Source organism: Streptomyces sp. NPDC020965 (assembly GCF_044333555.1).
GTDB lineage: Bacteria > Actinomycetota > Actinomycetes > Streptomycetales > Streptomycetaceae > Streptomyces.
Genome location: NZ_JBIRRE010000004.1, coordinates 252,218 through 309,888, shown reverse-complemented (window position 1 = coordinate 309,888; position 57,671 = coordinate 252,218). Strand labels below are relative to the sequence as shown.

The window sequence follows — 57,671 nt, the reverse complement described above, 5'->3', positions numbered from 1 at the left end:
GAGTCCATCACCGAGCTGAGCACCGCCCTCGGCCCCAAGGGCGCCAACGCGCAGGGCGCGCTCGCCGGACTCTTCGACACCGGCGCAGCCAACCTCAAGGGCAACGGCAAGGCCATCGGCGACTCCATCGCCCAGTTCGGCAAGGCCGCCCGCACCCTCGACAACAGCAGCGACGACCTGTTCGCGACCCTGGCCCACCTCCAGTCCTTCACCACCATGCTCAAGGACAACGACAGCACCGTCGCCCGGGCGGAGCGCCAACTCGCCACGGTCACCGGCTTCCTCGCCGACGACAAGGAGAACCTCTCCGCCGCGCTGAAGGAACTGGGCACCGCGCTGGGCACGGTGAAGACCTTCATCCAGGACAACCGCGCCGCCCTCAAACAGAACGTGGACGCCCTGGTGCCGCTGACCCGGACCCTCGTCGACCAGCGGGCCTCCCTCGCCGAGGCGATGGACACCGTCCCGCTCGCGGCCGGCAACGCGCTGGCCGCCTACGACCCGACCCACCGCACCCTGAACGGCCGCGCCAACATCAACGAACTGAGCTTCGGCGGCACGGGGGCCCTCGACGGACTCGCGCCGGTGGGCCGCGCCCGGCAGCAGGCGCTGCCCGGACTGCCGCTGCCCGCCGTCGGCACGGTCTACGGCACCCCGGAGACCGCCAAGAAGCGGAAGGGGGGCACCCGGTGAGAGGCCGTACACCCGCCCTGGTGGCGATCGTCGCCCTCGGGCTCACCGGCTGCTCGATGCCGGACCTGCCGGACCTGTCGGGCATCGAACAGCTTCCGCTCCCCGGGGGAGCCGACCTCGGCGACGATCCGTACGAGGTCACCGCCGAATTCGCCGACGTACTGAGCCTGGTGCCGCAGTCAGCGGTCAAGGTGAACGACGTCGCCGTCGGCCGGGTCACCGAGATCACCCTCAGCCCCGACGACTGGTCGGCCAAGGTCACCATGCGCGTCAACGGTGATGTGCGGCTCCCCGCCGACGCCTACGCGCACCTGGAACAGTCCAGCCTCCTCGGCGAGAAGTACGTCCAACTCTCCCCACCGCCGTCGAAGAGCCAGGGAAAGACTCCCGGGAGGACTCCGCTGAAGGCCGCGTCGACGTCCGCCGTCCCGTCGTCGGTCAGCTCACCGGAGGCGCCGCCCGCATCGACCGGGACGGCCGGCCGACTGCGGGACGGCGCCCTCATCCCGCTCGCCCGCACCAACCGCAACCCCGAGGTCGAAGAGGTCTTCGGCGCCCTCTCCCTCCTCCTCAACGGCGGCGGCGTCAACCAGATCAAGACCATCGCCACCGAACTCAACAAGGCGATCGGCGGCCGGGAACCCCAGGTCCGCTCGGTACTGCGCCGGATGAACACCCTCGTCGGCAGCCTCGACGCCAACAAGGGGGACATCACGGCGGCCCTCGACGGCGTCAACCGGCTCGCCGCCACCCTCGCCACCCGGGAACAGCAGGTCGGCCGGGTCCTCACCGGACTCAGCCCCGGACTGAAGGTCCTGGAACAGCAGCGCGGCTCCCTGCTGACGATGCTCCGCGCGCTGGACACCCTCTCCACCGTCGCCGTCGACACCATCAACCGGAGCAAGGCCGACACCATCGCCGACCTCAAGGCCCTCGGCCCCACCCTGAAGTCCCTCGCCGACTCGGGCCGGGCGCTGCCCGACTCGCTCCAGGTGCTGCTGACCTACCCCTTCACCGACGAGGTGCTCCGCGGTGTCAAGGGCGACTACCTCAACGTCTATCTGAAGGTGACGGCCGTGCCCGGAACCGGGATCATCCCCGCGCTGACACCTCCCGCCGGACAGGCCACCGTACCGACGGCCGGGAGCGGCGGTACGCCCCCGCTGCCGCTCCCGGCCGTCACCCCGGACCGGGGGAGCGACCGATGATCACCCTCGCCATCCGCCTCAAGAACATCGCGTTCCTCGTCATCGCCGTACTCGTCCTCGGCTTCGTCGGCGTCCGCTACGCCGACCTCGGCCACTGGGTCGGAATGCGTGACTACTACACCGTACGGGTCCAACTCGACCGCACGGGCGGTCTGTTCACCCACTCCAACGTCACCTACCGAGGGGTCTCGGTCGGCCGGGTCGGCCCCATCGACCTCACCGATGACGGTGTCGAGGCGGAGCTGCGGATCAAGGAATCGGCGCCCCGCATCCCCGCCGACCTCGAAGCCGTCGTCGCCAGCCTCTCCGCCGTCGGCGAGCAGTACATCGATCTGCGGCCGCGGGGCGACGACGGTCCCTACCTCGGCGACGGCACGGTCATCGCCCGGTCCGACACCCGGCTGCCGGCGCCCGTCACCGACGTTCTCACCAGCGTGGACGACCTCGCGTCCGCCATCGACCTGGAGTCACTGCGCACCGTCGTGGACGAATTCGGGGCGGCGCTGAGCGGACGCGGCGACGACCTCCAGGTGCTGCTCGACAGCGGTGACGCGTTCGTCCGCGCCGCCGACCGGGCACTGCCCGTCAATACCCGGCTGATGATCGACGGCGAGACGGTGCTGCGCACCCAGGCCGAACAGGGCCGCGCGCTCACCGCCTTCGCCTCCGGCGCGAAGGCGCTCGCCGGCGAGCTGAAGGACTCCGACGGCGATCTGCGCCGGCTCATCGCCGCGGCGCCGGGCGCCGCCGGCCAGATCAGCGGCCTGCTGCGGGATCTGGAACCCGGTTTCGGGCTGGTCGTCGCCAATCTGCTGACCACCTCGGAGGTCGCCGTCACCCGGCAGCGCGGGATCGAGGAACTTCTCGTCAAACTCCCCGCCGTGGCCGCGGCCGGGGCGACCGCCGTCACCGGGAAGGGCGCCCGCTTCGGCATGTCGGTGACCTTCTTCGAACCGCTGCCGTGCACCGCCGGCTACGGCGGCACCCGCTACCGCAACGGCCTCGACCTCTCGCCGCCGCCCGCGGTGAACACCCGGGCCCGCTGCGCCGCGCCCGCGAGCAGCGGGATCAACGTACGGGGCAGCGCCCACGCGCCCAAGGGCGGCCCGGTGCCGGACGCGCACCGGCCGGGGCCGCTCGCGCTGGAGTCGGTCGATGACCAACCACCGGGACTGCGGCGACTGCTGGGACTGGAGGGAACCGAATGATCACCCGTCGCACCGGCGTGACCTGGCTCGCGCTGCTCCTCGCTACCCTCTTCTGCGCCTACGCCGGCTGGTCCCTGTTCCGGGCCGGGAACGACGACTCCCTCGCGTACGCCGAGGCCCGCGACCGGGCGCTCGCCGACGGCACCGGCCGGCTCTCCGTGCTCACCAGCCATGACGCGGCGGACACCGACGGCGCACGGCTGCGCCGGCTCGACGCCGCCACCGGACAGCTCCACGACGAACTGCGCCGGGCGAAACCGGTGACCGGCCCGACCGCGCGCGCCACCGTCACCGAGGCCGCCCTCACCGCACTCGACACCCGCGCCGGGACCGCCCGGCTGATCGCGACCGTACGGGTCGAACTGAAGCCCGCCGGCGGCACGGCGAGCGGCGACCGCAAGCGACTGGAGGCCACCTTGGCCCGCACCGACGACGGCTGGAAGGTCCAGACCCTCACCGCGGTACCGGTCGGTGGCGCGTGAGGGCGGGCTCCCCTCGGGCGGCCGAGGACGAGATCCGCCCGGTGCTCCCGGCGCCGGGCTCCGCACCGGAGCCGCCGGACGACCCGCCGCCGGCGGCCCCGCGCGGGCGCACCGCGCTCGTCGTCGCCGTCGTGCTCGCGCTGCTGATCGGTGGGGGCGCCCTACTGATCCGCGCGGACCAGCTCCGATCAACCCCCGCCGCCCGCGATCTGACCCTCACCGACACCCGCGCCACCGCCCAGGTCACCGACGAGATCGGCGACGCGGTCGTCCGGATCTTCTCCTACACACCCACCGGCGTCGACGCCACCCGTCAGGCGGCGCGCGAACTCCTCGCCGGCAAGGCCGCCCGGCAGTACGGCGAGCTCTTCGGCCAGGTCGAGAAGCGGGCCGCCGGGCAGAAGCTCACGCTCACCACACACGTCGTACGGATCGGAGTGGTCCGGCTGACCGACCGCAGCGCCCGGCTCCTCGTCTTCCTCGACCAGGTCGCCGAACGGGCGGGCAACCCTCCCGTCACCGCCGCCGCACAGCTCACCCTGACCGCCGAACGCCGCGACGGGCGCTGGCGGATCGTCGACATCACCTCCCGATAGACCGCAACAGGTCCTGATAGACACCGATAAGTACCGACAGTTCCCGAACAGGGGAGGCACGGTTCCATGGCACGGACGGCACGGACCCATCCGCTGCTCGCCGGGGCGCTCGCGCTGAGCGTCCTCGCGGCGGGATTCGCCGGTTGGGGCGGTTGGTCCTGGTACGCGGCGGCGCACGACGACTCCGCCGGGTACGCGAAGCAACGCGACGCGGCGCTGGCGGCGGGGGAACAGGCGGTGCTGAACCTCAACACCCTCGACCACCGGGACATCGAGCGCGGACTCGACGTCTGGGAGGAGTCGGCCACCGGGGAGCTGCGGAAACAGCTCACGGACGGGCGGGGGCAGTTCGAGAAGCAGATCCGACAGGCCCGGACGGTCAGCAGCGCCACGGTGCTGTCGGGGGCGGTCACGGAGCTGGACGACCGGGCGGGGCGGGCCAGTGTGATGGTCGCCGTCCGGATCACCGTGACCGCGCCCAAGGGCGAACCGGTGCGCAAGGAGAGCCGGATGCTCGGCGAACTGACCAGGACGGGCGACGGCTGGAAACTGAGCGCGCTGGGCCAGGCACCCGTCGGCAACGCCACGGCCGAGTGACGAGCGAGAGGACTGTCGCACCATGTCGACGACGCGTCATCTGATCAACCGGCAGCGGCGCCTGGCGTCGGCGGCGAAGGCCGCGCTCACGGACCAGCCGCCGGGTGCCGCGCCCACCGACCGCCCGGCGGGCGGGGACGGCACGACGGGTGCCCCGTCCGCGCCGGAGTCCGGGTCACCCGTGGCCGCGTCCCAGCCTCGGTCGGGGTCCGCACCGGCTCGGTTCGCGGGCGCGACCGCGACCGGGTCCACGGACACCGATCCGGCCGCCGCGCCACCCCGCCGCTGGTGGCGCCGGACGGGCGCGGGGGAGGAGACCGCGCGCCCGGACCGACCCGTACCGGGAGCGGCCAACCCCGAGGCGCCCGGGACAGACGAGACAGACAGGACCCCCGAGGCGCTGGAGACCTCCGGGGCGCAGGACGCACCGCGGGCCCCGTCGCCCCGGAACCGGACCCGGCTCGTCGCCGTGCTCGGCGTGCTCACCGTCCTCCTCGGCGGCTTCGCCGCCTTCGCGGGCGGTCAGGCGGCCGGACTCCGTGACGACCCCGCCGTACGGAACTCCGCCCTCACCGACCTCGCCCGGACCAGTGAGCTGAAGGGCCAGATCACCCGGGCCGTCGAGGCGGTCTTCTCGTACGACTTCGCCCAGCCGGCCGCGCTCGACCGGGCGGTCCGGGACCATCTCACCGGCGCGGCCGTACGACAGCACGGCACCCTGCTGGCCTCCGTGCGCGCGGCGGGCCCCCGGCAGAAACTCGTGCTCACCACCACCGTGACCCGGAGCGGGGTGGAGCTGATCGAGGGCGACCGGGCCCGGGTGCTCGTCTACGCGGACCAGAGCAACACCCGTACGGCCACCAAGGGGGAGACGACCTACGCGGCGGCGATGGTGGCCGTGGACGCGGTCCGGGTGGGCGACACCTGGCGGATCGCCGCCATCGACACCTTCGGGGCCGCCTCATGAAGGCTCGTCCCGTGAGGGCTCGTCTCGCGCAGGTCCGAAGAGTGAGGGCCCAGCTCGGGCCGCGCCGCGCCGCCCGCAGGAAAGCGGCCGGTACGGCGGCGGCGGTCACCGCGCTGGCCGCGCTCACCGCCTCCGGCGCCCCCGCCGTCGTACGCGTCGAGCCGGTCAGGGCGCAGCACGTCGCCGCCGCGTACGAGACCCCGGCCGAACTGCCGAACGACGACTCGTTCCATGTGGAACTCCCGCCGCTGCGCCCCTCGCCCACCGCTCCCGCGGTCCGGGCTCCGGCGCCCTCCCCGATCCTGATCACGGGCGCGGTCCGGGCCCAGGCGGGCATTCCGGCCTCGGTGCTGGCCGCCTACCGCCGCGCCGAGACCGTCGTCCGGCGCGGTGACCCGGGCTGCCGGCTGTCGTGGCAACTGCTCGCGGCGATCGGGAAGGTCGAGTCGGGACAGGCCCGCGGCGGCCGGGTGGACAGCGCCGGCACCACGCTCGCGCCGATCCTCGGCCCGGTGCTCAACGGTGCCGGCTTCGCCCGGATCACCGACACCGACGACGGCGCCTACGACGGCGACGGCCGCTTCGACCGGGCGGTGGGGCCCATGCAGTTCATCCCCTCCACCTGGGCGAGCTGGGGCCAGGACGCCAATGGCGACGGGCGGCGGGACCCCAACAACATCCACGACGCGGCGCTCGCCGCCGGGCGCTACCTCTGTGCGGGGGACCGCGATCTGACCGTACGGGCCGACCTCGACCGGGCGATCCTCAGCTACAACCGGTCGACCGCCTATCTGCGGACCGTACTGGCCTGGCTGGAGTTCTACCGGGGTGGCGCGTACGGGGTGCCGGACGGTACGGGGGTGCTGCCCGACAGCCCCGGAGCCGGTGCGAAGGCCCCGGCGAAACGACCGGTGAGCGGGGATGGGGGCATCGTCATCGGTCCGCCGCCGAAGCCGCCGACCCCGCCCCGGCCGTCCCCGGTACCCACACCGTCCCCGTCCCCGTCGGGGGCGCCGTCCCCCGGCCCCAGCCCCACTCCCAGCGCCAGTCCGCCAGGACCGAGCCCGAGCCCCACGCCCACCCCCACTCCGACACCCACCCCCACATCGACTCCCGGCCCCAGCCCGAGCCCGACCACACCGAGCCCCGGCCCATCGGGCTCACCGGGCCCCGGGCCGAGCCCTTCGGCCACGCCGTGCCCGTCACCCGATCCGACGGCGTCGCCCCCGACCGCGCGGACGGAGGAACCCTGCACACCCTGAGCGGGATGTTTCGCTCCGGCCGAGCCCTCCGGGTGGGTGGGGGCTCGGCCGGACGCGACCGGAGTCCCCGCCCGACGGCCCCGGGTCGCGGTCAGCCGGGGATGACACGCTCCCGGCGCAGCGTGGTGAACAGGGTGGCGAACGACGACAGCGTGTCGGCGTGGCCGGTGAAGCCGGCGGTCCGGCTGCGGGTCAGGTCGGTGAAGCACTCGACCGGCCGGTTGAGGTCGCCGTCCGTGTGCCACCAGGAGGCGACGCGGGTGAGGTCGGGTTCGGCGAGGTGCTCCCGCGCCGCCAGCGCGCGCCAGTCGTCCGCCCGGCCCGCCATTTGGTCCGCGAGGGGGCGCGGTCGCTCCGCGTACCCCTCCGGCTCCACCGCCAGCAGCTCCGCTATGCGGGGCCACATCCAGCGCCAGCGGAAGACTCGAGGAGGGCGAGTGTGCGGGGATGCGGTGTCTCGGGCTCGGGCTCCCGAGGTGCGCGGCGGGACGCCGCGGCCCGGGCGAGGTCGTGGAGGTGGGTCCGCTCGGTGTCGTCCAGGCGCAGGGCGCGGGCGAGACCGTCGAGAACGGACTCCGAGGCGTTCTGACCGCGCCCCTGCTCCAGCCGGGTGTAGTACGCGACGCTCACTCCCGCGAGCCGGGCCACCTCGTCCCGTCGCAGTCCCGGCACCCGCCGGCTGGTGTTCCGGGTGACGATGCCGACGCTCTCCGGGACGATCCCGGCGCGTCGGGCGCAGAGGAAGTCCCCCAGGTCGCTCGCGTTCATACGGCGAGCCTACGTCCCGCGACACCGAGGTTCACCGGCCGTGGGTGTCCCTGTCAGGGGTGGGCTGCCGGCCCTTGACCGGGACACCCGGGGGAACCGTGCGCCGGGGGCACCCGGGCGGAGTATGGGCCCGGGGCCCGGGGCTCGTGCAACCGGATCGTCCGACCGTCAGTGGCTCCGGTCGTCGGTGGCCACGGTCGTCGGTGGCGCGGCTGTCGGCCCACCCGCCCCGACTGTCAGCAGTCCGGGGCCGGAGCGGGAACCCCTCCTCAGGGAGCCGACAGCACCTCCGCCAGGTCGTACCGCACCGGCTCCTCAAGCTGGGCGTAGACACAGTCGGCGGGCTCGCGGTCGGGGCGCCAGCGGCGGAACTGGGCCGTGTGCCGGAACCGGTCGCCCTCCATGTGGTCGTAGGCGACCTCCACCACCCGCTCGGGGCGCAGCGCCAGCCAGGACAGGTCCTTCTTACCGGTCCAGCGGCTCTGCGCCCCCGGCAGCCTCGCGGCCTCATGGGCGCTCTCCCGCGCCCACTCGGCCCAGGGGTGCCCGTCGGCGGGATCCATCCGCAGCGGTTCCAGCTCCTCGACCAGCTCCGCGCGCCGCTTCATGGAGAAGGCCGCGCAGACGCCGACGTGTTGGAGCGTGCCCGTACCGTCGTAGAGCCCGAGCAGCAGGGAGCCGACCACCGGGCCGCTCTTGTGGAGCCGGTAACCGGCCACGACGACATCCGCCGTCCGCTCGTGCTTGATCTTGAACATCAGCCGGGCGTCCGGCCGGTAAGGCAGATCCAGCGGTTTGGCGACGATGCCGTCGAGACCGGCGCCCTCGTACCGCTCGAACCACTCCTCGGCGAGCTCCCGATCGGTGGTGGCGGGTGCCAGATGGACCGGAGGCCGGACGCCGCGCAGCGCCTCGGTGAGCAGGGCCCGTCGATCGGCCAGCGGCGCATCCAGCAGGGCGCTGTCCCCCAGCGCCAGCAGATCGAAGGCGACGAAGCTGGCCGGGGTGCGTTCGGCGAGCGTCCGGACCCGGGAATCGGCCGGGTGGATGCGCTCGGTGAGCCGGTCGAAGTCGAGCCGTCCCTCGTGCGCGATGACGATCTCGCCGTCCACGACACAGCGCTCGGGCAGTCGCTCCAGGAGAGCGGCGGCCAGCTCGGGGAAGTAGCGGGTGAGCGGTTTCCCGGTACGGGAGCCGATGACGAGCTCGGTGCCGTCCCGGTGCACGATGGCCCGGAAGCCGTCCCATTTGGCCTCGTACTGCATCCCCGGCGGGATCTTCCGCACGGACTTGGCGAGCATCGGCTTCACGGGCGGCATCACCGGGAGATCCATAAGGCGAGTGTCCGGTATGCGAGGAATGTTGGCGCGGCATACGCTGACGCACATGGCCGGAGCGGTGGAACTCGACGTGGGGGACCGGACCGTACGCGTGTCCAATCCCGACAAGGTCTACTTCCCCGAGCACGGCTACACCAAGCTGGACATGGTCCAGTACTACCTGGCCGTCGGCGACGGCATCACCCGCGCGCTGCGCGACCGCCCCACCACCCTGGAGCGCTACCCCGATGGGGTGACCGGCGAGTCCTTCTTCCAGAAACGGGCCCCGAAGTATCTGCCCGACTGGATCCCCACGGCCCACATCACCTTCCCCAGCGGCCGGTCCGCCGACGAGATGTGCCCCACCGAACCCGCCGCCGTGGTGTGGGCCGCCAACCTCGGAGCCGTCACCTTCCACCCCTGGCCCGTACGGCGCGACGACACCGACCACCCCGATGAGCTGCGCATCGACCTCGACCCCCAGCCCGGCACCGACTACGCCGACGCCGTGCGCGCCGCCCATGAACTCCGCGCCGTCCTGGACGAGGCGGGATTGCGCGGCTGGCCCAAGACCTCCGGCGGACGCGGTCTCCATGTCTTCGTCCCCATCGAACCCCGCTGGACCTTCACCCAGGTCCGGCGCGCCGCCATCGCCTGCGGGCGGCTGCTGGAGAGCCGGATGCCCGACCGGGTGACCATCAAGTGGTGGAAGGAGGAGCGCGGCGAACGGATCTTCGTGGACTACAACCAGACCGCCCGGGACCGCACGATCGCCTCCGCCTACTCCGTCCGCCCCCGCCCGCACGCCCCGGTCTCCGCGCCGCTGCGCTGGGAGGAGATCGACGACGCCGTGCCGGAGGACTTCGACATCGTGACCATGCCCCGGCGCTACGCCGAGGTGGGCGATGTCCACGCGGACATGGACGAGCGGCGCTTCAGCCTGGAGAGCCTGCTGGAGGCGGCGCGCCGGGACGAGGCGGACCACGGCCTCGGCGATCTGCCGTACCCCCCGGAGTACCCGAAGATGCCGGGCGAGCCGAAGCGGGTCCAGCCCAGCCGCGCCCGTAAGCCGGAGTGACGGCACCGCGTACCCCGCCCGGCCACCCGTACCCCCGCGCATCCCGTCCCCCCGGCGGTCCGGTCCCGGCAGGCAGGGCGAAGGCCCCCTTCCGGGCCGGTGGAAGGGGGCCGGTGCGCGGATGGAGCCATGGTGGCCGGAGCGCCACGGCTCCATCCGGCTCTCCATCCGGCCCTCTGTCCGGCTCTACAACTCCTGGACGCGGATGTTCCGGTAGGAGACCACGTCCGTGGTGCCGTGGACCTGGAGGCCGATGTACCCCGAGGCGTAACGCCGGCCGTCCGTGCCGGGGTCATCGCCGCGCGGCGGGACGAAGTCCTGTCCACCGCTGTTCTCGAAGGTGTTGATCAGCACCCCGTCCCGGAGGACGGAGTACGTCTGGCCCACCACCCGGATCTCGTACTCGTTCCAGCTCCCCTTCGGCGTCACACCGGCCCCGCCGAGGCCGACCCGGTCGAATCCGTAGACCGAACCGGTCTTGTACATATCGCCGTCGGGCCGGTCCAGGATCTGCACCTCGTGCCCGTACTTGATGGCCACCCACTCGGGGCGCGACTCCTCCGGATGGTCGTGGACCCCGGGGAAGCGGACGAAGACACCGCTGTTGGCGTTGGAGGCGCCCGGGGCGTCGTCGCGCCACTGGAGCTTGAGCGAGAAGTCCCCGAACCGCTGCTGCGGGAACCAGAGCATCCCCAGACCGCCCTTGGACGTCCCGCTGGTCATCGAGCCGTCGGCGTTGAGCCCGAACGAACCGCCGCCCACGTGCTGCCACCGGTCGAACGACGTGCGGGAGCCGTCGAAGAGATCGCGGTAGCCGGTGTTCTGGCCCGGCTTGCCGATCCCGGACTTCTTGGCCGTGCGGTAGACCTTCGTGTGCTCACGCTGGTCGATGACGGACTCCGCGAGGAGGGTGTCGAGGACCTTGTCCACATGCTTCAGGAACAGCGCGTGCGACGACCAGGACCGCTCGTCCTCGATCAGCTCGTTGATCGTGCAACGGGCGCGGGTCATCCGGTTCGGGACACCCGAGTCGACGGCGCCGACGATCACGGTGCGCCGCTCGTCCCACTCGGGGCAGTTGGGCGCGGGGACCCCGCCGCCCTCGGCGACGGTGAAGGTCACCTTCCGGGCCTGCGCGGTGTTGCCCGCGTGGTCCGTCGCCCGGTGCAGCACCGAGTGGAAGCCCGTCCGGTCGACCACGAGCGGGGCGGTGTAGGCCAGGTACGGGCCGCCGTCCAGCGAGTACTCGACCTTGGCGACGCCCGAACCGCCGGCGTCGGTGGCGGAGACGGTCACCTTCGCGCTGGTGAGGTAGGCGCCGTCGGCGTTCCGCTCGCCCGTCACCTCGGCCGCCGTGACGGGCGGTTCCCTGTCCGGCGTGGGTGCCGCGACCACCGTGAACTCCACGGACTTCGCCGCCGCCGCGTTCCCGGCCCGGTCGGTCGCCTTGAACCGGACCGTGTGGGCGCCGACCGCGTGCACCATCACCGGCGCGGTGTAGGGCTGCCAGGCGCCGTCCGCGCCGATCGCGTACTCGACGGTGTTGACGCCCGAGCCGCTGTCGGACGCGCTCACGGTCACGGTGGCCATGTCCAGATAGCGGCCCTGGCCGTCGCGTTCACCGCTGACGGTCGCCGAGGTCTCCGGCGCGGTGGTGTCGTCCGTCGGCGGCGCGGCGACCCGGAACTCCGCCGTCTTCTCCGCCGCCGTGTTCCCGGCCTTGTCGGTGGCCCGGTAGCGGATGGTGTGGGCGCCGACCGTGGAGACGACGACCGGCGCGGTGTACGCCTGCCAGGGACCGTCGGCCCCCACCGCGTACTCGGTCCTGGCCACGCCCGAACCGTCGTCGGTCGCGGATACGGTGACGGTCGCCTGGCCGACGTACGCGCCGTCCGCGTTCCGGTCGCCCTCGACCTTCGCCGACGTGGTGGGCGCGGTGGTGTCCTCGCCGGTGCCCTCGGTGACGGTGAGGATGCCCTGCATGGCGCCGTGGCCGGGGATGGTGCAGTAGAAGCGGTACCGGCCGGGGGTGAGGGTGACCTCGGCGGTGTACTTCCCGCCCTGGTCGTCGTTGGGGTTGGCGAGGATGTTCAGCGGTACGTCATGGTTGTACTCGGGGTCCGTGACGTCGAACGTCAGGGTGTGCGGCATCCCGGTGGTGTTGCCGGTCGCCTTGCTGTTCTCGAAGACGATCGTCGTCTTCCCCTCCACCGCCGTGGCGGGGAAGGTCAGATAGCGGTCGATGGGATCGCCGGCCGTCCAGGTCAGCACCTGGGCCGCCGCTGCCGGGGACTGTTCGGTCCCTCCGGGCTGGGTGGTCCGCCCGTACGCGACCGCCGACATCAGCCCGACGACCATGGCCACGGAGGCCACCAGCGCCGTCCACAGCCGGGCCGCTCGCCGTCGTGCCCTGCTCACTCGTCCCACCGGTCTCATCGGGCCGCCTTCCGCGCCAGTTGGTCGGCGGACGGGGTCGCCGCGCCGCCGTTGTACGTGATGTGCCAGAGCGCCGACCGGGAGTCCGAGGTGAAGAACCCGCGCCCGTAGTCGAGGACGTAGAGCGATCCGTCCGGCGCGAACTTCCAGTCCATGAGGTTGCGGATGCCGTTCGCCCCGATCGGGATGATCTTCTTCAGGGATTCGGCGTGCACCGGCAGACCGCCCTTGCCCACGGTCTTCGGGTCGGTGAGCACCGCGTGCCGGGGCTGGTCACCGTCGTAGAAGTCACCCACGAACCACTTGCCGTCCCAGTAGGCGGGCCACTTCTTGGTGCCGGGGCTCGTCGCGTCATAGCGGTAGACCGGGCCGTTCATGGTCGCCTGGCCGCCGCCCTTCAGCCAGGGCAGCAGCAGCTTCTGCTCACCGAGCTGGTAGCTGGGGACTCCGTTGGCGTCGCGCGGGAAGTCGGGGCCGCCGCCCTGGGGCGCGTACCAGATGGTGTTCGAGGTGACCGGCGGCACCTTCACCAGCCCGTCGTTGTGGGGCGATTCGTTCCGCGGCGCGGCGCAGTCGTACCAGCCCAGCGGCTTGCTGGGATCCGGCAGATTGCGGTCCCGGTAGGGCTGGTTGTTGCCCATGCAGAACGGCCAGCCGTGGTTGCCCGCCTTGGTGATCGCGGCGAAGGTGTCGTACTTGGCCGGCCCCCAGGTCGGCGACGGTGCGCCGGCGTCCGGGCCGACCCAGCCCGCGTAGAGGATGTCCGTCTTCCGGTCGACGAAGATACGGGCCGGGTTGCGCACCCCCATCACATAGATCTCGCCCCGGGTCTTGCCGCCGCCCTCGTCCGGCTCCTGGCCGGTGAAGAGGTTGCCCGCGGGGAGTGTGTAGGTGCCGTCGTCCTCGGGGTGGATCCGCAGGATCTTGCCGTTGAGGTTGTTGGTGTTGCCGGAGGTGCGGCGGGCGTCCGCGAAACCGAGGCCCTTGTAGGCGGGCTGCGGATTGTTGCCCGAGTAACCACCACTGAATCCGGAGGAGTTGTTGTCCCCGGTGGCGATGTAGAGATTGCCCTTCGAGTCCCAGGCCAGGCCGCCGCCCGCGTGACAGCAGCTATGGATCTGCACCGGCCAGGACAGCAGGACCTTCTCGCTGGCCAGGTCCAGTTTCCCGGTGGCGTGGTCGAAGGTGAACCGGGAGACCCGGCGATCACCCACCCGCTTGTCCCGGTCGATCTCCGCATGGGGTGTGTAGTGCAGGTACACCCAGCCGTTGGCCGCGAAGCGGGGGTCCAGCTCGATACCGAGCAGCCCCTCCTCGTTCTTGATCAGCTCATCGCCGCCGCCCTTGTTGCCGAAGACGGCCAGCTCCCCGGCGAGCGTCACCTTCCGCGTCGCCGGGTCGTACACATGGATCTCCCCCCGGCCCTTGCCGATATCCGGGTTGTTCCAGTCGGTGACTACGGGTTTGCCGGCGTCGGCGCCGCCCCGGCCGATGTAGAACACCCGGCCGTCGGCTGCGGTCACCAGCCCGTGCGGCTCGCCGATCTGGTCGTTCTGGCCGGGCTGATTGGGGTGGGTGACCCGCTCGGCCTGGTAGTTGGCGGTGATGGTGGCCTTGCAGTCGGCCCGGGAGAGCCGGGCCGTCCAGGCGAGCGCGCCGCGCAGATGGTCGCGGAAGTCGGTCTCCGCGAAGCTGTCGACCGTACCGCCCATACCGGTGTAGAAGGATCGGCCGCCGTCGTAGTCGCGGCACCAGGAGACGGGGTGGTCCCAGCCGTTGGCGCCGGTCCCCGGCTGGTACGAACTCTCCTTGACCCGGGCCACGGTGTGCACGCTGCCGGAGGGATTGACGGCCCAGTTGAACCATTTGTCGGGCCGCTTCCACTGGAGCGGAAGGGACTTGGTGGCCGGATGTAGACGGTCGCCCACCTCCACGACCGCCCGCTGCACGGCACTCGCGGCACCGGTGGGACGTGCGCCGACCAGCCCCGTGAACCAGTCGGAGTACGGCTCCGTCCGCGCCGCGTCATGGATGCCGACGAAGCCGCCGCCGGCCTCCATGTACGACTCCAGGCCCGCCTCCTGGGCCGGGTCGAGCACATCGCCGCCACCGGTCAGGAAGACGACCGCGTGGTACTTGCCGAGCTTCCTGGCGTTGGTGAACACCGAGGCGTCGTCCGTGGCCTCGGTGGCGAACCGCCCGGCAGCGGGGCCGGTCAGCCCGATCGACTCGATCGCCGCGATACCGGCGTCGACGGTCGGGGACTCGGCGCCGGCCGAGGCGTGGAAGACCAGGACCCGCACGCTCTTCCCGCCCGGTGGTGACGGCAGGGACAACGTTGTCGACCTTGACTCTCCGGGCTCCGGCGGCGGTTTCGCGGTGGCGACACCGCCCGCCCCGAGCAGGGAGACGATCAGTGCGCCGGTCCCAAGGGCCGCCGCCGACAGGTTTCTCCGGGATCTCGACCTGTGATGTGGTGCGCGCTGCATATGGTCACCCGCCCCTCTCTGGTCACGCCTTTCCGATCAGGACAACAGCCATGGAAGCTAGACCTCTTTTCGCGGTTCGCCAATAGCTACGACCGTAAAAGAACGAACTTTGTCCTGAGTGTGGATAAACAGGGAGTCCCGGGCTACGGTGTGGCCGTCCTCGGGGTCCGCTGAGCCCCGACAATCCCCCGATGTGAGTGGAGAGTTCCGCATGGGCGACGGTATGGGCCACGGCATGACCGGAGGCGGGAACGGGGTCCGGGGCGACGGTGTGAGACGCGGTACGAGTGCGGGCGAGGGGCTGGCCAGACGGAGCTTCAGCCGACGGCTCCTCGCCGGGAGTGCGGCCGTGGCCGGTGTGACATCGTTGTCCGTCGCCTCCGCCCCGCATGCCGCCGGCGTCGTCGCCCCGGCCCCGCGCAGCGCGCCGAAGACCGCCCCGGCCGGGGGGCGGGTGCGCCATATGAAGCTCTACGCGGAGAAGTTGGCCGATGGGCGGATGGGGTACGGCCTGGAGAAGGGCAAGGCATCGGTCCCCGGACCGCTGATCGAACTGACCGAGGGCGACACCCTGCACATCGAGTTCGAGAACACCATGGACGTACCGGTCAGCCTGCATGTCCACGGAGTGGACTACGACATCGCCAATGACGGCACCCGACTCAGCCGCAGCCATGTCGAACCCGGCGCCACCCGTACGTACACCTGGCGCACCCATCTGCCGGGTCGGCGCGCGGACGGCACCTGGCGGCCCGGCAGCGCGGGGTACTGGCACTACCACGACCATGTGGTCGGCACCGACCACGGCACGGGCGGCATTCGCAAGGGGCTCTACGGTCCACTGGTCGTCCGCCGCCAGGGCGACATCCTGCCCGACAAGCAGTTCACCATCGTCTTCAACGACATGACGATCAATAACCAACCGGGCCACACCGGACCCGACTTCCGTGCCACGGTGGGGGAGCGCGTCGAGATCATCTCCATCACGCACGGCGAGTTCTACCACACGTTCCATATGCACGGACATCGCTGGGCGGACAACCGAACCGGCCTGCTCGCCGGCCCGAACGACGTCAGCCGGGTGATCGACAACAAGATCACCGGTCCCGCCGACTCCTTCGGCTTCCAGATCATCGCGGGCGAGAACGTGGGTGCGGGAGCCTGGATGTACCACTGCCACGTGCAGAGCCACTCGGACATGGGCATGGCGGGACTCTTCCTGGTGGCCAAACCGGACGGCACCATCCCCGGCTACGACCCGCACCACGCCTCTGGAGGCAAGCCGCACTCCGCCCCGTGACGCTCCGTACTCGCCACGACCGCCGGGGGGCGTACGGCCCCCCCGGCGGAGGGGGCCTACAGGTGCGGACGTACGGGATCGGTAGCAGACTCGGGAACGAGAGGACGAACGGGACCTCACGAAGGAGCGCCCCATGCTCACCACCCGCTATGTCACCGGCTCCCCGAACTGGCTCGACCTCGGCACCCCCGACCTGGAGACGGCGACCGCGTTCTACGGCGGACTCTTCGGCTGGGAGTTCCGCTCGGCGGGCCCCGACGCGGGTGGCTACGGAATGTTCCAGCTCGACGGCCGTACGGCGGCGGGCGGTATGACCGTCCCCCCGGAGCAGGGCCCGCCCTCCTGGAACATCTACTTCCAGTCACCGGACGCCGACGCCACGGCGGACGCGGTGCGCGGCGGCGGCGGGACCGTGCTCTTCGAACCGATGGACGTCTTCGACCTGGGCCGGATGGCGGTCTTCACCGACCCGTCCGACATCCTGTTCGGCACCTGGCAACCGGGCCGGAACAAGGGCCTGGACGTGGCGGCGGAACCCGGCAGCCTCTGCTGGCTGGAGCTGTACACCCCGGACCAGAACGACGCCCTGGCGTTCTACACCGGCGTCTTCGGCTGGGAGACCTCGATGATGGCGCTCCCCGGCGGCACCGGCGCCTACACGATGGCGCACCCGGCCGGCGAGGCCGCGGAGACGATGTTCGCCGGTGTCGTCCCGCTGTCCTCCGACCCCACCGAGACGGGCGCCTACTGGCTGCCGTACTTCGAGGTGCCCGACTGCGACGCGAGCGTGGCGAAGGCGGGGGAACTGGGCGGCACGGTACGGATGCCCCCCGTCGAACTGGAGGGCGTGGGCCGCTTCGCGAAGCTGGCGGACCCGACCGGAGCGAGATTCGCGGTGATCCAGGGGGCGCAGGTGGCACAGGAGAACGCTGAGGCGGCCTGACGCCCCCCGGTGTCCGTTGTTGATGCTTCATTGATCGGCCGTTTATCGGGATGGGAAACCGTGTGCCGTATGCCGATCAACACCACTCTTGCTCCCATCACCTCCGAGGACGAACTCTCCTGGCAGGAGACCGCACTCTGCGCCCAGACGGGCCCCGACTTCTTCTTCCCGGCGCCCGGATCGTCGACGCAGGACGCGAAGCGGCTGTGCGGGGCGTGCGAGGGGCGGGTGGCGTGCCTGGAGTACGCGCTGAGGCATGACGAGAAGTTCGGGGTGTGGGGCGGACTGTCGGAGAAGGAACGCGAGCGGTTGCGGCGGAGCCGGGGCTGACCGCGGGGGGCTTCAGGTGGTGTGAACCTGGCCCCCTCCGATCAGCTCGGCCCGCTCGGCGAGGGCGTCGTCCTCGGGGGTGCCGGGGGGAACCGGCGCCCGCGGGGACTCGGGGACGACGCGGACGGGGAAGTGGCCTCCGACGGGGGAGGCGACTCCGCCGAAGCGGGGGTCACCGGCGAACCAGATGGTGCCGGGGGCGGGGTTCTGTTTCCGCATGAGATCGACCGAGAACGGGGTGAAGCGCAGGACGGGGGAGTGGTCCTCGCTGAACCTGATCCTGATGACCTTTGGGGATTCGCCCGTACGACGGGGATAGTCGCAGGAATAGGTTCGCCAGGGATACACCTGGAGGATCCTGGCGACTCGCCTGGTGCGGTGGAGAGCTAAGGCGGTGACCCACAGGAGCAGGGGATACACGAAGAGGCCGAACACCACCAGGCCGATGCTTTGACGCAGGGGCTGACCAAAGCCCGCGCAGCCGGCTGCGGCTGTCGCGCCCAGTACCAGGATCAGCCAGGCTCGGCGCTTGGCCACGAGGTTGCGGTGGCCCACGACGGTGGGCGGATGATCCCAAGCCGCTTCGCTGTGTGGGAGGGCAGGCGGCTGTGTGGTCATGAAAGCACATCCAGGATGCGGGAAGCGCGTTGAGATGAGGGATCCACCGGCTGAGTGGGCAACGGTGGTGTGAAGGTCATCGTCTGTGCGATTCCCTCAAGGATGCCGGTGTACGACTGCGCCAGGTGGGTTGCCGCGCTGGTGAGATCCGCGACAGCGAGGTGGGTCCCGTCGGGACAGGGCACCGTAAGCCGGGCCTGGAAGACTTCGCTCGCTTCGGCGACGATTCCCCGCTGCGCCATCGTGGCGGGAGTCGGTGCGGCCAGCGAACCGGTCACAAGAGCTGCTGTACCAATGGGTAACTCGATCCGCCGACAGGTATTGCCGCTCCACAGCGGCGAGTTCACGGCTGCGAGACCGGCCCGGACGGCCAGTAGATTACTCGTGGACGGTGCTGCCTTGATCATGGATAGGCAGAAAACGGAGACGCTGGTGCCCTGTCGGTCATCCGGGTGCATGCCGAACGCTGTGTGGACGCCTCCGTGTTCGCGCATTGTCCGCAGCAACGAAATCGATGCGTGTGCGTCACGTAGGGCGTCCTCCACGGCCGAGGGGTCGTCGAGAACGGGCTTCAGCAGAGCTGAGATTGTGCGTTCCAGATCAGCCATCTCGATCTCGCTGATTGAGTAGTAGCCCGGTGGCATCAAGAACCACATGGGTGGGGGAGGATCCGAACATTCATCGTGCACGGGTGCGCTGCCTTACGTCGGTGTCAGCGGGTGAGCGATGCCCACGCCTGAGAGAGCTTGGCTGCAGAACTGGGGCCGTCATCGAGCACTGCGCGAGCGCCGTCCACTCCTGTGGCACCGCTCGTGTAAGTCTCGTCGTCGTTTAACGGGGTGTAGTGACTCGCTGCTGTTGCCGCCCCGGCAGTCGGGAATCCGTATTTCACCGTCGACTTCACCCCTTCGGGGGTGCTCCGCAACGCCCATTCGGTGAGCGGGTTCTCCACGTGACGCATGTCGTCCATGGCGCTCTTCGCGCCCTGTGTGAACCCTGCGTAGCCGACATGCGTCATGGCCACCGCGCCTGACTCGCCGGCTGCGGTGGCCGCATGTACTGCGGTCGAAGCGGATTTCGCACCGTGCGCGATGGATGCCACACCAGGTACCGATCCGAGGGCATCGCCGGTCAGCGTCACCACGCTGTCCCAGAAGCCCGCGTTGAACTCCCCCTTCGTCAAACCCTCCTTGAGGGATCTCCGAAGGTGTGGGTCCGCCGTGTGGAGGGCCAAAGCGCCGATACTCGCACCCGTCCCGATGAACAAGAGGGCCAGCCCGAGAGGTGGGCAGCTCGCTCCCAGAATCAGGGCCAGAAAGCCCGCACCGGCCGAAACATCGGAGAGGACATCCCCCAGGTCCTCATCCACCCACTCCAGCACCTTGTCCAAGAGCCCTGGTTCCTCCGGCGCCAGCCGTTCCGCCCACCTCAGCCCCTCCGCGACCTTTCCCGCCGCCGCCCGGTGGGTCTCCTCCAGCTCGCGGGCCAGGCGGCGTACCCCCGCCAGGGACTCGCGGGCCTCCCGGACCGTCTCCGTCGCCCGGTGGAGTTCCCGGGCGGGTGGGTCGGGGAGGGAGCGGAGGTGGGTTGCGTGGGGTTCGGCGTGGGAGAGGGTGGTGAGGGCCTCGTGCGCGAGGGTGTCGTAGTGGCGGGCCGTCGACTGGTGGCTCACCAGATCGTCGTGCCAGCGTCCGAGGGCCGAAGCCGCCCGTGCCGTGGAACGGTGCGCGGCGCGCAGACAGGTGGCCGTCTCGTCGTCGAGCGCCGTGCGGAACGCGTCCGCCGCCTCCCCGTGCCAGTGGTGGCTCTCGGCGGTCAGCCGGTCGATGAGGCGGTGGGCCGTGCCCAGGGCCTCGGCTGACGCGCGCAGTCTGGTGCGGAGTGCGGCGACGGCGGGTGGGCTTCCCGGGGCCGGGTCCCAGCCGAGGTGCGGGTAGTCAGGCACGGGGCGGGACCGCCCGGAAGGCCGCCTCGATGGCCTGGTCGAGCTGGGCGTGGGCCCGGTGGCTCAGCCGGACCCCGTCGTTGAGCGCTCCGATCCGGTCCCGTAATCGGTCCGCGCCATGGGCCCAGTGCTGCTGGAAGGCGTCGCACGCCGCGTCGAGTTCGGCCGAGCCCAGTTGGTCGGAGCGGATGTGGTCCAGCGCGCGCCGCGCCTCCGCCAGTGAGGTCAGTGACCGGTCCAGCGCGTGCGCGAAGCGGTCCAGTCCGTCCATGTCCACCCGGAGATCCATGGCCGGACACCCTGGCAGATCAACGGGTCGGGAGGACAGCCACGTCACCCACTCGGGGGGCGTGACGGCGAGGAAGGGGCGGATCGCGGTGTGCGCGATCCGCCCCCTCGATGCGGTGTGGGCGGTCAGCCCGCCGCGCGGGCCGCCATCCGGGCCTTGCGGGCCGCGAGCTTCGCGTCGAACTTGGTCGCCTCGGCGTCCAGGCCGTTCATGTAGAGGCCCAGCTCCTCCTGCGCCTTGAGTCCATCGGGGCCGAGCCCGTCGATGTCCAGCACCTTCAGGAAGCGCAGTACCGGCGCGAGGACGTCGTCGTGGTGGATGCGCATGTTGTAGATCTCGCCGATCGCCATCTGCGCGGCGGCCCGCTCGAAGCCGGGGATGCCGTGGCCGGGCATCCGGAAGTCGACCACGACGTCGCGGACGGCCTGCATGGTCAGGTCGGGGGCGATCTCGAAGGCCGCGCCCAGCAGGTTCCGGTAGAAGACCATGTGCAGGTTCTCGTCGGTCGCGATGCGCGCCAGCATCCGGTCGCAGACGGGGTCCCCCGACTGGTGGCCGGTGTTGCGGTGGGAGACGCGGGTGGCCAGCTCCTGGAAGGCGACGTACGCGACGGAGTGCAGCATCGAGTGCCGGTTGTCGGACTCGAACCCTTCCGACATGTGCGACATCCGGAAGGCTTCCAGCTTGTCCGGGTCGACGGCGCGCGAGGTCAGCAGGTAGTCGCGCATCACGATGCCGTGCCGACCCTCCTCCGCGGTCCAGCGGTGCACCCAGGTGCCCCAGGCGCCGTCACGGCCGAAGAGGCTGGCGATCTCGTGGTGGTAGCTGGGGAGGTTGTCCTCGGTCAGCAGATTCACCACGAGCGCGATACGGCCTATGTCGGTGACCTTGGACTGCTCCGGCTCCCACGCCTCGCCGTCCTCGAAGATGCCGGGGAAATTGCGCCCGTCACCGAACGGGACGTACTCGTGCGGCATCCAGTCCTTCGCGACCTTGAAGTGCCGGTTGAGCTCTTTCTCCACGACCTCCTCCAACGCGTACAGCAGTCGGGCGTCGGTCCACGCTTCCGAACTGCCGAGGTGGGGAGAGGTGATCGTCACTGGTGCTCCTGGGGACGGGAGAGTTACCTACGTAGTCGTAGGTTACGAGACCGTAGGTTAAGGGTGCAGTAAGCATCGGTCCAAGCTCGCCCCGGATGTGTACGACTACATTCTGTTATGTCCGCTGGTTGTGGGGGTGTGAGCGGGGTTTTCTGCCGTCATGGGAGAGACAGCTCACACCCCCCGTCCGGGGGAGGTCACCGCGCCAGGTCGCGCCGGAGGTACTCGCCGGTGAATGAGGTGGGGTGCGCCAGCAGCCGTGCCGGCGTCCCCTCGAAGACGAGCCGGCCGCCGTGCTTGCCGCCGTCGGGCCCCAGATCCACGATCCAGTCCGCGCGCTTGACGACATCCATGTTGTGCTCGACGCAGATCACCGAGTTCCCCGCGTCCACCAGCCGGTCCAGCAGGGCCACCAGGGCGCCCACATCGGCCATGTGCAGACCGGTGGTCGGCTCGTCCAGGACGTACACACTGCCGGTACGGTGCAACTGGGTGGCGAGCTTGAGGCGCTGGCGCTCACCGCCCGAGAGCGAACTCAGCGGCTGCCCCAGGGTCAGATACACCAACCCGACCTCGTGGAGCGTGCGCAGCTTCCGCCGTACCCCTTCGTCCGCGAAGAACTCCGCGGCCTGAGCCGCCGTCATCCCCAGGACGTCGACGATGGATCGGCCCCGGACCCGGTGGCGCAGCACCTCGGGATGGAAACGGCGGCCCTCGCACGCGTGGCAGACGGTGGTCACCGGGTCCATGAACGCGAGATCGGTGTGGATGATCCCGCGCCCCGAACACTCCGGGCACGCTCCCGACGAATTGAAGCTGAACAGCGCCGGTGCCACGCCGTTCTCCGTCGCGAAGACCTTGCGGATGGTGTCCATCACCCCCAGGAACGAGGCCGGCGTTGACCGCGATGAGGCCGTGATCGCCCCCTGGTCGATCACGATCGACTCCGGATACGCGGCGGTGAACACCTCCGACACCAGGGTGGACTTCCCCGAGCCCGCCACCCCCGTCACCGCCGTGAGCACACCGGTGGGGAACCGTACGTCGATGTCCTGGAGGTTGTGCAGATCAGCGCCGGTGACCGGCAGCCAGCCGGCGGGGGAGCGGAAGGACTCCTTCAGCGGGGTGCGGTGGCGCAGCGACCGTCCGGTCACGGTGTCGGCGTCCCGCAGCAGCGCCCCCGGCCCCTCGTACACCACCCGGCCGCCTTCGGTGCCCGCCGCCGGGCCCATGTCCACGATGTGGTCCGCGATGGCCATCACATCCGGGTCGTGCTCCACCACCAGTACGGTGTTGCCCCGGTCGCGCAGCCGGATCAGCAGTTCGTTGAGCCGGCCGACGTCGCGGGGGTGCAGTCCCACGCTCGGTTCGTCGAAGACGAAGGTCAGACCGGTCAGTGAACTGCCCAGATGGCGCACCATCTTCAACCGCTGCCCCTCACCGCCCGAGAGAGTGGTGGTCTCCCGGTCCAGCGAGAGGTAGCCGAGGCCGATGCCGACCAGCCGCTCCAGCTTCGTCCGCGCGGCGGAGGCGATCGGGCCGCCCACCGGGTCGTCGATCCGCCGGAGGACCTCCACCAGGTCGGCGACCTCCATCCTGGTGTGGTCGGCGATGGTCAGCCCGTCGATCCGGGTGGCCAGCGCGGCCTCGTTGAGCCGGGCCCCGCCGCACGCCTCGCACACCCGCTGGGTGACGAAGCGTTCGACCGAGGCGCGCCGCCCTTCGGAGAGGTTGGCGGTGTCCCGGTTGAGATACAGCCGGGTGAAGCGGGTGACGACGCCCTCGAACCGCCCCCCGGCCGCGCCGGCCGCCGGCTCCGCCCGTACCGCGCCGTCGGATCCGTGGAGCAGCGTCTCGCGCTCCGCCGCCGTGTAGTCGCCGACGGGTTTATCGAGGTCGAAGCGGCCCGAGTCGGCGTAGAGGTTCCACTCCCAGCCGCCCACCGACAGCCCCGGCAGCAGCAGCGCCCCTTCGCGGAGCGACTTCGACGGGTCCACCGCCCGCTCGGCATCGAGCCGCACCGTCTTCCCCACGCCGTCGCAGACCGTGCACATACCGGACGGATCGTTGAAGGAGTACGCGGTGGCCGCGCCGGCGCTCGGTGTGCCGTGGCGGGAGAAGAGCACCCGGATCGCCGAGTAGATGTCGGTCATCGTGCCGACGGTCGAGCGCACATTGCCGCCGACGGGCTTCTGGTCCACGACGATCGCCACCGACAGTTCGTCGATCTCGTCCACGTGCGGCCGCTCGTACTTCGGCAGTCGGTTGCGGAGGAACGAGGTGAAGGTCTCGTTGAGCTGCCGCTGCGACTCGACGGCGATGGTGTCGAAGACGATGGAGGACTTGCCCGAGCCGGAGACCCCGGTGAAGACGGTGATGCGGTTCTTGGGGATGGTGAGGGAGACGTCCCGCAGATTGTTCTCGCGCGCGCCGACGATGACGATGTCGTTCTGAGCCATACGGGTGACGCTAGCCAGCAATCCGGACACCTTCTGTCGGGATTTACGTCGGCGCCGGTACGAAGGACCGGATCGCGCCCGCGTGGAGGCCCCGTGGGGACCACGGTACGGAGCGGTCGCCCGATGGTGTGGTCCCGGGTGGACTCCCCGCCCGACGGGGCGGTGCGCGCTTACGGTCCCTGCCATGGAGACGGGGGAACGCCGCACGAGGCGGGCGCTGTGGGGTTTCGGAGCGGTCTTCGCGCTGCTGGGAGCCGCGAGCCTGGTGTGGGCGGTGCGGGCGTGGCAGCGGCCGGGCATGGCGGACGCCGGGGACCAGGCCAGGGTGCTGGGGTTCGCGGCGAGCGCGGTGGGGCTCCTGCTGAGCGCCGCCTCGCTGGTGGTGGCCTGGCTCGGATACCGGGCCGGCCGGCGCGAGCACACCGCCGAATCCGCCTCGTCACTCGCCGACGCGTTGGCGGTGGCGGTACGCCGAGCGTGGGAGGCGGAGGCGCGGTCGCGCCGGTTGAACGATCCCTATCCGCTCCCGGTGTCCTGGCGTGCCGCGCCCGCCGCGCTGGCCGATGTGCCGGAGGGGGCGGTGGACCCCGCGGGACGGGACGACGGGATCGGCGTCCTCCTCCGCGAACGGCTCCCCGCCCCCCGGCTGGTCGTGCTGGGGGAGCCGGGGGCCGGTAAGAGCATGTTGCTCGTACGGCTGCTGCTGGACCTGTGCGACCAGCGGGCCGACGGCGACCCCGTGCCGGTGCTCTTCCCGCTCTCGTCCTGGGACCCGGCCGCCGACGAACTGGACGTGTGGATGGAGCGTCGGCTGCGGACGGACCACCCGGCCCTGGCCGCCGACCACGGCCGGACCAGCCGGGCGGGGGCGTTGCTGGAACACCGGCTCGTCCTCCCGCTGCTGGACGGATTCGACGAAATGGCGCCGGCCGCGCGGGCGGTCGCCCTGGACGCGCTCAACCGGTCCCTGCCCGCCCCCCATCCCTTCGTGCTCTGCGGCCGTACCGCCGAGTACCGCCGGGCGCTCCACCCCGCCGACGGCGTACCGGTCCGTCTCGGCCGTACCACGGCGATCGTGCTCGACCCGCTGGACGCGGCCGACGCCGACGCCTATCTGGTGCGGGACGCGGGCGGCGACCACACGCCGGCCGCCGCCCGCTGGTCCGCCGTACGGCGCGGACTCGGCTCCGACTCCCCTGTCGGGCGGGTGCTGGACACACCCCTCGCCCTCTTCCTGGCCCGTACGATCTACAACCCCCGCCCCGGCGAGGGGACGAGGACGCTGCCCGACCCCGACGAACTGTGCGACCTCGTCAGGTTCCCGACCGCCGAGGCCCTGCGCACCCACCTGTTCGAGGCGTATGTGCCGGCCGCCTACCGAACCGACCCCGGCCGACCGTGCGCATGGACGCCCGAACGCGCGGAGCGGTATCTGATCTTCCTCGCCCGACATGTGCGCGCGCTCGGGACGGCGGACATCGCCTGGTGGTCCCTGGCGCGGGGGCTGCCGCGCGGTGTGCTGACCCTCCTCAAGGGAGTGGCCGTCGGTGTCATGTGGTGGTGCGCGCTGGTGGTGACCTCACTGGCCCTGTGGTGGCTCATCGCGACGGAGGCGCCCCCGGAGCTGCTCGCCGCCGTCGTCGTCGGCGCCTGGTCCGCCGCCGATCCGCTGATGTTCACACCGATGGGGGAGACGCAGCGGCGGGTCATGGCGAACCCCGGCCCCGATCAGATGATCCTGCTGCCGATGGCCCTGCCCACCCTGCTGCTCTGCGCGTTCGCCGTCGTCCTGCTCTCCAGGATCCATGTCAGGGAACGCCCCGCGGCCCGGTTGCGCTGGCGGCCGGACGTCGCCGTGGCCGGTCGCTCCGTGCTCGTCGGCGCCCTGGCCGGCGGCTGCGTCGGCATGGGGCTGGGCGACCTTTCGATGGGGGCCACCTCCGCCTGTGTCGCCCTGGTGATGACGGCGGCGCTGACCGGATGGCGGACGGCACCGGCCGATCTGACGGGGACGGTCTCGCCGCGCCGGGCGCTGGTGGCGGACCGCGACGCCCTGCGCGGGTATGTGCGGCGGATGGTGCTGTTCTACGGAGTGCTGGGAGCGCCCGCGCTCGGCACTCTGGTGGACCTGGTCGACCAACTGACCTCGGTGGACGAGGAGGCCGCGCCCGAACTGTGGGGCGTGGCCTACGCCGCCGGTATCGGCCAGGTCCTGGGTGTGATTCTCGCGCTGGCCGTCGTTCTCCACCGCACCGCGTCCGCGCCGTGGTTCCTCGCCCGTCACTACCACGCCGCGCTCGGCCACCTCCCCCGTGATCTGCTCGCCTTCCTGGAGGACGCCCACCTCCGCGGTGTGCTCCGGCAGGCCGGCGCCGTTTACCAGTTCCGCCATATCGACCTTCAAGAGCAGTTGAGCGGGCGACCGGGCGGCGGACGCGGCGCACCGGTGACGGAGCCGCCGCCGGACGCCGAACCGGCGCCCGCCCGGTCTCCGGACCGGGCGGGCGGGCCGGGGACCGGGCGGTGACGCCCCTTACCCGCCGCCGCGGGGCCGCCGTCCCGGCGGATGACGCGCACTACATCGGGGTGTTCACCGGCAGCCTGCCCTCCCGCACGTCCGCCACGTCGATATCGCGCAGACCGCCGTCGTCCAGCAGCAGCCAGCGGGTGATCCCGATCGACTCCAGGAACGGCACATCGTGGCTGGCCACGATCAGCGCGCCCTCGTAGGCGTCCAGCGCTGCCGTCAGCCTCCGCACGCTCGCCATGTCCAGATTGTTGGTGGGCTCGTCCAACATCAGCAGCTTCGGCGCCGGTTCGGAGAGCAGCAGTGCCGCCAGGGTCGCCCGGAACCGCTCCCCACCGGAGAGCGTCCCGGCCGGCTGGTCGGCCCGCGCGCCCCGGAAGAGGAAGCGCGCGAGCTGTGCCCGGATCCGGTTGTCGGTGGCGTCCGGCGCGAACCGCGCCACATTCGCCGCCACGCTCAACTCGTCGTCGAGCACATCGAGCCGCTGGGGCAGGAAACGGTGCGGCACCTGGGTCTCCGCCTCGCCCGAGACCGGCGCCAGCTCGCCCGCGATCGTGCGCAACAGGGTCGTCTTACCGGCCCCGTTCCGCCCGACGAGCGCGATCCGCTCCGGTCCGCGCACCTCGAACTCGCCCTTCACCTCCGTCCCGTACCGCAGGGTCAGTTCCTTGAGCCGCAGCACACCCCGGCCGGGGTGGACCGTGGTGTACGGCAGCTCGATGCGGATCTCGTCGTCGTCCCGGACGGCCTCCGCCGCCTCGTCCAGCCGCCCCCTGGCCTCGGCGAGCTTCTCGGTGTGCTCGGTACGGAGCCGGCCGGCGGACACCTGGGCCTTGCGCTTGAGCCCGTTGGCGACGATCTTCGGCACCCGCTTCTCGTCCTGCGCCTTCTGTCCGAACTTCTTGCGGCGCGCCAATTTGACGTGTGTTTCGGCCAGTTCGCGCTTCTGGCGCTGGACATCGGCCTCGGCGACCCGCACCATCCGCTCGGCCGCCTCCTGTTCGACGGCGAGCGCCTCCTCGTACGCGGTGAAGTTCCCGCCGTACCAGCGGACCCCGCCGTCGCGCAGATCGGCGATCTGGTCGACCAGCTCCAGCAGTTCACGGTCGTGGCTGACCACGACGAGCACACCTGACCACGACGCGACGGCGTCGTACAGCCGCCGTCGCGCGTACAGATCGAGGTTGTTGGTCGGTTCGTCCAGCAGGAGTACGTCCGGCCGGGCGAGCAGCAGGGCCGCGAGCCGCAGCAGGACGCCCTCGCCGCCGGACACCTCGCCGATGGTGCGATCGAGCCCGATGTGGCCGAGTCCGAGTTGATCGAGGGTGGCGAGCGCCCGCTCCTCGACATCCCAGTCGTCACCGACGGCGGTGAAGTGCTCGACGCTCGGGTCGCCCGCCTCGATGGCGTGCAGCGCGGCGCGCGTCCCGGCGATACCGAGCACCTCGTCCACCCGCAGGCCGGTGTCGAGCACCAGATTCTGCGGCAGATAGCCGACCTCGCCCATGGTCCGGATCGAGCCCTCGGCCGGTGTCAGCTCGCCGGCGACCAGCTTCAACAACGTAGACTTTCCACACCCGTTGAGGCCGATCAGACCGGTCCTTCCCGGTCCTACGGACAGCTGGAAATCGTCGAACACCCCCGTGCCGTCGGGCCAGGCGAAGGTGAGGGAGGCGCACAGGATATGGGTGGAAGCGGTAGACATAAGGGGTCTCCTTGCCGCGTGGAAGGGATCATGGCAACAGGTGGAGACACCGCGGTTCGCACGTCGGGAGCCGAGAGCACATCAGTGGCCGACAGGCCGAAAAGATAGGGTCCCGGTCCGGAAGGACTGCTCGAACGCCGAGGTCGCACGCACTGCGCACACGCCGATAGCGGCGGTGACGCACGGTGTCTCAAAACCTCAGACGAGCAATGTCCTACTCCGATCGGCGACAACAGAACCGTTCTACACAGTAAGAAGGCAGGTGGGCACTGTCAACGAATTAACGGGCATCACCTGCGCAGCAGACACAGGGAGCAGCACGACATGACCGATGGATCGCTTTCGCTGGCCGCCCGGCTCTATCTCCTGACCTGGGACACGGACAAGTCGAAGGCCAACGGCACGTCCCATCCGAACTACCTCGTCCGGGCCGGGGCGCTCACCGAACTCGCCCAGCGCGGGCTGCTCGTCGACGAGGACGGATTGGCGCGGTCCGGCAGTGACACCCGCACCGGTGATCCGGTGCTCGACCGGGTGCTGGAGCTGGTCGAGGAGTCCAAGCCGCGCAAGTGGAAGAGCTGGGTCACCCACCGGTCGACGGTGACGCTGGACGATGTGCGCGACCAGCTCGCCGGCTCCGGTCATCTGGAGATCGGCAGTGGTCTGTTCTCCCGCAAGAAGTACGCGCTGGCCAGGCCCGATGTCGTCAAGGCGCTGCGGTCGGACGCGCGCGAGATCCTGACCGGGACGACCTCCCCGGGCGAGATCTCCGAGCTGGACGCCGCCGTCGTCGCCCTCGCGGCGGGCGCCGAGGTGCGCACCTTCGTCAGCGGCAAGGAGCGCAAGCAGTACAAGGACCGGCTGGTGGCGCTGACGGACCGCAGCGGTGCCACGGCGCCCGCGCTGAAGAAGGTGATCGAGGAGGTACGGATCGCGGTGATCGTGGCGGTCACGACCTCGGCGGCGATCTCGGCGAACGGGAACTGACCCCCCGGCGGTCCCCCGGCTCACCCGCGGCCGAGCCGGGGGACCGCCCCGTACACCCGCCCGCCGCGCCCCCGCTCAGCGGGCGTCGCGCAGCAGCTCCGTCAGATGCTGGTCGAGGTCGAGGAAGAGATGCTCCCGGCCCCAGGGGACGACCCCCTGCGCGCGCTGGAGGAAACGCCGTAGCTCAGTGGTGCGGACGTGCACCACGGCGACACCCTCCGGGGCGTGGAACTCCATCACCGTACGGTCGAAGCCGTACGGCCGGACCCGGACGTCGCCCACCCCGGCCGGCTCGTCGACACCCGCCGCCAGCAGATCGCGCCCGAAGGCCCAGGAGATGTCCGTGCCCTCCAGCGTCGCGGGGGCCGGGAAGTGCATCCGTACGGCGAAAGGGTCATCGCGGTCGTAGCGGAGCGTCGCCGGGACCGACTCCATCCGGGGCGCCGAGGCGACCATCCTGGCCTGTACGGCCTGCTCGATGACGATGGACAAGTCCTGCTCCTTCGTGCCGTTCCGGACGCCTCCCTGATACCGGGAGAGACGGCGAACGGCCCGGTCGAGTGCATTCCGGGGGTGGGTGACATGTGTCACCGCCCGCGGTTTCCTCCGGGCCGGGGTTCGACGCGGGCCCCGACAGAACCCAAGCACCCACGCTCTGGACGGGGTTCCGGCGTGTGGGCTAGCTTCCAGCGCCATGACGTCCATGGGGAAGACGAGACAGACGGTTTCGGTGGGACTGTGCGCTGCGGCGGTGGCCGCGGCGCTCATGGCGCCGGCCCAGGCCGCGCCCACGGCTGTGGCCGGCGACGGGCCGCGGTGGAGCCTCAAGGAGACCGGTGCGGAGGTACGGTTCCGGGGCCTCGCGGCCGTCAACCGGGCGACCGCCTGGGTGGCGGGCTCCCGGGGCACCGTGCTCCGCACCGCCGACGGCGGTCGGAGCTGGCGGAATGTGTCCCCGCCGGGGGCGGAAGGGCTGGAGTTCCGCGATATCGAGGCGTTCGACGGCCGCCGCGCGGTGGTGCTGGCCATCGGAGAGGGAGAGGCATCCCGGATCCTGCGCACCACGGACGGCGGGATCAGTTGGACCGAGTCGTTCCGCAACACCGACCCGCGGGCGTTCTACGACTGCATCACCTTCTTCGACAGCCGCAACGGGCTCGCCATGAGCGATCCGGTGGACGGCAAGTACCGCATCCTCTCCACCCGTGACGCCGGAAAGTCCTGGCGGGTGCTCCCGAGCGCCGGAATGCCCGCCGCGCAGCCGGGCGAGGCGGGCTTCGCGGCCAGCGGCCAGTGTCTGGTCAGCTCCGGCCCCCGGGACGTCTGGTTGGCGACCGGCGGCGGCGCAACCGCGCGCGTCCTGCACTCCGCCGACCGCGGACTGAACTGGACCGCCGCCGAGTCCACCCTCCCGGCCGGGGACCCCGCCCGCGGTGTCTTCGCGCTCGCCTTCCGGGACCGGCGGCACGGGATCGCCGTCGGCGGCGACTACCGGGGCGATCAGCAGTCCCCGCGCGCCGGGGCGGTCAGCAAGGACGGCGGCCGTACCTGGCAGCAGTCGGCGACACCACCGCCCGCCTACCGGTCCGGGGTGACGTGGCTGCCGCACAGTCGGGTCGCCGCGCTCGCGGTGGGGCCGACCGGCACCGACCTGACGGTCGACGGCGGCCGGCACTGGCGGACCGTCGACACCGGCTCGTACGACACCGTCGACTGCGCGCCCGACTTCGGCTGCTGGGCCTCGGGCGAGAAGGGCCGGGTCGCGCGGCTGGAACTCCGGGGGAGCCGGTCGGGGATTCCGGGCGGCGACTACCCGAGCGGTGGCTGACGGAAGGGCGCCAGCGCGGGTACGGTCCGGGTCGCGATGAACTCCGTGATCCGGTAGGCGCAGACACCACCGACCGTGAAGGGGTCGGCCGCCGCGATCTCCTCGATCCGCGCGCGGTCGTCCCCCACGGCCAGGATCACCCCGCCGTCCCGCGGGTTCTTCCGCCCCGACGCGATGAACACCCCCGCGTCGTACCAGCCGTCCAGCCAGGCCAGATGCGCTTCCATCAAGGCGTCGGCGCGCTCCACGGGGGCGGTGTAGGTCAACTCCAGTACGAACATGCGCGCCAGGCTACGGCACCCCGCCGAGGGGACCCGGCTCAGCCCGGGAGCCTGATAACCCCTGGGCGGGGGCGCCGAGAACGGCACCGCAGCCCCCGGGTGGGAACGGATGGGATGGGCTCTCCCGCCTGTGCGGCATCCATGGCATGGCACCCGGTGGCGCCGGGTGCCATGCCATGGCGCGGGATGGCGCGGGATGGCGCAGCGTGGCACCGCATGGCGCTATGTGGCGCCACGTGGTGCCAGGCGTGGCGCATGAGCTCCTGTGGCGCCATGGGTGTACGGCTGGGTGCCAGCACGTTTTCGCAGGTCAGGGGGGTTGTTTGGATATTCGCGACCCAGGGTGGCGCTGTGCGGCTTGCGCATGGCACCACTCTGGTGCCATGATGGCGCTATGGACCTCACGCCGTATATCGAAACCCTCCGCCGCGAACTCGCGGTGGCCGCCGAGGCCGGTGGCCACGAAGCCCGCGAGCTGGCAGCGAGGCTCACCGCTCCCCTGGAGTCGGCGACCCGGCTGGCCATGCTCAATGTGCTCTCCGCCGCGACGGACGAGATCACCCGTGAACTCGCCCCCGGATCGGTCGATGTACGGCTGCGCGGGCTCGACCCCGACTTCGTGGTGACGCTGCCGCCCACTGACGGCGGTGCCCCCGCGGAGCGGGACGCGCCCGTCGAACCGCTTAAGGCCCCGGCCCCGGCCGACGGTGACGAAGGTGGCACCGCCCGCGTCAACCTGCGGCTGCCGGCCCACCTCAAGGCGCGCGCCGAGGAGGCCGCGACCCGCGAGGGCCTGTCGGTCAACGCATGGCTGGTGCGCGCCGTGTCGGCCGCGGTCGACGGCGGTACCCGGCCGCGTGCGACGGACAAGACCCGGACCATCGGACAGAACTTCACGGGCTGGGTGCGCTGACCCGCACTCCCGAACGACGTCACCCACACCCGTCCCACCAGCAGGGACGGCCCACGGACCCATAAGGACGGGACAGCCATGCCTTCTTTCGACACTCCCGAAGCGATCTCGGTCACGGCGCATGTGGAGGCCGGTTCCATCCAGTTCACCGCGGGCGACCGCCGCGACACCGTCGTGGCGGTGCGGCCCCGCGACCCGAAGAAGGATCAGGACGTACGGGCGGTCGACCAGACCGAGGTCAGCTACGCAAGCGGTGTCCTGACCGTGCGGACGCCCAAGCAGCGCTATCTCGTCGGACGCGCCACCGGCACCGTCGATGTGACGGTCGAACTGCCCACGGGCTCGGGCATCAACGTGACCGGCGCCTGGGCCCAGGTGCTCGGTGAAGGGCGGCTCGGCGAGGTCCGCGTGAAGACCTCGTCCGGTGATGTCCGTCTCGACACCACCGGCCCGCTGCACCTGATCGCGTCGCACGGCTCGATTACCGTGGACCGGATCGAGGGACTGGCCGAGATCACCACCAGCTCCGGCAGTCTGCGCGTCGGCCTCGCCGACGGCCCCGCCGTCCTGAAGAACTCGCACGGCACCACGACCGTCGGAGTCGCGACCGGCGAGCTGCGGGTGAGCGGCGCCAACGGCGATATCGACATCGCGCGCGCCGAGGGCTCGGTGATCGCGACCACCGCCCACGGCACCCTGCGCGTCGCGGAAGTGGCCAACGGAACCGTCCAGTTGGAGACCTCCTACGGCGCCATCGAGGTCGGCGTCCGGGAGGGCACGGCCGCCTGGCTCGACGTCAGCTCGGGCTCCGGCCAGGTGCGGAACACGCTCGCCGCCTCCGAGGGTCCGGAGGAGATCGAGGACACCGTCAAGGTCCGGGCCCGCACCCGCCACGGCAACATCGACATCCGCCGCGCCAGGGTCTGACCCCGGAAGAGCCTGCCTCGCCCCACTCTCCCCCCCCAGCCACTTCAGCCTTCGAACGGGAGGGCTCCATGCCTTCATCTGTCATGCCCACGTCCAGGCGGGACGGTCACCCGTCACCCGCCGCCGTCTCCACCGTCGGACTGCGTAAGTCCTACGGCGACAAGACCGTCCTCGACGGCATCGACCTGAACATCCCGGCCGGGTCCGTCTTCGCGCTGCTCGGCCCGAACGGCGCCGGCAAGACCACCGCCGTCAAGATCCTCTCCACCCTCATCACCGCCGACGCCGGGCAGGCCCAGGTCGCGGGCCACGACATCACCACTTCACCGCACGGGGTACGTGCCGCGATCGGCGTCACCGGTCAGTTCTCCGCCGTCGACGGTCTGATCACCGGCGAGGAGAACATGCTCCTCATGGCCGACCTGCACCACCTGACGAAGCGCGAGGGACGCCGGGTCGCCGCCGAACTCCTGGACCGGTTCGACCTCACCGCGGCCGCGAAGAAGCCGGCCTCCACCTACTCGGGCGGCATGAAGCGCCGCCTCGACCTCGCCATGACCCTGGTCGGCAACCCGCGGATCATCTTCCTCGACGAGCCCACCACCGGCCTCGACCCCCGCAGCCGCCACGACATGTGGCAGATCATCCGCGAGCTGGTCTCCGACGGGGTGACCGTCTTCCTCACCACCCAGTACCTGGAAGAGGCCGATGAACTCGCCGACCGCATCGCCGTGCTCAACGACGGCAAAATCGCCGCCGAAGGCACCGCCGGCGAGCTGAAACGACTCATCCCCGGCGGGCACGTCCGGCTCCGCTTCACCGACCCGGCCGCCTACCGGTCCGCCGTCTCCGCCCTGCCCGCCACCACCCGCGACGACGAGGCACTGGCGCTCCAACTCCCCAGCGACGGCAGCCAGCGCGAGCTGCGGTCCATCCTCGACCGGTTGAAATCCGCCGGCATCGAGGCGGACGAACTGACCGTGCACACACCCGACCTCGACGATGTGTTCTTCGCCCTCACCACCGGCGCCGTCCCCCACCAGCCCAAGGAGAACCTTCGATGAGCGCCCTCGCCCTCGCCGTACGCGACTCGAACACCATGCTGCGCCGCAACCTCCTGCACGCACGGCGCTACCCGTCCCTGACGCTGAACCTGCTGCTCTCACCGGTCATCCTGCTGCTGCTCTTCGTCTACATCTTCGGAGATGTGATGAGTGCCGGCATCGGCGGTGGCGGCGCGGACCGTTCCGACTACATCGCCTACATCGTCCCGGGCATCCTGCTGCTGACCATCGGCAGCACCACGATCGGGACCGCGGTTTCCGTCTCCAACGATATGACCGAGGGCATCATCGCCCGCTTCCGCACCATGGCCATCCACCGCAGTTCGGTGCTGGTCGGGCACGTCGTCGGCAGCGTGCTCCAGTGTGTGATGAGCGTGGTCCTCGTCGGTGCCGTCGGCGTGGCGATCGGCTTCCGCGCCACGGACACCACCGCTCTGGAATGGGTGCTGGCCCTGGGGCTGTTGACGCTCGTCGCCCTGGCGCTCACCTGGATCGCGGTCGGCATGGGCCTGATCAGCCCGAACGCCGAGGCGGCAAGCAACAACGCGCTGCCGCTGATGGTTCTGCCGCTCATCTCCAGCGCCTTCATCCCGGTCGACACCATGCCCGGCTGGTTCCAGCCGATCGCCGAGTACCAGCCGTTCACCCCGGCCATTGAGACGCTGCGTGGACTGCTGCTCGGCAGCGAGATCGGCCACAACGGATGGCTCGCCACCGGGTGGTGCGTGGGTCTCGCGGTACTCGGCTACTTCTGGTCGACCTCGAAGTTCAACCACGACGCGAAATGAGCCGGGCGGGCTGCCTTCCGCAGCCCACCCCGTACGACCCGACGCCGGGCCCCACGGTCGCACTCGCGGCCACGGGACCCGGCGCCGTCATGTCACCAGGTCGTATCCCCGGGGCATGTCCCTGGGGCATGTCACCGAGTCATATCACCGGGACCTGGCATGGGTCAGTACTCGTCCCGCTGTGACGCCTCGGGCGCGGGCGCCTCGGGCGCCGTGCGGAGGGCGCCAGCCGCGGGCACCGGCGGCTTGCCGCAGAACGCCGGTTCGAGCGTCTCGCCGAGCGCGGTGTTGGCCGAGCCGCGGTTCGAGGTGTTGGCCAGGGCGGAGAGGGTGCGCTTGCCGTCGCGGGTGGCGAAGGCATAGGTGTAGAAGCCCTGGACGGTGCCGGTGTGACCGTAGACCGAGAGGCCGCAGGACAGGTCGTAGCGGCGCAGACCGAGTCCGTAGAAGCGGGTATTCGCGGCGTTCACCGGGGTCATGGTGAGCATCTCGTCCAGCATGGCGGGCCGCAGTATCCGGCCCCGGACCAGTCCGGACATAAAGGTGTTCAGATCGGCGGTGGTCGAGATCATCGCGCCGGCCGACTGGGCCCAGGAGAGCGTCTGCTCGGTGGAGTCGACCAACGGGAGGCTGCTCTGGTCCTCGTGGAGGTAGCCCCGTACGTGCAGCCCGGGAATCTGCGTACCGGGGTGCACATAGAAGGTGTTCCGCAGGCGCAGCGGCTTGATGATGCGGCGCTCGTACGCCTTGGCTACCGGACGTCCGGTGACCTTCTCGATGAGCATTCCGGCCACGGCGAAGTTGGCGTTCGAGTACTGGTACGCGACACCCGGCTGGCCCGTCCTCGGCTCCGCGAGCGAGAGGTCCACCAGCTCCTGGTACGAGAACACGCGGTTGCGCACGGCCTCGAACCCGGGAACGGTGTTGGCGAACATGGCGTTGGTGTAGTCCGCCAACCCGCTCCGGTGGGTCAGCAGATGACGCACGGTGATCCGCTCGTCGGGCAGCAGACCAGGCAGGTACTGGACCACCGGGGCGTCCAGGCTCACCCGGCCCTCGCCCACCAACTGGAGCAGGACGACGGCCGAGAACGTCTTGGTGACACTGCCTATGCGGAAGCGGGCCTGCGGGTCCATCGCCGCGCCCGTGACCTTGTCCCGTACGCCCAACGCCTCCGTCCGGACGCCGTCGGGACCGGAGACCCGGACCATGGCGCCCGGCGCTCCGGTGGTGAGGGTCTTCCGCAGGGCCGCGAGAACACCTTCCATATCGGGCGCGGTCTGCGCCGCCCGCACCACCGGGGTGGGGGCGGAAGGCGCGGCGTGGGCGGTCGCGGCCGGTACGACACCGGCGACCACCGCGAGGACGGTGGTACTCAGGGCAAGGCGACGTCTCAAGGTCAGGAGCACGTATTCCTCAACTCGTTCTGTGCGTAACGGGTGATGCCTGTGAGGCGGCCGGGGGCCACCTCATGCAGGAACATCATGCCGGGTTGGTGCTGGGACGGAGGCAACCGACGCGGCGAACAAGATGACATGGTCCCCGGCCGACACGCGTCCGCCCCGGAGTTCACTGAACTCCGGGGCGGACGCGTATTGCTAGGGGACGTGGCCCACGAACCGGTCGGGCCGGGTGTCCTGAGGGCCAGTTGTTCAGAACAGCAGGCTCTGGGACAGCGCGGGTCCTAGAACAGCAGGTTGTACCTCTTCCAGCCCGTGGCGACCTTCACGGGCGCCGCGTACTTCGCCGAGACGCCCGTGCCCTTGTAGTACCAGATGGCACCGGCGGCGTCCCGTGCCACCAGGTCCGCCTTGCCGTCCGAGTTCAGATCGCCCGGTGCCAGCACGGAGTTGTACTTCTGCCAGCCGGCGCCGGCCTGCACCGGCCTGTCGAACGGCTTCGCCGCCACGCCCGTGCCCCGGTAGAGCCACAGCTTGCCCGCCGTGTCCCGGGCCAGCAGGTCGGCCTTGTTGTCGCCGGTCACATCGGTCCCGCCGATCAGCGAGTTGTAGATGCTCCAGCCACCGCCGATCTTCACCCTGGTGCCGAAGGGCGCCGTGGCCTTACCCGTGCCGGGGTAGAGCCACATCGTGCCCCTCGTGTCCCGGGCCAGCAGGTCGGCCTTGTTGTCGCCGGTCAGATCCGACGCACCGGTCAGCGAGTTGAAGGCGTTCCAGCCGCCGCCGACCTTCAGCCGGTCCTTGTAGATGCCGCCGTCACCGGCCATCCGGTAGAACCACAGCACCCCGCTCTTGTCCCGGGCCACCGCGCCCGGACCGGTGCTCTGCACGGTCACCGGACCCAGCCGGGTCAGTGCCGAGTACTGGTTCCAGTTGAGGCTGTAGCCGATCGATCCGAACTCGGTGAGCGGCTTCGAGCCCTTGCCCGTGCCCCGGTAGTCGATCAGGTCGCCGTCGGCGGTGCGGCCCACCACCCGGAAGCGCTCGGTCACCGGGATGGAACTGCTGATCCCGAAGTTCGACGCCTTCTCCGGATTGCCCGTGCCGTAGTTGTACACCTCGTAGACGGCGGTGTTCCGCAGCCGCCACGCGGGCGCCGTCGACCTGGCCTTCAGCAGGTAGGTGACGGTGTAGTCGCCGGGCTTCTCGATATCGCAGTAGACCTCGCCGCCGTAGCCGATCTCACCGGTCACGTGGCCGCACTCGGCACCGGCCGCACCGGCCGCGTCGACACCGTCGACCCTGACCTTCAGCTCTCCCTCGTCCCAGTCCCGGAAGCCCGGCGCCTCGGTCAGGCTGAGCTGAAGCTTCCCCTTGTCGACCGCGTGCAGCCGCACGGTGTGCCGAACCGAGCCGCCGGCCGGCAGTGTCGCGGTCGACAGGGCCATGGTGTTCTGAGCGACATGTGCCTTGGTCTTCGCCGTGACCGTCGCGTGCGCGCGGCGCGGACCGATCTCCTTCGAGCCCGCGGTCTGCGCCTCCTTGATGCCCGCGTCGACGCTCGACCCACGCGGCACATAGACGAGGCTGTAGTAGGCCGTCGTGCCGTTCGCCGCGCTGCTCGTCGCCGTGACCTCGGGCCCCGGGCTGCCCCAGCCCTTCACCTTGCACAGATACACGCCGACGATGCCGATCTTCGGCCCGCAGTCGTCCGTCGGGTTCACCTTCAGCCCGGCCGGCACTCCGCCGCTGGACCACTTCGCGTCCGTGAGCGGCTTCTTGCTCAGCGCGTAGACGTATGTGCCGTCCCCCTCGCCGCTCTGCTGCCCCCCGGTGGACGGCGGCGACAGCTCGACCCGGCCCTCGCCCGGCATCAGGACCTTGTCCTCGACCGGATCGAAGGAGAACGTCGGATCCCCGGCCGCCACGGCCGTCCCCGACCCCACGACCCCACCGGTGGCGAGGAGCGCCGCCGTGATTCCGGCACCCAAAAGTCTTCGCAAAACTACCCCCATCAATCAACTGATCGGCGGACGCTAACACGCCGCGCTGACAGTCGACACGGCCAGGGCCCCCCGGCCGCGGCTGGCCAGTGTCCGTCAGTCCGTGGTGGAGTCGTACGTCCCACCGAGCCGGCGAATCTCCTCCAGCGGGTACGGGGTCTGCCTGCTCCGGCGCTGGAACTCGCGGTTGAAGTCGGACACCACCGCGGCGACCGGTGCGTGCCGAGCGAGCAACGCCGCGGCCCCCTGGGGGATTCCGGTGGGGCGCTCGCCCTCCGCGAAGGCGCGCACCAGCGCGTGGCGGGCCTCCCGGTCCGCCGACTGGTGCCCGTAGACGGCCGCGACCAGCCAATTCACCAGATACGCGGCGGTATAGGCGCGGTCGTAGATCTGATGCCGGTCGAAGAAGTCGGCCTCGTCCTGAGACAGTGCGAAGCCGGAGGACAGGGCGAGGCCGTAGTCCGCGAAGTAGAGGCGCCGGCCGTCGGTCAGGATGTTCTCGAAGTGTGTGTCGAGGTGCAGGAGCCCGTGGCCGTTCATGAAGGAGATGCCGGAGGCCAGTTCCCTCTCCACCATGGCGCAGGCCAGGTCAGTGGCCTCGCCGCCCGCTTCGATCCGGGTGCCCAGCCACTGGTGCAGGTTCTGCGGGAGGTACTCCAGGAACAGCGCGATGCTCGCCGATGACTGCTCAAGGCCCCGGATCCGGTTGCGCATCTGTGATCCGCCGCCCCAGTAGGCGACGGCCCGTTCGACGTCGGCCAACTCTTCGGGCAGGGGAGTCGAGTCCGGCAGTACCCGCCAGTGGTACATCAGCGGGAAGCCCTCGTGCTCCGCCGCGAGCACCCAGTTCGTCGTCATGGTGTGCACGGCGAGCTCTCGCCAGGCCCCGAAGCCCGGCCCGCCGATGGCGCCGACGCCGTAATGGCTGACGACGGGCAGATCGAACAGGTTCGCCGTGGACCGGAGGTGCTCGGGGCGCCTCTCCAGGTCGGTCAGGGGCACCCGCTTCACGAAGACCGGAGTTCCGGCGACCTCCAGCAGGGCCGACTTCCCGCCGATGCCGTGTCCGATCGGGACGGCCGTGTCCACCAGCTCGCGCAGGGCGTGATCACTGCACAGGGCCAGGGAGGTGGAGACGGCGCCATGCGCGGTCAGCCGCGCACCGCGCGACATGTCAGGGCACTGCACTGCGGACTCCACCGGGGTGCCGACCTCGAATCTGCAAGGGCCGCGCACTCCCCCCGCCGGGCGCGACGATGTGTGGCTCTGCGATCCGGCCTCCGGAACGGGCGGAGCGTCCGGTGTTCCCTGGGTGACGACAGGCCCGAGTGCCAGCCGCCGACCGCGATCCACCACACCCTATGTGCGGGTCGGCGATGGCGACAGGACCTAGTCTCCCCGTGTGACGATCATCGAAGTGCCCGCCGACTGGCCCGCCGACGAATCGGCGGCCCGCGCCGTCCAGGACGCGCTGCGGGCCCGGGTGGTTCTGGACGAGCCCGGGCCGGCGCCCGGAGCGGGGCGGGTGACGGGCGTCGACGTGGCCTATGACGACGAGCACGATGTCGTCGCCGCCGCGGCCGTCGTGCTCGACGCCCGGACCCTCGACGTCGTGGCCGAGGCCACCGCGATCGGCCGGGTCGCCTTCCCGTACGTCCCCGGCCTGCTGGCCTTCCGGGAGATCCCGGCCGTGCTCGCCGCGCTGGAGTCCCTCACCGTCGATCCCGGCCTCGTCGTCTGCGACGGCTACGGCCGCGCGCACCCCCGCCGCCTCGGACTCGCCAGCCACCTCGGTGTGCTGACCGGACTGCCGGTCATCGGGGTCGCCAAGAATCCCTTCCTCTTCTCGCACGGTGACCTCGGTCCGCGCCGGGGCGAGTCCGCCGCGCTCCGCGCCGACGACGGCGATGAGGTCGGCCGGGCGCTGCGCACCCAGGAGGGCGTGAAGCCGGTGTACGTCTCGGTCGGTCACCGCGTCACCCTCGACAACGCCTGCGCCCACACCCTCGCCCTGACGCCCCACTACCGGCTCCCCGAGACCACCCGCCGCGCCGACCGGCTCTGCCGCACGGCGCTCGCGGCGGTCGCCGGCCGCTGACCGGCGAGAGGTGGGGTCCGTGAATATCGGGATGCGGGCCGCTCGGTACGGCGCATACAGTCGCCGCCGTGGAACCGCTCAGTGAGAAACAGATCCGCTCGTCCTTCGTGAACTGCACCAAGGGCGAGGCGACGCGGCTTCGGCTGCCGCTCGACTTCGCCGACCTGCCCTGGGAGGACCTGGACTTCCTGGGGTGGGTGGATCCGGGAGCGCCGCTGCGGGCACATCTCGTGCTGCCCCGGGCGGCGGGCCCGCTCGGGATCTCCCTGCGGGTGCCCGCCGTGAACCGCACCAGCGCGGTGAAGTCCAGCCTCTGCCAGATCTGTCTGACGGGGCACGCCTCCTCCGGAGTCACCCTGCTCGCCGCCCCCTTGGCGGGCGCCCGGGGCCGGGAGGGCAACACCGTCGGTGTCTATCTCTGCGCGGACCTCGGCTGTTCCCTCTATCTGCGGGGTAAGCGGCAGCCGGTGCTGCGCACTGGGCAGTACAAGGAGTCGCTGACGTTGGACGAGCGCGTCGCGCGCATGTCCGGCAATCTGGACGCCTTCGTGGCCAAGGTCACCGCGGGTTGAGCCCGGAGACCCAGGTGCTGTCCGGGACGGTCGCGCGCCGGGGGCCCAGGGGCCCGGGATCCTCGGGATTCTTCAGGGGCTACCGTCGCGCGGCCACCCGGAAGCGGATGCCCGCCTCCTGGAGCCGTGCCAGCAGCGCGTCCCCCATCGCGACCACCGACGTCACCTGACCGGAGGTCTCCGGCAGTGCGTCGAACGCCAAGCACATCGCCGACTCGGCGAGGATCTTCGCCGTCTCGTCGTAGCCCGGATCCCCGCCCGACACCTCCGTGTACACCGTCCGGCCGCCGCCCTCGCCCACGAACCGCGACGAGAACCAGCTCCGCGCCCGGCGCGCCTCATCGGGCCCCTCGCCCGGTTTGCGCAGCTCCGAGAACCAGCGGCGGGCGGCCGGCACCTGGGCCAGCCCCAACAGCGCGCCCACGGCCGCCGCCCCGCCGAGCGCCATCGGCAGCGTCCGGACCGCCGCGTAGTGCCGGTAGCGGAAGTCCGGTCCGTACCGGGGCAGCGCCCGCGCCGACTTGGCGACGATCCGCGCGTCGAGCAGCGGCAGCGGCAGGGCCCAGGAGTCCGTCTCCCGGCTGTACCGCGGCCCGCCGATCGGCGACCGGGCCCGCCGACCCACCAGCCGTGGTTCATGCAGCCCGCGCTCGCGTGCCGCCCGCAGGGACTGCCGCCCCCGGCCCATCACATTCAGCGCGGAGGCGAAGGTACCGCCCGAAAAGGTGCCGTTAGAGCTGACGAATCCGTCCACGTCGATCGGCACCCCCTCGGGGAGCTGCCGGACGGTGAAGTAGACGCCCAGATCGTGCGGTACGCAGTCATAGCCGCAGGCGTGCACCAGCCGCGCCCCGGTCTCGCGGGCCCGCGCGTCATGGCGTACGTACGTCAGGTCCACGAACTCCTGCTCGCCGGTGAGATCGACATAGTCGGTCCCGGCCTCGGCGCAGGCGGCGACCAGTGGTTCCCCGTACCAGAGATAGGGGCCGACGGTGGTGGCCACCACGGCGGTGGATCCGGCGAGCGCGCGCAGCGCCTCCGGATCGTCGGCCGACGCCTCGATCAGCGGGAGTTCCACCAGGTCGGGCCGGCCGGGTAGGTCGGCGACCAGGCGCTCCCGGAGCCGTTCCAGCTTCGCCCGGCTGCGGCCGGCGACGGCCCAGCGGCAGCCGTCGGGCGCGTGGGCCGCGAAGTACCGGGCGGTGAGCGCCCCGACGAAGCCCGTCGCCCCGAAGAGCACGATGTCGTACGGGCGCTCAGCGCGACCGGTCCCGTCCTGCCTGTCCACTGGTCCTCCGCCGCCTCGCCACGATCCACTCCGTGATCTCGTGGTTTCGTGGTTTCGTGGTGTGGACCCTAGCGCGCCCGGCCGCCAGGAAGAAGACATGTTCCCGTCGGTAACGCGATGGTCGCGCGGCTGGGGGCGCACGCGGATACGGCCGGCCCAGCGGTCCGGTGAATCCCGGTGACCGCTCGCGGGAAACCCTTGTGCGCGGTGGAACACGTTCTTACCATCGCTGGTGTTACATCAGTTGTGTCATACAAAGGCTGGGGACTCGATGACGGCTACCTCGACGGCGGCGACGACACGGAACGGCCCGCTCACGGGGGTGCGCGTGGTCGAGCTGGCGGGCATCGGGCCCGGCCCGTTCGCCGCCATGACCCTGGCCGACCTCGGCGCTGACGTCGTACGGATCGACCGGCCGGGCGGCGCCGGACTCGCCATCGACCCCGCTTACGACCTCACCAACCGCAACAAGCGCTCCGTGCTCATCGACCTCAAGGCGCCCGACGGACCCGCCCGGGTGCTCGACCTGGTCGAGCGCGCCGACATCCTGATCGAGGGGTACCGCCCCGGTGTCGCGGAGCGGATCGGGGTGGGACCGGATGTCTGTCTGGCCCGCAACCCCCGGCTGGTGTACGGGCGGATGACGGGCTGGGGCCAGCAGGGGCCGCTCGCCGACCGCGCCGGGCACGACGTCGGGTATCTGGCAGTCACCGGCACCCTCGGCATGATCGGCAAGCCCGATGAGCCGCCCACCGTCCCCGCCAACCTCGTCGGTGACTATGCGGGCGGCTCGCTCTATCTGGTCATCGGAGTCCTCGCCGCCCTCCAGCACGCCCGGAGCGAGGGCGGCGCGGGTCAGGTGGTGGACGCGGCCATCGTGGACGGCGCGGCCCATCTCGCCACGATGATCCACGGCATGATGGCCGCCGGCGGCTGGCAGGACCGGCGCGGCGCCAATCTCCTCGACGGTGGCTGCCCCTTCTACGGCTGCTACGAGACCTCCGACGGCGAGTACATGGCCGTCGGAGCGCTGGAGCAGCGGTTCTACGACGAGTTCACCGAGCTGCTCGGGTTCGGTGACGAGGCGCCCGCGCGCAAGGAGTTCGACCGCTGGGACGAGCTGCGCGCCGCCGTGGCGGCCCGTTTCCTGACCCGTACCCGAGCGGAGTGGACCGCCGTCTTCGACGGTTCGGACGCCTGTGTGGCGCCCGTTCTCTCGCTCCGCGAGGCGCCGGCGCATCCCCATCTCGCGGCCCGTGCCACCTTCGTCGATCACGGCGGCATCACCCAGCCGGCGCCCGCGCCCCGGTTCTCGGCGACGCCCGGAGCGGTCCGCACCGGTCCGGCGATGCCCGGCGCGGACACCGCCGCCGTGGCGCGCGACTGGGCGGTGCCCGGACTGACCGGCGACGGCGCATGACGTCCCGTACGGCCGGCGCCTGACCCCTGGCACTCCCGGCCCGTACCCCCCCCGGCCCGTACCCCCTGGTTCCGTACCCTCGACACCCTCGGAAGGCCGTCGCCTTGAGCACCGAAGCGTATGTGTACGACGCGATCCGCACCCCGCGCGGACGCGGCAAGGCCAACGGTGCCCTGCACGGCACCAAGCCGATCGATCTCGTCGTCGGGCTGATCCACGAGATCCGGGCCCGCTTCCCCGGCCTCGACCCGGCCGCCGTGGACGATATCGTCCTCGGCGTCGTCGGCCCGGTCGGCGATCAGGGCTCCGACATCGCCCGGATCGCCGCCATCGCGGCCGGGCTGCCGGACAGCGTCGCCGGCGTCCAGGAGAACCGCTTCTGCGCCTCCGGTCTGGAAGCCGTCAACATGGCGGCGATGAAGGTCCGTTCCGGCTGGGAGGACCTGGTGCTGGCCGGGGGCGTGGAGTCGATGTCACGGGTGCCGATGGCCTCCGACGGCGGCGCCTGGTTCGCCGACCCGATGACCAACTTCTCCGTCGGCTTCGTCCCCCAGGGCATCGGCGCCGACCTCATCGCCACCATCGAGGGCTTCACCCGGCGCGATGTGGACGAGTACGCGGCGCTCTCCCAGGAACGCGCCGCCGCCGCGTGGAAGGACGGCCGCTTCACCCGCTCCGTCGTCCCCGTCCGCGACCGCAACGGCCTGACCGTCCTCGACCACGACGAACACCTGCGCCCCGGCACCACCGCCGACTCCCTCGCCGCCCTCAAACCGTCCTTCGCGGGCATCGGCGACCTGGGCGGCTTCGACGCGGTGGCCCTCCAGAAGTACCACTGGATCGAGGCGATCGACCACGTCCACCACGCGGGCAACTCCTCCGGCATCGTGGACGGCGCCGCACTCGTCGCCGTCGGCTCGCGGGAGATCGGCGAGCGGTACGGACTCACCCCGCGCGCCCGGATCGTCTCCGCCGCCGTCTCCGGCTCCGAGCCGACCATCATGCTCACCGGCCCCGCGCCCGCCACCCGCAAGGCGCTGGCCAAGGCCGGACTGACGATCGGCGATATCGACCTCATCGAGATCAACGAGGCGTTCGCGGGCGTCGTCCTGCGCTTCGCCCGCGATCTGGACGTCCCGCTGGACCGGATCAATGTCAACGGCGGGGCCATTGCCCTGGGACACCCGCTCGGTGCGACCGGCGCGATGATCCTGGGCACCCTCATCGACGAACTGGAGCGCCGGGACGAGCGGTACGGACTCGCCACGCTCTGCGTCGGCGGCGGCATGGGGATCGCGACGGTGATCGAACGTGTCTGAAGCGTGTCGCGAAAGTCCCGCCGCCACCACCTCCCTGGAGACCACACGATGACCGAGCGCGCCACGATCCGCTGGGAACAGGACGACACCGGCGTCGTCACCCTCGTCCTCGACGACCCCGAGCAGTCCGCCAACACCATGAACCAGGGGTTCCGCGACTCCCTCGCCGCCGTCGCCGACCGGGCCGAGGTCGAACGGGACACCATCCGGGGCATCGTCATCACCTCCGCCAAGAAGACGTTCTTCGCCGGCGGCGACCTGAAGGACTTGATCAGGCTCCGCCCCGAGCACGCCCAGCGGGCGTTCGACGCCGGGATGGAGATCAAGCGGGCGCTGCGCCGGATCGAGACGCTCGGTAGGCCCGTCGTGGCCGCGATCAACGGAACCGCGCTCGGTGGTGGGTACGAGATCGCCCTCGCCTGCCACCACCGGATCGCCCTCGACACCCCCGGTTCCAGGATCGGACTGCCCGAGGTCACCCTCGGGCTGCTGCCCGCCGGCGGCGGGGTGACCCGCACCGTACGGCTGCTCGGCATCGCCGACGCGCTGCTCAAGGTGCTGCTCCAGGGCGCTCAGTACAGCCCCGCCCGCGCCCTGGAGAACGGGCTGATCCACGAGGTGGCCGCCACCACCGAGGAGATGCTCGACCGGGCGCGCGCCTATATCGACGCGCACCCCGAGTCCCGGCAGCCGTGGGACGTCCCCGGCTACAAGATCCCCGGTGGCACCCCGGCGAGCCCCCGGTTCGCCGCCAACCTGCCCGCCTTCCCGGCCAACCTGCGGAAGCAGACCGGGGGTGCGCCCTACCCCGCCCCGCGCAACATCCTCGCGGCGGCCGTCGAGGGCTCCCAGGTCGACTTCGAGACCGCCCAGACCATCGAGGCCCGGTACTTCACCGAACTGGTCACCGGACAGACCGCCAAGAACATGATCCAGGCGTTCTTCTTCGACCTCCAGGCGGTGAACTCGGGCGCCAGCCGGCCCCCGGGCGTCGAGCGGCGTCCCGTCCGCAAGGTCGCCGTCCTCGGCGCCGGGATGATGGGCGCGGGCATCGCGTACTCCTGCGCCCGTGCCGGTATCGACGTCGTCCTCAAGGACGTGTCCGGCGACGCGGCGCTCCGCGGGCGTGCGTACTCCGAGAAACTGCTGGCCAAGGCGGTCGCCAGGGGCCGTATGACGGAAGCGGCCGGCGCCGCGGTGCTGGCGCGGGTCACGGCCACCGCCGACCCCGCGGACCTCGCGGGCTGTGACGCGGTGATCGAAGCGGTCTTCGAGGACACCACCCTCAAACAGAAGGTGTTCCAGGAGATCCAGGGCATCGTGACACCGGACGCACTGCTCTGCTCCAACACCTCCACCTTGCCGATCACCCTGCTCGCCGAGGGTGTCCAGCGGCCCGCCGACTTCGTCGGGCTGCACTTCTTCTCGCCCGTCGACAAGATGCCGCTGGTCGAGATCGTCAGGGGGGAACGCACTGGCGACGAGGCCCTCGCCCGCGCCTTCGATCTGGTGCGGCAGATCAACAAGACGCCGATCGTGGTGAACGACTCGCGCGGTTTCTTCACCTCCCGTGTCATCGGACGGTTCATCAACGAGGGTGTCGCGATGGTCGGCGAGGGCGTCGACCCGGCTTCGGTGGAACAGGCCGCGGCCCAGGCCGGCTACCCGGCCAAGGTGCTCTCCCTGATGGACGAGCTGACGCTCACCCTGCCGCGCCGGATCCGCGACGAGACCCGGCGCGCGGTCGAGGCGGCCGGCGGGAGCTGGACCGAGCACCCCGCCGACGCCGTCATCGACCGGATGGTGGACGAGTTCGGGCGCCCGGGGCGCAGTGGGGGAGCGGGCTTCTACGAGTACGGGGAGGACGGCTCCAGGACCGGTCTCTGGCCGGGGCTGCGGGAGCACTTCACCCGGGCGGACGTCGATGTGCCGTTCACCGACATGCGTGAGCGGATGCTGTTCTCCGAGGCCCTGGACAGTGTGCGCTGTCTGGAGGAGAACGTCCTGACGTCGGTCGCCGACGCCAACATCGGCTCGATCATGGGCATCGGTTTCCCCGCCTGGACCGGCGGAGTGCTCCAGTACATCAACGGGTACGAGGGCGGGCTGCCGGGCTTCGTCGCGCGCGCCCGTGAGTTGGCGGAGCGGTACGGGGAGCGGTTCGAGCCCCCGGCGTCGCTGGTGGCGAAGGCCGAGAGGGGGGAGTGGGAGCGGTTCGGCGACGCCTCGGCGTGAGCCCGGTCCGGCTCGGTCGGGGTCCGGACCGGTCCCGGGCCCCATCGGCTCCGGTCCGGACCGGTTCGCCGGTCCCGCTCCGCGCCTCGTGCTGGATCACGTGATGCCCCGTGCTGGATCACGTAATACGGAACCGCCTTTCGGCGTCGGACAGTCACTGGTGACGCACCGCACCGACAACGCGACCCCCTCCGGTGGGACCGTCGCGGCTGCCGGAGCGTGTGGCCGGGCCGTACCAGCGGTCCGGAGCGTCCCTTCCCGTCGTCTGTCCGAAAGGCTGACTCTGTGAAAGCGACCAGCACCGTTCGTCCCCGTTCCGTCCGCACCGTGCTCGTGGTGTGCGCCGCCCTGACCGTGGCCGCGAGTACGACGCAGGCGTTCGCCGCCCCCTCGCCCGCGGCCGGCAGGGGGGTCACCTGGACCAGTTCGATGGTGACCCCGTCCGACGCCTCCATACTCGGCACCACCCGGCTCGACGCCCACACCACCTGGGCGTCGGGTATGCGTCTCGTCCGCGAGAGCGGCCGCTGGCACTTCGCCCCGACGGTCTGGGAGCGGGACGAGCGGAAGGGCACCGGCTGGAAGCAGTTGGCCACCGCGCCCGCGGCGGAGGCCGCGGACATCCGCTTCAACGACATCGACGCGTCATCACCGCGCTCCGCGCTGGTGGTCGGCGACCAGCCCGAGCGCGTCTCCGGCATCGTCACCCAGAGCTGGGACGGCGACGCGTGGACGAGCGCGCTGGCGCCCGTCCCGGCCGGTAGTGTCGGCGGGGGATTCCTCAGCGTCGACGCGCGGACCGCGCGTGACGCGTGGGCGGCCGGCTGGTTCCAGGTCCCCGTCAGCGCGAACGACACCCGTCATGTGGGGCAGCTCCAGCACTGGGACGGCACCCGGTGGACCCAGGCCGACCTGCCGGACGTGGGGGAGGGGCCGACGGGCGGCTGGACGCTGGCGAGCGTCGCCGTACGGGACCGCGACGACGTGTGGGCCGTCGGCGGCACCTTCAGTTCAGCGGGGGCCAAGCCGGTGCTGCTCCACTTCGATGGTGTCCGCTGGACCAAGGCCACCGCGCCCGATCTCGGTGATGTACGGGCCAGGTTGAACGGTGTCGCGGCCGGTCCTGACGGCGCGGTCTGGGCGGTCGGGGAGACCGTCGGGGCCGACCGGGTGTCCCGGGGACTGGTGTTGCGCTACGACGGGACCACCTGGTCCCGGGTGCCGCTGCCGGAGGGCACCGGGCCGCTCCAGTCGGTGGCCGTCAGCGGCGCTGCCCCGGTGGTCCTGGTCCGGGAGAACGAGGGTGCGGCACCCGCGGTCCTGCGGCGCACCGGAGGCACCTGGACATCGCTGGGTATGCCCACGGGCGGCGGTGGGGTGACGGACGTGTGGGACATCTCCGCGTACGGCCGGACCGTCGATGTCACCGCCTGGCTCCCGCGCGGTGCCAACGACCTGGTGGGGGCCGGGATGGTGCTGACCGCGCGGCGCTGAGCCGGGTCCGTGCGACCGCCACCCACCGGTGCGGTCGCGTGGACCGGGTGCTGACCGCCCGCTGACCGGTCACCTGTCGGTGTCGGCCGCCCCGGGACCCTTCCGTTCCGGGGCGGCCGACCCGGACTCCGTCGCCCGTGCCGCACCGTCCGCGGCCCCCGGCGCGTCTGCCTCCGCCGTCGTTCGTGGGGCCGTCTCCGTCGAATCCTCCGTGCCGAACGCGGCCCGCAGCTCCTCCTTCAGTGACCGCTGAAAGGTGGTGACCAGGGCCTGCACCACCATCGGCTGCATCTGTGCGGAGAGCGACCTCAGCGCCGCCACCTCGTCCGGATCCGGCTCCCGCTCCCGGTGGGGGTGCCACACCTCGTCACGGAAGAGTCGGGTGAGTTCGTGCGCCGCCGAGCGGGTGTGTGCCACCAGCACCGCGCGGGCGGCCAGGATCGTCTCGTACGCGATCGGCATGTCCAGCAACTGCATGCCCAGCCGCAACAGACCGGGGTCGGTCCGGAAGCTCCCGGGAGTCTCCGCGCGCCGCAGGGCGCCCATCGCCGTGAGCCGGTCGATGTCCGCCTCGTCCAAGGCCCGGCCCGCCCGGCGCGCCAACTCACCACGGGTCGTCTCCTCGGACGAGCCCGGGGCCCAGGAGGCGACGAGGGCCCGGTGGAGCGCGAGATCATGGGCGGTCAGATCGTCGGGCAGCCCGTCCAGATAGCGTTCGATCGCGGCGAGCGTCATGCCCTGGTGCTGAAGGTCCTCGATGAGGGCCAGCCGGGAGAGGTGGCGGGGACCGTACCGGCCCACCCGGCGTGGGCCGATGACCGGGGGCGGCAGCAGCCCCCGGGTGCTGTAGAAGCGGACGGTCCGCACCGTCACCCCGGCGCGGGCGGCCAGTTCGTCGACGGTGAACGTCGGCTCGTCGGTCCCGGTCGCCATCTGCCGCGCCTCGCCTTCCGCTTCCCGTACCCCGCTCGTCCCGGTCCCGCACACCCGTGCGGACCGCCCGTGCGGATCGTCCGCGCGGTGCAACAGTATTGCTGTCTCACCGGCGCTGTGAAAGCGGTCGGGCGGCAGTGGCGAGGGACCGGCACCTTGGTGCGGTCCGCCTGGTCGACGGCGAGTTCCGTGGTGGTCCCCCCGCCGGCCGTGCTCGGTGCGCGTGCACGAGTCCTTCCGTTCCGGTGTCGCCCTCCCGTTCCGGTGTCGCACACGCCCCTGTGTCGCCCGGCAGGGGTTTCCCTGTCAGGCGACACAGGCGTTACCGGCGAGCGATAGTGCCCGGAGGGGGGTCAGACCGCGTTCGCCTTGGCGGGCCGCTCCTCCGCGTGCGCGGGTGCGGGGGCGGTGCGCAGGGTGAGCAGCGACGCGATCGCGCCGACCGCCGCGAGGGCCGCCGCGCCGAGGAAGGCGGCGGAGAACCCGTTGGTGAGTGCGTCGGGGTTGCCGAGCTCGTGGGCGCCGTACGCCGCGGACACGGCCGTCATCGCGGCCAGTCCGAGAGCGGAGCCGACCTGGTAGCTGGTGTTGACGATGCCGGAGGCCAGGCCGCCTTCCTCGGGGCGCGCGCTGGACAGCGCGGTGCCGAGGGAGGGGATGAACGCCAGCGACATACCGGCCGCGGCCAGCAGGGAGGCGGGCAGGACGTCGACCCAGAAGCTGCCGTCGGCCCGGGCGAAGGACAGCCACAGCATGCCCGCCGCGAGGGCCAGCAGACCGGTGACGATCAGCGGCTTGGATCCGAAGCGGGCCATCAGACGGGGTGCCAGGACGATCATCATGATCATGATGGCGACCGTCATGGGCAGCAGGGCAGCGCCGGAGGCGAACGCGCCCAGTCCCAGGACCTGCTGGAGGTAGAGGTTGAGGAAGAACCACATCGGGATCCAGGCCGCGGCCATCAGCAACTGTGCGATGTTCGCGCCGGCCAGGTTGGGGGCCCGCCAGATGCCCAGCCGCATCAGCGGCTCGCGACGCTTGGACTGGATGGCGATGAACGCGGCGATCAGAGCCACGCCGGCCACCAGCACGAGCCAGGTCTCGGCCGAGCCCCAGCCGGTTTCGGGGGCGCGGACGATCGCGTAGACGGCGGTGGCCAGTCCCAGCGTGACGGTGGCCGCTCCCGCGAGGTCGACGGAGCCGCGGCGAATCGGGGCCGTGGGCATGACACCCGGGGTGATGGCCAGGACGATCAGGGCGATCGGGATGTTGATGTAGAAGACCCAGGGCCAACTCGCGTACTCGGTGATGACGCCGCCGAGGAAGACGCCGGCGGTGCCGCCGGCCGGGGCCGCGGCGCCGTAGAGGGCCAGCGCCTTGGTCAGCTCCTTGGGGCGGGAGCCGAAGAGCATCATCAGCAGGGTCAGGGCGGCCGGGGCGATCAGTGCGGCACCGACGCCCTGGAGGGCGCGGCCGGTCAGTTCGACCCAGACCTCGGAGGCGATGCCGGCGACCAGGGATCCCCCGGCCATCACGGTCCAACCGGCGACGAAGATCCGCTTGGCGCCGAACAGGTCGGACAGCCGTCCGCCGAGCAGGAGAAGCCCGCCGAAGGCGATGACATAGGCGTTGAACACCCAGGACAGGCCCTCCGGAGAGAAGCCCAGGTCAACCTGCATCTTGGGGAGGGCCACGCCGATGATGGACGTGTCCATGATGACCGTGAACTGGGCCAGGGCGATGAGGAAGAGCGCCGTCCAGCGGCGTGGATTTGGTGGGGTGGTCGGGGTTGACATAGCTATCTCCTATACCGGAGGGGGGTATCTTCCCCTCGGCTCAGCAATATACCCCCCTCCGGTATTCCGACCTGCATTGATCCTGGTCATCAGTGGCTCCGTTCTGGTCTGGCCGCGCCTGCGAGGTGGTGGTGTCGCTGGGTGGTCGCGCTTCTCCGTCGGGTGCGGGTAAGCGCTTTCTTTTCTGCGCTGAAAGACCGCGAGGCGGCGGGTAACTCCGGTACTGGGCAAGGTGGTTGCGACATCGTCGCCCGGGGTGTGTGAGCGGGAACCGCATGGGTCCGACCGTCGCCGACCGCGACAGTCCTTCCTCGCCCGGCCGGCGCTCGGGCGCGCGAAAAGTGAGGGGAAGAAGTGCTGAGGGAGAGGCTCCGACCCGGACCAGCACGCCGGGGGCGTGCCCATTCCTCGTGGGCACGCCCCCGGCCGACCGTCCGGAGCGGGTCAGTACACGGTCGCGTCAGTACACGGTCACGCCGTACACACCCAGCGCCTCGGTCACCGGCTGGTGCAGGGCCGATCCATTGGTGCCGTTACAGCCCGAGCTGCCCGAGTGGATGCCCAGCGCGGTCGAGCCGGAGAAGTGCGCGCCGCCGCTGTCGCCGCCGGCGGAGCAGGCGGTCGTCCGTACCAACTGGTCGACCGGTCCGTCGCTGTAGTTCACCGTGACGTTCACGGCGGTGACACTGCCGCTGGTCAGTTTGGTGGTCGAGCCGCTCTTCTTGATCGCCTGGCCGACGATCGCGTCCCCGGCTGCGGTGATGTCCTGGTAGGTGCCGTCGTACAGGTTGACCGTGCCCTCCGGCTGCGAGAGGTCGGTGTACCGGATGAGGCCGTAGTCGTTGGTCGGGTAGCTGGTGCCCTCGCGCGTGCCGACCTCGGAACCACCGCTCGTGGTCGACCAGCTCGTCGCGAGGTTGGTGCAGTGCCCGGCGGTCAGGAAGTAGCGGACTCCCTCCTTGACCGTGTTGAAGGCGGCCGAGCAGCGGTAGCCGCCGCCGTAGATGGCGTCACCGCCGGAGACCTCCTTGGTGAAGACCCCGGGCACCCGGGTGATCCGCGCCGCCTCGCCCAGCTCCGACACCACTGTCTTCAGCAGTGTCATGGAGGCTTCCGAGACCGATGCGTCGGCCTCCACGGCGACCTGGTTCGTCGAGGTGTCGATGCCCCAGGAGGTGCCGGTGATCCGCGCCCGCTGCCGGAGGGTCTCCATGGCCGCTTCGAGCTGGTCCGTGCTGCGCTTGACGAGCTGGGCACGGGCCCCCGCCGCCTGGACCTTCTCCGCGGCGGCCGTGTCCGTGACATTGACGACCAGCTCGCCGGTCCGGGAGTCGAGATAGGAGCCGGCCGACTGGCTGCCGAGCGTGCGCTGGAGCTTGGCGTCGAGGGCGTACTGCTCGGGGGAGGCGCTGACGCCGGGCCGTGGCTCCGGCTCGGCCGCCGCGGCGGTGGAGGTGCTCAGCCCGACGGCGGGCACGGTGAGTAGTACGGAAAGGAAGATGCGCGCGCGCAGCGTGCGTCTCATGGGGCTTCTCCTTGTGCTGAGGTCCCGTGGGGGACCGCCTGAGCAGCACTCTGGAGCGGGCCGGTGAGGGGCGCTCGGTGGACCGGACGTGGTCGACACCGGTGCGGCGGGGTGCCTGCCGCCTTCCGGGTGACCGCCCCTCACGGTGCGTCAGTGGGTGTTCCGCGCGGCGGAGTCCGCGAGCCGGGTCGACGCACCGGACGGCGGTGGGGCGGGGGGCCGACGGGCCGGACCGCGCCCGCCGCCATCCGGGTGCGGTGCCACCGGTGGCCGGGGGTACGCCCAGGAAGGTGAGAGCCCCCCGGCGCGCCGTGGGGGTACTACCGCCCCGACGCGATGACCGGGTAGTGGTCGGAGAGGTTGGTGTACGTGTGGCGCGTGCCCCAACTGGAGACCGTCCAGGGGGCTGTCTCCTCCTTGACCACCTCGTTGGTCCAGCCGGCCGGCCGGGCGTGCCCCGCGCGGTGCAGGACGTGGTCGAGGTTCTCGCTCGGCAGCCCCGGGTACCGCTCGGCGGTGATCGAGTTCCGCTCGGTGTCGAAGGAGTACGGATGCCCGGCGCGGGCGTCGGCGTCGACCAGCCCGGCGTCGCCGAGCATCGCCGCGTACTCCGGCGTCCACGAGTCCACGTTCAGGTCGCCCGCCACCATGACCTGCTCGGACGCCGGGATGTTCTTGGCGTCCAGGAAGGCGTCCAGCTCCGTGAACTGCTGGGCCCGGGTCCGTGCGGCCTGTCCGGTGGCGCAGCCGGGGTCGGTGGACTGGGCGTGGGTGCCGACGACGTGTGTCCGGACGCCGTTCACGTCGAGCACGGCGTAGACGAAGCCCTTGTTGGACCACCAGTCCCCGCCGCACGCCTCCTTGTAGACGTACTGCTCCTTACGGATGATCGGCCACTTGCTGAGGACGGCGACCCCGCCGTCCTCGGGCGTCGTGGCGGAGTACGAACCGCCCGTCGCGTCCCAGCCGCTGGTGCTCCGGCCCAGTACGGGGGTCTGGTGCGGGTACCGGTCGGCGGCGTTCCGCTTCAGCGCGTCGGAGGAGGCGTTGTCGAACGCCTCCTGGACCACCACGACGTCATGCCCCTGGAAGAAGGGGGCGGCGGGTATCGCGGCGGCCCGGTGGGCCTGTCCCCAGTGGGGATAGAGGGTGGAGGAGAAGAGGAAGGCGTTGTACGAGAGGACCCGCAGCGGCGGGGGTGCCGCCGCCGCGGTCGCGGTGGGCGCCGTGCCGCCCAGGAGGGCGGCGGCGAGTGCGGTGGCGAGGGCGGCGCCGGGGAGGGGCCGGAGCGGGGACCGTGACATGAGGACTCCTGACTCGGGTGGGGAGGAGTTGCGTGATCATCACATCAGTTCCGGTTACCAACTGGTAACCAGTTGGTGCCCACTTTCTTGCCGAAGCCTCACGATCGCCCCAACTCCGCGCCGCGACCGTCCCGCACGCCCGGTCACCGGTCGGCGCGGAGGCGGATCAGCGGGTTCCGATGTTCGCCATCACCGTGTCGTGGTGCCGGCGGACGGCCAGCAGGGCGGCCGGTTCATCGGCGGCCTCGATCGCGGCCATGATCGGTTCATGGACGGCGAGCAGCTTCTCCGCCTCCCCGGGGGCCAGCCAGGGCGGCACGCTCTGCGACCTGATCCAGGGCTCGTACTCGTACCGGATGACCGCCGTGTGCACCGACTCGTAGATCGACGCGAGGAACGGATTGCCCGAGCGGCGGACGATCGTGGCGTGGAAGACGGTGTCGGCGGCGATCCAGGCGGAGACGTTGCCCGCGCTCTCCCGCAGCCGCGCGAAGGCGGCCCGTACGTCGGCGGGGTCGGGGGCGGTGCCGTCGGCGGCGGCGCGTACGGCCTCCTGGACGCCGGTGGTCTCCAGCCAGAGCCGTAGCCGGGCCAGATGGGGGATCGACTCCCGGTCCAGGTCGAGCATCAGCCCCACGGTCGCGGTCATCACCCGGTCCGGACGGTGCACGACGTAGGCGCCCGAGCCGGGCCGGATCTCGACCAGGCCCATCAGGGAGAGGGTGCGCAGGGCCTGACTGACGGTCGGGCGGCTGGTGCCGAAGCGGGCGGCCAGCTCACGCTCGGCGGGTAGCCGGGTGTCCTCGGCGAGGTCCTCCGTGACGATGAAGTCCCGGATCTGGTCCGCGACGCGGTCGGAGAGCCGCTGGACGGTGAGCGGGTGGGCGGGCCGCAGATCCACGGGTGGCGCCCCGGTGCGCGGGCGTCGGGGGGCGCGGGCGGTGGTACCGGAGTCGACCGAGGTCCGGCGGTCCGTGGCATCGGAGTCGACCGAGGTCCGGCGGTCCGTGGCATCGGCACGGCGGTCGCCAAACCCGCCGGTCCGTGGCCGGGGGTCCAGGGGGCGGTCCGTGTCCGGTGCCCCGCCCCGTTCGGTCTCGTCGGTCCCTGTCACGGCCGTGCCTCCCTCTGCCGGTCCCCCCGGCGGCCACGTCACTGTGCCATATCCGGCGCCCGGCCATGGACCGGATGCCACCCACCATGCCAGAATTGGCTAATTGGCTAAGCCAATTCTTCCAGGTGGCCAGGGAGCCCTTCCCCGGTGCCGAGGGAGCAGCCCGCAAAGGAGCGAGCACGATGAAGCCGCGCGAAGCCCTGGACCAGTGCCCCACCGAACTCCTCGTCGACGGCGTCTGGCGCCCCGCGTCCGACGCCCGCCGCATCACCGTCCACGACCCCGCGACCACGGAGGCCGTCGCCGATGTCGCGTCCGCGTCCGAGAGCGACGCCCGCGCCGCCGTGGACGCCGCCGCCGCGGCCCTGCCCGGATGGGCCGCCACCCCCGCCCGGGAGCGGTCCGCCGTACTCCGCCGCGCCCATGAGTTGATGACCGGACGCGCCGAACTCCTCGCCACGCTCATCAGTCTGGAGAACGGCAAGGCGCTCTCCGACGCCCGCGCCGAAGTCGCCTACGCTGCCGAATTCCTCCGCTGGTACTCCGAGGAGGCCGTCCGCCTCGCCGGCACCGTCCAGCACGCCCCGGCCGGTGGCTACCGCATCCTCGTCGACCGCGCCCCCATCGGCGTCGCCGTCCTGGTGACCCCCTGGAACTACCCCGCCGCCATGGCCACCCGCAAAATCGGCCCCGCCCTCGCCGCGGGCTGCTCCGTCGTCCTGAAGCCGGCCAGCGACACCCCGTTGACCGCGCTGGCCGTCGGCGCCCTGCTGACGGAGGCCGGAGCGCCCGCCGGCGTGGTCAACGTGGTGCCGGCAGATCGCTCAGGGGCCGTCGTCACCGCCATGCTCGACCACCCCGCCGTACGGAAGCTCTCCTTCACCGGTTCCACCGAAGTCGGCAGGCAACTGCTCCGGGGCGCCGCCGACCGGGTGCTCAGCACCTCCATGGAACTCGGTGGCAACGCCCCCTTCCTCGTCCTGGCCGATGCCGACCTCGACGCCGCCGTCGAGGGCGCCCTGCTGGCCAAGATGCGCAACGGCGGGGAGGCATGCACCGCGGCCAATCGCTTCTACGTCCATGACTCCGTGGCCGAGGAGTTCGCGGTCCGGCTCGCCGCCGCGATGGGCGCCCTACGGGTCGGGCCGGGACTCGACCCGGAGACCGAGGTCGGACCGCTGGTGAACGCCGCCGCGCTGGCCAAGGTCGAGGAGCTCGTCCAGGACGCGGTGGCGCGCGGCGCCCGGGTGCGGACCGGTGGCCGCGCCCCGGACCGTACCGGCCACTACTACGAGCCCACGGTCCTCGACCGAGTGGCGCCCGGCTCCGCGGTGCTGACGGAGGAGATCTTCGGCCCGGTGGCCCCGCTGGTCCGGTTCGAGGACGAGGCTGATGCCGTCCGGCTCGCCAACGCCACCGAGTACGGGCTGGTCTCGTACGTCTACACCCGCGATCTGCGCCGGGGGCTGTCCGTCGCCGGGGCCCTGGAGAGCGGGATGGTCGGCCTCAACCGAGGGCTTGTCTCCGACCCGGCAGCGCCCTTCGGCGGGGTCAAGCAGAGCGGGCTCGGCCGGGAGGGCGGGCACGAGGGCATCCTTGAGTACACCGAGACGAAGTACATCGCCACGGATTGGTAAGCCGCCCGGGAGCGCACACGGCGAAGACCGCCGTGTGCGCGCCGACGCAGGACAGGGAGCGAGTGGCGCGCACACGGCGGCGTCAGGGGTCCCCCGGCAGGGGGACCGGCACCGCATCGGGCCGGCGGTTCGTCAGGAGAGCGTCACCGGACCGGAATCCCCGAGCCCGGTCCGCCCCGAGCCCGGCCCGAGACTCGAAAACCGAAGCCCTGGCCCGAAACCCGGAGCCGGCACCGGATTCCAGCGCCCGAACGGGAGCCCGGACCGAAGCCCGGAGCCCCCGCCCGGACCGAAGCCCGAAGCCCGGAGCCCCGCCCGGACCCGAACCGGGAGCCCGGAGCCCCGCCCGGACCCGAACCGGGAGCCCGGAGCCCCGCCCGGACCCGAACCGGGAGCCCGGAGCCCCGCCCGGACCCGAACCGGGAG

48 protein-coding genes and 1 pseudogene (1 of these 49 cut by a window edge) are annotated in these 57,671 nt (G+C 71.3%); 26 read left to right on the top strand and 23 right to left on the bottom strand.

The features are described from left to right. From ACH4S7_RS15140 to ACH4S7_RS15105, 8 genes are all read left to right on the top strand, one after another. Positions 1-693, top strand: the 3' portion of a protein-coding gene (locus ACH4S7_RS15140) for an MCE family protein (RefSeq protein ID WP_398521605.1). Its footprint begins 405 nt before the window's first position; 693 of the gene's 1,098 nt are visible here — the last part of the coding sequence; the start codon falls outside the window, past its left edge; it ends in the stop codon at positions 691-693. A 56-nt stretch (positions 694-749) separates the two neighbouring features. Continuing rightward, a complete protein-coding gene (locus ACH4S7_RS15135; RefSeq protein WP_398521883.1) occupies positions 750-1,901 on the top strand; it encodes an MlaD family protein in 1,152 nt (383 codons plus the stop codon). Continuing rightward, positions 1,898-3,109 carry an MCE family protein gene (locus ACH4S7_RS15130; RefSeq protein ID WP_398521604.1) on the top strand — a complete coding sequence of 404 codons (1,212 nt, stop codon included), beginning with the start codon at positions 1,898-1,900 and terminating at the stop codon, positions 3,107-3,109. Before ACH4S7_RS15135 ends, ACH4S7_RS15130 begins: the two co-directional genes overlap by 4 nt. After that, on the top strand, positions 3,106-3,591 hold the full coding sequence (locus ACH4S7_RS15125; RefSeq protein WP_398521603.1) for a hypothetical protein: 486 nt from the start codon (positions 3,106-3,108) through the stop codon (positions 3,589-3,591). The genes ACH4S7_RS15130 and ACH4S7_RS15125 overlap by 4 nt, the downstream gene beginning before the upstream one ends. 41 nt (positions 3,592-3,632) lie before the next feature. Beyond that, positions 3,633-4,187 (top strand): hypothetical protein, encoded by a 555-nt coding sequence (locus ACH4S7_RS15120; protein ID WP_398521602.1) that lies wholly within the window; start codon positions 3,633-3,635, stop codon positions 4,185-4,187. A gap of 66 nt (positions 4,188-4,253) precedes the next feature. Then, positions 4,254-4,784: a nuclear transport factor 2 family protein gene (locus ACH4S7_RS15115; RefSeq protein ID WP_398521601.1), complete on the top strand. Its 531-nt coding sequence runs from the start codon at positions 4,254-4,256 to the stop codon at positions 4,782-4,784. A gap of 22 nt (positions 4,785-4,806) precedes the next feature. Next, positions 4,807-5,751, top strand: a complete 945-nt coding sequence (locus tag ACH4S7_RS15110) for a hypothetical protein (protein WP_398521600.1) — start codon at positions 4,807-4,809, stop codon at positions 5,749-5,751. Between the two features lie 41 nt (positions 5,752-5,792). Next, positions 5,793-7,013, top strand: coding sequence for a lytic transglycosylase domain-containing protein (locus ACH4S7_RS15105; RefSeq protein WP_398521599.1), 1,221 nt, complete (start codon positions 5,793-5,795; stop codon positions 7,011-7,013). Positions 7,014-7,104: 91 nt separating this feature from the next. On the opposite strand, the gene ACH4S7_RS15100 is transcribed toward ACH4S7_RS15105, so the two are convergent. The 3 genes from ACH4S7_RS15100 to ACH4S7_RS15090 form a co-directional block, all read right to left on the bottom strand. Beyond that, on the bottom strand, positions 7,105-7,419 hold the full coding sequence (locus ACH4S7_RS15100) for a hypothetical protein (protein ID WP_398521598.1): 315 nt from the start codon (positions 7,417-7,419) through the stop codon (positions 7,105-7,107). Continuing rightward, positions 7,404-7,781, bottom strand: a complete 378-nt coding sequence (locus tag ACH4S7_RS15095; RefSeq protein ID WP_398521597.1) for a helix-turn-helix domain-containing protein — start codon at positions 7,779-7,781, stop codon at positions 7,404-7,406. Before ACH4S7_RS15095 ends, ACH4S7_RS15100 begins: the two co-directional genes overlap by 16 nt. A gap of 269 nt (positions 7,782-8,050) precedes the next feature. Further along, a complete protein-coding gene (locus ACH4S7_RS15090; RefSeq protein WP_398521596.1) occupies positions 8,051-9,115 on the bottom strand; it encodes an ATP-dependent DNA ligase in 1,065 nt (354 codons plus the stop codon). 52 nt (positions 9,116-9,167) lie between these two features. Between ACH4S7_RS15090 and ligD the strand changes: the two genes are divergently transcribed. Then, positions 9,168-10,178, top strand: coding sequence for a non-homologous end-joining DNA ligase (gene ligD, locus ACH4S7_RS15085; protein WP_398521595.1), 1,011 nt, complete (start codon positions 9,168-9,170; stop codon positions 10,176-10,178). A 186-nt stretch (positions 10,179-10,364) separates the two neighbouring features. Here the strand turns inward: ligD and ACH4S7_RS15080 are convergent, their stop codons facing one another. After that, the gene (locus ACH4S7_RS15080) at positions 10,365-12,536 is read right to left on the bottom strand and encodes an OmpL47-type beta-barrel domain-containing protein (RefSeq protein ID WP_398521882.1); all 2,172 of its coding nucleotides are present in this window, start codon (positions 12,534-12,536) and stop codon (positions 10,365-10,367) included. A gap of 74 nt (positions 12,537-12,610) precedes the next feature. Continuing rightward, a complete protein-coding gene (locus tag ACH4S7_RS15075; RefSeq protein ID WP_398521594.1) occupies positions 12,611-15,103 on the bottom strand; it encodes a ThuA domain-containing protein in 2,493 nt (830 codons plus the stop codon). Positions 15,104-15,404: 301 nt separating this feature from the next. On the opposite strand from ACH4S7_RS15075, the gene ACH4S7_RS15070 reads away from it, so the two are divergent. The 3 genes from ACH4S7_RS15070 (at position 15,405) to ACH4S7_RS15060 (ending at position 17,676) form a co-directional block, all read left to right on the top strand. Beyond that, on the top strand, positions 15,405-16,403 hold the full coding sequence (locus tag ACH4S7_RS15070) for a multicopper oxidase domain-containing protein (RefSeq protein ID WP_398521881.1): 999 nt from the start codon (positions 15,405-15,407) through the stop codon (positions 16,401-16,403). 133 nt (positions 16,404-16,536) lie between these two features. Continuing rightward, on the top strand, positions 16,537-17,346 hold the full coding sequence (locus tag ACH4S7_RS15065) for a VOC family protein (RefSeq protein ID WP_398521593.1): 810 nt from the start codon (positions 16,537-16,539) through the stop codon (positions 17,344-17,346). A gap of 69 nt (positions 17,347-17,415) precedes the next feature. After that, a complete protein-coding gene (locus ACH4S7_RS15060) occupies positions 17,416-17,676 on the top strand; it encodes a WhiB family transcriptional regulator (RefSeq protein WP_398521592.1) in 261 nt (86 codons plus the stop codon). A gap of 12 nt (positions 17,677-17,688) precedes the next feature. Here ACH4S7_RS15060 and ACH4S7_RS15055 read toward each other — a convergent pair whose 3' ends face one another. The 6 genes from ACH4S7_RS15055 to ACH4S7_RS15030 form a co-directional block, all read right to left on the bottom strand. Then, positions 17,689-18,213 (bottom strand): hypothetical protein, encoded by a 525-nt coding sequence (locus ACH4S7_RS15055; protein ID WP_398521591.1) that lies wholly within the window; start codon positions 18,211-18,213, stop codon positions 17,689-17,691. Between the two features lie 77 nt (positions 18,214-18,290). Continuing rightward, positions 18,291-18,950, bottom strand: coding sequence for a hypothetical protein (locus tag ACH4S7_RS15050; protein ID WP_398521590.1), 660 nt, complete (start codon positions 18,948-18,950; stop codon positions 18,291-18,293). A 56-nt stretch (positions 18,951-19,006) separates the two neighbouring features. Next, positions 19,007-20,239, bottom strand: a complete 1,233-nt coding sequence (locus ACH4S7_RS15045) for a hypothetical protein (protein ID WP_398521589.1) — start codon at positions 20,237-20,239, stop codon at positions 19,007-19,009. Then, a complete protein-coding gene (locus ACH4S7_RS15040) occupies positions 20,232-20,528 on the bottom strand; it encodes a hypothetical protein (RefSeq protein ID WP_398521588.1) in 297 nt (98 codons plus the stop codon). Before ACH4S7_RS15040 ends, ACH4S7_RS15045 begins: the two co-directional genes overlap by 8 nt. A 125-nt stretch (positions 20,529-20,653) precedes the next feature. Beyond that, positions 20,654-21,628 carry an acyl-ACP desaturase gene (locus ACH4S7_RS15035; RefSeq protein WP_398521587.1) on the bottom strand — a complete coding sequence of 325 codons (975 nt, stop codon included), beginning with the start codon at positions 21,626-21,628 and terminating at the stop codon, positions 20,654-20,656. Between the two features lie 197 nt (positions 21,629-21,825). Further along, entirely contained in the window at positions 21,826-24,087 is a 2,262-nt protein-coding gene (locus tag ACH4S7_RS15030) for an ATP-binding cassette domain-containing protein (protein WP_398521586.1), read from the bottom strand. 184 nt (positions 24,088-24,271) lie between these two features. Here ACH4S7_RS15030 and ACH4S7_RS15025 point away from each other — a divergent pair, with 184 nt between their 5' ends. Beyond that, the gene (locus ACH4S7_RS15025) at positions 24,272-26,614 is read left to right on the top strand and encodes an NACHT domain-containing protein (protein WP_398521585.1); all 2,343 of its coding nucleotides are present in this window, start codon (positions 24,272-24,274) and stop codon (positions 26,612-26,614) included. Between the two features lie 49 nt (positions 26,615-26,663). Here the strand turns inward: ACH4S7_RS15025 and ACH4S7_RS15020 are convergent, their stop codons facing one another. Beyond that, on the bottom strand, positions 26,664-28,319 hold the full coding sequence (locus tag ACH4S7_RS15020; RefSeq protein WP_398521584.1) for an ABC-F family ATP-binding cassette domain-containing protein: 1,656 nt from the start codon (positions 28,317-28,319) through the stop codon (positions 26,664-26,666). 324 nt (positions 28,320-28,643) lie between these two features. Here ACH4S7_RS15020 and ACH4S7_RS15015 point away from each other — a divergent pair, with 324 nt between their 5' ends. Then, the gene (locus ACH4S7_RS15015) at positions 28,644-29,306 is read left to right on the top strand and encodes a GPP34 family phosphoprotein (RefSeq protein ID WP_398521583.1); all 663 of its coding nucleotides are present in this window, start codon (positions 28,644-28,646) and stop codon (positions 29,304-29,306) included. 75 nt (positions 29,307-29,381) lie between these two features. Here ACH4S7_RS15015 and ACH4S7_RS15010 read toward each other — a convergent pair whose 3' ends face one another. After that, positions 29,382-29,798, bottom strand: coding sequence for an SsgA family sporulation/cell division regulator (locus ACH4S7_RS15010; protein WP_398521582.1), 417 nt, complete (start codon positions 29,796-29,798; stop codon positions 29,382-29,384). Between the two features lie 202 nt (positions 29,799-30,000). Between ACH4S7_RS15010 and ACH4S7_RS15005 the strand changes: the two genes are divergently transcribed. Continuing rightward, positions 30,001-31,134, top strand: coding sequence for a WD40/YVTN/BNR-like repeat-containing protein (locus ACH4S7_RS15005; protein ID WP_398521581.1), 1,134 nt, complete (start codon positions 30,001-30,003; stop codon positions 31,132-31,134). Here the strand turns inward: ACH4S7_RS15005 and ACH4S7_RS15000 are convergent. Continuing rightward, entirely contained in the window at positions 31,116-31,415 is a 300-nt protein-coding gene (locus tag ACH4S7_RS15000; protein ID WP_398521580.1) for a YciI family protein, read from the bottom strand. The genes ACH4S7_RS15005 and ACH4S7_RS15000 overlap by 19 nt on opposite strands. Before the next feature lie 394 nt (positions 31,416-31,809). Between ACH4S7_RS15000 and ACH4S7_RS14995 the strand changes: the two genes are divergently transcribed. The 4 genes from ACH4S7_RS14995 to ACH4S7_RS14980 all read left to right on the top strand — a co-directional run bounded on the left by ACH4S7_RS14995 (position 31,810) and on the right by ACH4S7_RS14980 (position 35,107). Then, on the top strand, positions 31,810-32,328 hold the full coding sequence (locus ACH4S7_RS14995) for a toxin-antitoxin system HicB family antitoxin (protein ID WP_398521579.1): 519 nt from the start codon (positions 31,810-31,812) through the stop codon (positions 32,326-32,328). A 78-nt stretch (positions 32,329-32,406) separates the two neighbouring features. Continuing rightward, on the top strand, positions 32,407-33,255 hold the full coding sequence (locus ACH4S7_RS14990; protein ID WP_398521578.1) for a DUF4097 family beta strand repeat-containing protein: 849 nt from the start codon (positions 32,407-32,409) through the stop codon (positions 33,253-33,255). A gap of 83 nt (positions 33,256-33,338) precedes the next feature. After that, positions 33,339-34,319, top strand: coding sequence for an ATP-binding cassette domain-containing protein (locus tag ACH4S7_RS14985; protein ID WP_398521577.1), 981 nt, complete (start codon positions 33,339-33,341; stop codon positions 34,317-34,319). Further along, the gene (locus tag ACH4S7_RS14980; RefSeq protein ID WP_398521576.1) at positions 34,316-35,107 is read left to right on the top strand and encodes an ABC transporter permease; all 792 of its coding nucleotides are present in this window, start codon (positions 34,316-34,318) and stop codon (positions 35,105-35,107) included. Before ACH4S7_RS14985 ends, ACH4S7_RS14980 begins: the two co-directional genes overlap by 4 nt. A 164-nt stretch (positions 35,108-35,271) precedes the next feature. Here ACH4S7_RS14980 and ACH4S7_RS14975 read toward each other — a convergent pair whose 3' ends face one another. The 3 genes from ACH4S7_RS14975 to ACH4S7_RS14965 form a co-directional block, all read right to left on the bottom strand. Then, a complete protein-coding gene (locus ACH4S7_RS14975; RefSeq protein ID WP_398521575.1) occupies positions 35,272-36,504 on the bottom strand; it encodes a serine hydrolase domain-containing protein in 1,233 nt (410 codons plus the stop codon). Positions 36,505-36,791: 287 nt separating this feature from the next. Then, on the bottom strand, positions 36,792-38,510 hold the full coding sequence (locus tag ACH4S7_RS14970; protein ID WP_398521574.1) for an FG-GAP repeat domain-containing protein: 1,719 nt from the start codon (positions 38,508-38,510) through the stop codon (positions 36,792-36,794). A gap of 96 nt (positions 38,511-38,606) precedes the next feature. Next, positions 38,607-39,683: a protein kinase family protein gene (locus tag ACH4S7_RS14965; RefSeq protein WP_398521573.1), complete on the bottom strand. Its 1,077-nt coding sequence runs from the start codon at positions 39,681-39,683 to the stop codon at positions 38,607-38,609. A 229-nt stretch (positions 39,684-39,912) separates the two neighbouring features. Between ACH4S7_RS14965 and ACH4S7_RS14960 the strand changes: the two genes are divergently transcribed. Beyond that, positions 39,913-40,608 (top strand): endonuclease V, encoded by a 696-nt coding sequence (locus ACH4S7_RS14960; RefSeq protein ID WP_398521572.1) that lies wholly within the window; start codon positions 39,913-39,915, stop codon positions 40,606-40,608. Positions 40,609-40,676: 68 nt separating this feature from the next. Continuing rightward, positions 40,677-41,180: an FBP domain-containing protein gene (locus ACH4S7_RS14955; RefSeq protein ID WP_398521571.1), complete on the top strand. Its 504-nt coding sequence runs from the start codon at positions 40,677-40,679 to the stop codon at positions 41,178-41,180. 79 nt (positions 41,181-41,259) lie between these two features. Here the strand turns inward: ACH4S7_RS14955 and ACH4S7_RS14950 are convergent, their stop codons facing one another. Next, positions 41,260-42,468, bottom strand: a complete 1,209-nt coding sequence (locus ACH4S7_RS14950) for a saccharopine dehydrogenase family protein (protein WP_398521570.1) — start codon at positions 42,466-42,468, stop codon at positions 41,260-41,262. Between the two features lie 271 nt (positions 42,469-42,739). Here ACH4S7_RS14950 and ACH4S7_RS14945 point away from each other — a divergent pair, with 271 nt between their 5' ends. The 4 genes from ACH4S7_RS14945 (at position 42,740) to ACH4S7_RS14930 (ending at position 48,936) form a co-directional block, all read left to right on the top strand. Next, positions 42,740-43,888: a CaiB/BaiF CoA transferase family protein gene (locus ACH4S7_RS14945; RefSeq protein ID WP_398521569.1), complete on the top strand. Its 1,149-nt coding sequence runs from the start codon at positions 42,740-42,742 to the stop codon at positions 43,886-43,888. 104 nt (positions 43,889-43,992) lie between these two features. After that, entirely contained in the window at positions 43,993-45,207 is a 1,215-nt protein-coding gene (locus tag ACH4S7_RS14940; RefSeq protein ID WP_398521568.1) for an acetyl-CoA C-acetyltransferase, read from the top strand. A 48-nt stretch (positions 45,208-45,255) separates the two neighbouring features. Further along, positions 45,256-47,442 carry a 3-hydroxyacyl-CoA dehydrogenase NAD-binding domain-containing protein gene (locus tag ACH4S7_RS14935; RefSeq protein WP_398521567.1) on the top strand — a complete coding sequence of 729 codons (2,187 nt, stop codon included), beginning with the start codon at positions 45,256-45,258 and terminating at the stop codon, positions 47,440-47,442. Between the two features lie 285 nt (positions 47,443-47,727). Then, complete coding sequence (locus ACH4S7_RS14930) at positions 47,728-48,936, top strand: hypothetical protein (protein ID WP_398521566.1); 1,209 nt, start codon at positions 47,728-47,730, stop codon at positions 48,934-48,936. A gap of 207 nt (positions 48,937-49,143) precedes the next feature. Here ACH4S7_RS14930 and ACH4S7_RS14925 read toward each other — a convergent pair. The 5 genes and pseudogenes from ACH4S7_RS14925 to ACH4S7_RS14905 form a co-directional block, all read right to left on the bottom strand. Next, positions 49,144-49,869 (bottom strand): annotated as a pseudogene (locus tag ACH4S7_RS14925) (MerR family transcriptional regulator); the annotation flags it as partial. A gap of 353 nt (positions 49,870-50,222) precedes the next feature. Beyond that, positions 50,223-51,665, bottom strand: a complete 1,443-nt coding sequence (locus ACH4S7_RS14920) for an MFS transporter (RefSeq protein ID WP_398521565.1) — start codon at positions 51,663-51,665, stop codon at positions 50,223-50,225. Positions 51,666-52,125: 460 nt separating this feature from the next. Beyond that, positions 52,126-53,190: a S1 family peptidase gene (locus ACH4S7_RS14915; RefSeq protein WP_398521564.1), complete on the bottom strand. Its 1,065-nt coding sequence runs from the start codon at positions 53,188-53,190 to the stop codon at positions 52,126-52,128. Between the two features lie 320 nt (positions 53,191-53,510). Further along, complete coding sequence (sph, locus tag ACH4S7_RS14910; RefSeq protein WP_398521563.1) at positions 53,511-54,494, bottom strand: sphingomyelin phosphodiesterase; 984 nt, start codon at positions 54,492-54,494, stop codon at positions 53,511-53,513. Between the two features lie 166 nt (positions 54,495-54,660). Next, on the bottom strand, positions 54,661-55,608 hold the full coding sequence (locus ACH4S7_RS14905) for a FadR/GntR family transcriptional regulator (protein ID WP_398521562.1): 948 nt from the start codon (positions 55,606-55,608) through the stop codon (positions 54,661-54,663). A 182-nt stretch (positions 55,609-55,790) separates the two neighbouring features. Between ACH4S7_RS14905 and ACH4S7_RS14900 the strand changes: the two genes are divergently transcribed. After that, a complete protein-coding gene (locus ACH4S7_RS14900) occupies positions 55,791-57,245 on the top strand; it encodes an NAD-dependent succinate-semialdehyde dehydrogenase (protein WP_398521561.1) in 1,455 nt (484 codons plus the stop codon). Positions 57,246-57,671 lie beyond the last annotated feature (426 nt).

Bases quoted from the DNA above. Each gene is read 5' to 3' on its own strand.
- ACH4S7_RS15030 (WP_398521586.1), bottom strand. From the start codon at position 24,087: ATGGCTCAGAACGACATCGTCATCGTCGGCGCGCGCGAGAACAATCTG.
- ACH4S7_RS15000 (WP_398521580.1), bottom strand. From the start codon at position 31,415: ATGTTCGTACTGGAGTTGACCTACACCGCCCCCGTGGAGCGCGCCGAC.
- ACH4S7_RS14965 (WP_398521573.1), bottom strand. From the start codon at position 39,683: ATGTCGCGCGGTGCGCGGCTGACCGCGCATGGCGCCGTCTCCACCTCC.
- ACH4S7_RS15125 (WP_398521603.1), top strand. From the start codon at position 3,106: ATGATCACCCGTCGCACCGGCGTGACCTGGCTCGCGCTGCTCCTCGCT.
- ACH4S7_RS15095 (WP_398521597.1), bottom strand. From the start codon at position 7,781: ATGAACGCGAGCGACCTGGGGGACTTCCTCTGCGCCCGACGCGCCGGG.
- ACH4S7_RS15040 (WP_398521588.1), bottom strand. From the start codon at position 20,528: ATGGATCTCCGGGTGGACATGGACGGACTGGACCGCTTCGCGCACGCG.
- ACH4S7_RS15020 (WP_398521584.1), bottom strand. From the start codon at position 28,319: ATGTCTACCGCTTCCACCCATATCCTGTGCGCCTCCCTCACCTTCGCC.
- ACH4S7_RS15005 (WP_398521581.1), top strand. From the start codon at position 30,001: ATGACGTCCATGGGGAAGACGAGACAGACGGTTTCGGTGGGACTGTGC.
- ACH4S7_RS15100 (WP_398521598.1), bottom strand. From the start codon at position 7,419: ATGTGGCCCCGCATAGCGGAGCTGCTGGCGGTGGAGCCGGAGGGGTAC.
- ACH4S7_RS15130 (WP_398521604.1), top strand. From the start codon at position 1,898: ATGATCACCCTCGCCATCCGCCTCAAGAACATCGCGTTCCTCGTCATC.
- ACH4S7_RS15065 (WP_398521593.1), top strand. From the start codon at position 16,537: ATGCTCACCACCCGCTATGTCACCGGCTCCCCGAACTGGCTCGACCTC.
- ACH4S7_RS14920 (WP_398521565.1), bottom strand. From the start codon at position 51,665: ATGTCAACCCCGACCACCCCACCAAATCCACGCCGCTGGACGGCGCTC.
- ACH4S7_RS15075 (WP_398521594.1), bottom strand. From the start codon at position 15,103: ATGCAGCGCGCACCACATCACAGGTCGAGATCCCGGAGAAACCTGTCG.
- ACH4S7_RS14945 (WP_398521569.1), top strand. From the start codon at position 42,740: ATGACGGCTACCTCGACGGCGGCGACGACACGGAACGGCCCGCTCACG.
- ACH4S7_RS15060 (WP_398521592.1), top strand. From the start codon at position 17,416: ATGCCGATCAACACCACTCTTGCTCCCATCACCTCCGAGGACGAACTC.
- ACH4S7_RS14995 (WP_398521579.1), top strand. From the start codon at position 31,810: ATGGACCTCACGCCGTATATCGAAACCCTCCGCCGCGAACTCGCGGTG.
- ACH4S7_RS15135 (WP_398521883.1), top strand. From the start codon at position 750: ATGCCGGACCTGCCGGACCTGTCGGGCATCGAACAGCTTCCGCTCCCC.
- ACH4S7_RS15015 (WP_398521583.1), top strand. From the start codon at position 28,644: ATGACCGATGGATCGCTTTCGCTGGCCGCCCGGCTCTATCTCCTGACC.
- ACH4S7_RS15025 (WP_398521585.1), top strand. From the start codon at position 24,272: ATGGAGACGGGGGAACGCCGCACGAGGCGGGCGCTGTGGGGTTTCGGA.
- ACH4S7_RS14915 (WP_398521564.1), bottom strand. From the start codon at position 53,190: ATGAGACGCACGCTGCGCGCGCGCATCTTCCTTTCCGTACTACTCACC.
- ACH4S7_RS15115 (WP_398521601.1), top strand. From the start codon at position 4,254: ATGGCACGGACGGCACGGACCCATCCGCTGCTCGCCGGGGCGCTCGCG.
- sph (WP_398521563.1), bottom strand. From the start codon at position 54,494: ATGTCACGGTCCCCGCTCCGGCCCCTCCCCGGCGCCGCCCTCGCCACC.
- ACH4S7_RS15050 (WP_398521590.1), bottom strand. From the start codon at position 18,950: ATGTGGTTCTTGATGCCACCGGGCTACTACTCAATCAGCGAGATCGAG.
- ACH4S7_RS14935 (WP_398521567.1), top strand. From the start codon at position 45,256: ATGACCGAGCGCGCCACGATCCGCTGGGAACAGGACGACACCGGCGTC.
- ACH4S7_RS15080 (WP_398521882.1), bottom strand. From the start codon at position 12,536: ATGGTCGTCGGGCTGATGTCGGCGGTCGCGTACGGGCGGACCACCCAG.
- ligD (WP_398521595.1), top strand. From the start codon at position 9,168: ATGGCCGGAGCGGTGGAACTCGACGTGGGGGACCGGACCGTACGCGTG.
- ACH4S7_RS15090 (WP_398521596.1), bottom strand. From the start codon at position 9,115: ATGGATCTCCCGGTGATGCCGCCCGTGAAGCCGATGCTCGCCAAGTCC.
- ACH4S7_RS14990 (WP_398521578.1), top strand. From the start codon at position 32,407: ATGCCTTCTTTCGACACTCCCGAAGCGATCTCGGTCACGGCGCATGTG.
- ACH4S7_RS14980 (WP_398521576.1), top strand. From the start codon at position 34,316: ATGAGCGCCCTCGCCCTCGCCGTACGCGACTCGAACACCATGCTGCGC.
- ACH4S7_RS14985 (WP_398521577.1), top strand. From the start codon at position 33,339: ATGCCCACGTCCAGGCGGGACGGTCACCCGTCACCCGCCGCCGTCTCC.
- ACH4S7_RS15110 (WP_398521600.1), top strand. From the start codon at position 4,807: ATGTCGACGACGCGTCATCTGATCAACCGGCAGCGGCGCCTGGCGTCG.
- ACH4S7_RS14900 (WP_398521561.1), top strand. From the start codon at position 55,791: ATGAAGCCGCGCGAAGCCCTGGACCAGTGCCCCACCGAACTCCTCGTC.